The 57,671-nt window shown below is 44.7% G+C and carries 34 protein-coding genes and 1 pseudogene; 7 read left to right on the plus strand and 28 right to left on the minus strand.

The genetic code is table 11. The features are described from left to right. Positions 1–80: 80 nt before the first annotated feature. From FHS16_RS27170 to FHS16_RS27255, 18 genes are all read right to left on the minus strand, one after another. Positions 81–2,063 (minus strand): pPIWI_RE module domain-containing protein, encoded by a 1,983-nt coding sequence (locus tag FHS16_RS27170; protein ID WP_183570143.1) that lies wholly within the window; start codon positions 2,061–2,063, stop codon positions 81–83. After that, complete coding sequence (locus tag FHS16_RS27175; RefSeq protein WP_183570145.1) at positions 2,056–5,139, minus strand: pPIWI_RE_Z domain-containing protein; 3,084 nt, start codon at positions 5,137–5,139, stop codon at positions 2,056–2,058. Before FHS16_RS27175 ends, FHS16_RS27170 begins: the two co-directional genes overlap by 8 nt. Next, positions 5,136–6,212, minus strand: coding sequence for a restriction endonuclease-related protein (locus FHS16_RS27180; RefSeq protein WP_183570147.1), 1,077 nt, complete (start codon positions 6,210–6,212; stop codon positions 5,136–5,138). The genes FHS16_RS27175 and FHS16_RS27180 overlap by 4 nt, the downstream gene beginning before the upstream one ends. 258 nt (positions 6,213–6,470) lie before the next feature. Then, the gene (locus FHS16_RS27185) at positions 6,471–9,821 is read right to left on the minus strand and encodes a DEAD/DEAH box helicase family protein (protein ID WP_183570149.1); all 3,351 of its coding nucleotides are present in this window, start codon (positions 9,819–9,821) and stop codon (positions 6,471–6,473) included. Positions 9,822–9,831: 10 nt separating this feature from the next. Beyond that, positions 9,832–10,965, minus strand: coding sequence for a restriction endonuclease subunit S (locus FHS16_RS27190; RefSeq protein ID WP_183570151.1), 1,134 nt, complete (start codon positions 10,963–10,965; stop codon positions 9,832–9,834). Beyond that, positions 10,958–12,427 carry a type I restriction-modification system subunit M gene (locus tag FHS16_RS27195; RefSeq protein ID WP_183570153.1) on the minus strand — a complete coding sequence of 490 codons (1,470 nt, stop codon included), beginning with the start codon at positions 12,425–12,427 and terminating at the stop codon, positions 10,958–10,960. The genes FHS16_RS27190 and FHS16_RS27195 overlap by 8 nt, the downstream gene beginning before the upstream one ends. Before the next feature lie 90 nt (positions 12,428–12,517). After that, complete coding sequence (locus FHS16_RS27200; RefSeq protein WP_183570155.1) at positions 12,518–15,745, minus strand: DEAD/DEAH box helicase; 3,228 nt, start codon at positions 15,743–15,745, stop codon at positions 12,518–12,520. Positions 15,746–15,761: 16 nt separating this feature from the next. After that, positions 15,762–16,943, minus strand: coding sequence for a sigma-70 family RNA polymerase sigma factor (locus FHS16_RS27205; RefSeq protein ID WP_183570157.1), 1,182 nt, complete (start codon positions 16,941–16,943; stop codon positions 15,762–15,764). A 191-nt stretch (positions 16,944–17,134) separates the two neighbouring features. Next, positions 17,135–18,091: a helix-turn-helix transcriptional regulator gene (locus tag FHS16_RS27210; RefSeq protein ID WP_183570159.1), complete on the minus strand. Its 957-nt coding sequence runs from the start codon at positions 18,089–18,091 to the stop codon at positions 17,135–17,137. A gap of 247 nt (positions 18,092–18,338) precedes the next feature. Next, a complete protein-coding gene (locus tag FHS16_RS27215) occupies positions 18,339–21,650 on the minus strand; it encodes a UvrD-helicase domain-containing protein (RefSeq protein WP_183570161.1) in 3,312 nt (1,103 codons plus the stop codon). Next, entirely contained in the window at positions 21,643–24,537 is a 2,895-nt protein-coding gene (locus FHS16_RS27220) for a PD-(D/E)XK nuclease family protein (RefSeq protein WP_183570163.1), read from the minus strand. The genes FHS16_RS27215 and FHS16_RS27220 overlap by 8 nt, the downstream gene beginning before the upstream one ends. Before the next feature lie 268 nt (positions 24,538–24,805). Beyond that, complete coding sequence (locus FHS16_RS27225; RefSeq protein WP_183570165.1) at positions 24,806–26,515, minus strand: ABC transporter ATP-binding protein; 1,710 nt, start codon at positions 26,513–26,515, stop codon at positions 24,806–24,808. After that, entirely contained in the window at positions 26,502–28,364 is a 1,863-nt protein-coding gene (locus tag FHS16_RS27230; RefSeq protein ID WP_183570167.1) for an ABC transporter ATP-binding protein, read from the minus strand. Before FHS16_RS27230 ends, FHS16_RS27225 begins: the two co-directional genes overlap by 14 nt. Before the next feature lie 234 nt (positions 28,365–28,598). Next, entirely contained in the window at positions 28,599–29,612 is a 1,014-nt protein-coding gene (locus FHS16_RS27235; RefSeq protein WP_183570169.1) for a zinc-binding alcohol dehydrogenase family protein, read from the minus strand. Between the two features lie 15 nt (positions 29,613–29,627). Further along, the gene (locus FHS16_RS27240) at positions 29,628–30,572 is read right to left on the minus strand and encodes an aldo/keto reductase (RefSeq protein WP_183570171.1); all 945 of its coding nucleotides are present in this window, start codon (positions 30,570–30,572) and stop codon (positions 29,628–29,630) included. A 42-nt stretch (positions 30,573–30,614) separates the two neighbouring features. Next, on the minus strand, positions 30,615–32,144 hold the full coding sequence (locus FHS16_RS27245; protein WP_183570173.1) for a UxaA family hydrolase: 1,530 nt from the start codon (positions 32,142–32,144) through the stop codon (positions 30,615–30,617). Further along, a complete protein-coding gene (locus tag FHS16_RS27250) occupies positions 32,137–33,633 on the minus strand; it encodes a tagaturonate reductase (protein ID WP_183570175.1) in 1,497 nt (498 codons plus the stop codon). Before FHS16_RS27250 ends, FHS16_RS27245 begins: the two co-directional genes overlap by 8 nt. Then, positions 33,630–34,460: an amidohydrolase family protein gene (locus tag FHS16_RS27255; RefSeq protein WP_183570177.1), complete on the minus strand. Its 831-nt coding sequence runs from the start codon at positions 34,458–34,460 to the stop codon at positions 33,630–33,632. Before FHS16_RS27255 ends, FHS16_RS27250 begins: the two co-directional genes overlap by 4 nt. Positions 34,461–34,794: 334 nt before the next feature. On the opposite strand from FHS16_RS27255, the gene FHS16_RS27260 reads away from it, so the two are divergent. The 3 genes from FHS16_RS27260 to FHS16_RS27270 all read left to right on the plus strand — a co-directional run bounded on the left by FHS16_RS27260 (position 34,795) and on the right by FHS16_RS27270 (position 36,789). Then, positions 34,795–35,655, plus strand: coding sequence for a helix-turn-helix domain-containing protein (locus tag FHS16_RS27260; RefSeq protein WP_312891102.1), 861 nt, complete (start codon positions 34,795–34,797; stop codon positions 35,653–35,655). Between the two features lie 744 nt (positions 35,656–36,399). After that, entirely contained in the window at positions 36,400–36,561 is a 162-nt protein-coding gene (locus FHS16_RS27265) for a hypothetical protein (protein ID WP_183570179.1), read from the plus strand. A 54-nt stretch (positions 36,562–36,615) separates the two neighbouring features. Further along, positions 36,616–36,789 carry a hypothetical protein gene (locus FHS16_RS27270; protein ID WP_183570315.1) on the plus strand — a complete coding sequence of 58 codons (174 nt, stop codon included), beginning with the start codon at positions 36,616–36,618 and terminating at the stop codon, positions 36,787–36,789. Positions 36,790–37,063: 274 nt separating this feature from the next. On the opposite strand, the gene FHS16_RS27275 is transcribed toward FHS16_RS27270, so the two are convergent. After that, positions 37,064–38,008 carry an EamA family transporter gene (locus tag FHS16_RS27275; protein WP_183570181.1) on the minus strand — a complete coding sequence of 315 codons (945 nt, stop codon included), beginning with the start codon at positions 38,006–38,008 and terminating at the stop codon, positions 37,064–37,066. 426 nt (positions 38,009–38,434) lie between these two features. Between FHS16_RS27275 and FHS16_RS27280 the strand changes: the two genes are divergently transcribed. Continuing rightward, entirely contained in the window at positions 38,435–39,619 is a 1,185-nt protein-coding gene (locus tag FHS16_RS27280) for an acyltransferase (protein WP_183570183.1), read from the plus strand. 231 nt (positions 39,620–39,850) lie between these two features. After that, positions 39,851–41,839, plus strand: coding sequence for an AraC family transcriptional regulator (locus FHS16_RS27285; protein WP_183570185.1), 1,989 nt, complete (start codon positions 39,851–39,853; stop codon positions 41,837–41,839). Between the two features lie 263 nt (positions 41,840–42,102). On the opposite strand, the gene FHS16_RS27290 is transcribed toward FHS16_RS27285, so the two are convergent. The 4 genes from FHS16_RS27290 to FHS16_RS27310 form a co-directional block, all read right to left on the minus strand. Next, complete coding sequence (locus FHS16_RS27290) at positions 42,103–43,386, minus strand: stalk domain-containing protein (RefSeq protein WP_221226490.1); 1,284 nt, start codon at positions 43,384–43,386, stop codon at positions 42,103–42,105. Positions 43,387–44,151: 765 nt separating this feature from the next. Continuing rightward, the gene (locus FHS16_RS27300) at positions 44,152–45,072 is read right to left on the minus strand and encodes an ETEC_3214 domain-containing protein (protein WP_183570189.1); all 921 of its coding nucleotides are present in this window, start codon (positions 45,070–45,072) and stop codon (positions 44,152–44,154) included. Positions 45,073–45,965: 893 nt separating this feature from the next. Then, entirely contained in the window at positions 45,966–46,874 is a 909-nt protein-coding gene (locus FHS16_RS27305) for an SIR2 family protein (protein WP_183570191.1), read from the minus strand. Next, positions 46,871–47,905: a ParA family protein gene (locus tag FHS16_RS27310; RefSeq protein ID WP_183570202.1), complete on the minus strand. Its 1,035-nt coding sequence runs from the start codon at positions 47,903–47,905 to the stop codon at positions 46,871–46,873. The genes FHS16_RS27305 and FHS16_RS27310 overlap by 4 nt, the downstream gene beginning before the upstream one ends. A 1,875-nt stretch (positions 47,906–49,780) precedes the next feature. Here FHS16_RS27310 and FHS16_RS27315 point away from each other — a divergent pair. Further along, positions 49,781–51,262, plus strand: coding sequence for a hypothetical protein (locus tag FHS16_RS27315; protein WP_183570203.1), 1,482 nt, complete (start codon positions 49,781–49,783; stop codon positions 51,260–51,262). A gap of 653 nt (positions 51,263–51,915) precedes the next feature. Here the strand turns inward: FHS16_RS27315 and FHS16_RS27320 are convergent. From FHS16_RS27320 to FHS16_RS27330, 3 genes are read right to left on the minus strand one after another with little or no spacing between them, the layout of a single operon-like run. Continuing rightward, positions 51,916–52,674 carry an ABC transporter ATP-binding protein gene (locus FHS16_RS27320; RefSeq protein ID WP_183570206.1) on the minus strand — a complete coding sequence of 253 codons (759 nt, stop codon included), beginning with the start codon at positions 52,672–52,674 and terminating at the stop codon, positions 51,916–51,918. Positions 52,675–52,678: 4 nt separating this feature from the next. Next, positions 52,679–55,003 (minus strand): ABC transporter permease, encoded by a 2,325-nt coding sequence (locus FHS16_RS27325; RefSeq protein ID WP_183570207.1) that lies wholly within the window; start codon positions 55,001–55,003, stop codon positions 52,679–52,681. A gap of 41 nt (positions 55,004–55,044) precedes the next feature. Then, complete coding sequence (locus FHS16_RS27330; RefSeq protein ID WP_183570209.1) at positions 55,045–55,692, minus strand: TetR/AcrR family transcriptional regulator; 648 nt, start codon at positions 55,690–55,692, stop codon at positions 55,045–55,047. Positions 55,693–56,004: 312 nt separating this feature from the next. On the opposite strand from FHS16_RS27330, the gene FHS16_RS27335 reads away from it, so the two are divergent. Next, positions 56,005–56,592, plus strand: a complete 588-nt coding sequence (locus tag FHS16_RS27335; protein WP_183570211.1) for a hypothetical protein — start codon at positions 56,005–56,007, stop codon at positions 56,590–56,592. A gap of 74 nt (positions 56,593–56,666) precedes the next feature. Here FHS16_RS27335 and FHS16_RS27340 read toward each other — a convergent pair whose 3' ends face one another. Next, positions 56,667–56,876 (minus strand): hypothetical protein, encoded by a 210-nt coding sequence (locus FHS16_RS27340; protein ID WP_183570213.1) that lies wholly within the window; start codon positions 56,874–56,876, stop codon positions 56,667–56,669. A gap of 132 nt (positions 56,877–57,008) precedes the next feature. After that, positions 57,009–57,101, minus strand: a pseudogene (locus FHS16_RS32035) (sulfurtransferase); the annotation flags it as partial. Positions 57,102–57,671: the final 570 nt, after the last annotated feature.

Consider the following 57,671-nt stretch of genomic DNA (forward strand, 5'->3'; position numbering starts at 1 on the left):
CATCTCGCCATTACAGCGTTTTGAGGCGGTTTAATGATTAGACTAACGTTTGTAATGAGGCTTTCTTGCTGTCTACTTTATTAAGGCAAGGTCAGATATCTTAAATCTGCATTTAATAAGATGTAATGACGCTCTTCTCCCCAAAGTTCATCGCGAAGTACCTCATCTAATAATTGTGTGATTTTGGATTCATCTATCTTCTTCCATCCCTTAAAACGATCGGCGTTTAACATCGCTTCTTGCAAAGAAAGCCAATTATCCATTCCCCATCCTCGTACGTACAAAACGCCTTCAGCGAACTTAGTGAACACTGGTATATTAACCTTCTCTTCTCCATATCTATTTTCAGAAGATCTTTTCTTTATATTTAAAATATCAAAGCCAAGAATATTAATATCCGGCGGTAGTTGAACAACGCTTTTGTCCAATATTCCACCATCCGATAAAAGATCAAGAATGGCGTTAAGTAAACGATATTCTATTTTCGTAAGAACTCCATCATTTTCAGGGTGAATGAATTGCGTAATTCTACCCGTACGCCTAAACCCTTCTCGTATGGCTAACTTAGGATCAGACCCCTCAGGTTTATACTCGTCACTCCGCAAAATCTCTACTAATGCATAAACGACATCGTGTTTATCATTTCGAGGCGATTCCTTCTCGATTACACTTACCCTCTGTTCATAGGCTTGCTTTTGATAATTTTCAACATGAAGACTTCCAAGGAATGGTGTTGCCTCTTTGTGTATAAGCTCCAACCAAACATCATGGGAGCAATTAAGCATAAACGAATTATGGCCCTTTACATATGCCAATGGTTCCCCTTGATATAAGCCTGTTTCAAAAATAGAGACGGTATGTTTAAATAAATCGGCTGATCCCCATACTTCAAGAACTATTTGCTTAGGGCTAATAGAGAATAGCGGAGGAAGTTGTGTATACGATCGACTTTTGTTCTTTTTTCCTATCAGTTCTTGCATAGGCTCCAACGGCTTCCAATCTGCCAATTCCTCACAAAACAGTTGAAAAAAAGCTGCTTTTTCTGGAAAACCAACTCCTGCTCCAATCTTGCTATTTCCAAATAATCGGTTATATACAACTAATGCTTGCACATCCGAATCTGCCCCTTCATACACTAGAGGATTACTTAGAATCTCGTCCGAAGTGACGGTTTTCCCCCAAAGCACATCCCAAAATATTTCATCACTACGATCTACCCATCGTGTATGATTTCCTTTTCTCCGAAACCAGATTTTCGCATAGGACCGCGAGCCTAAACCACGATCACGGAGAAATGGATTATTTAAAGAAACCAACATTGCACTTTTCGTATCTCCTTCAACAAAGCAACCTTTCTCAGTTACATATGCCTCTCTAATGAATCGGCGTATTCCCAGAGAAAAGTGCAAAATACGCTTCCCTCCATCCCCACCACGAGTTTTCATCCTCAATCGAATAACATATGCATAAACACCCTTTTTAGAATTAATCAGTTCAGACATACATTCCGCTACCCCTTTAGTATGCACTTGACTGAATGATAAATTTGTAGGGAGCTCGCATCCTTCAATAATTGGAATTTTCTTATTCGTCTGACAAAACCGATTCGCGACAAGTGCAGGTATTAATTGATATTCATTTGTAACGGACAGCACATTAGCCAAAACTGTGCTCTCCCAATACAGTTCCTTTTCATGAGGCTCTTGTGGAGAATCTACCTTCGTTTTTGAGTTAAAGGCTTGTTCTTGGAACCAACCCATACAGAACGCCATAATCATGCTTTCCGGAATTTTCACTGTACTTACAATCCACGGCCCCCCTTGCTGCCAATACGATTGATCGTTCATCCATATAACTTCCGGAAAGATACTTTGTAGTTTCAAAGCAAGATTACCTATCCGAATCTTTAACTTGTAAGGCTCAGCAGGATTTATTTGAAATTGTCGAAGAAAGTCAAGCCAGACTTGTGGCATATCCATACGAAATACATTCAATCCCACTAACGCCTGTGCATTAACTTCCCAAGCAAGCGGTCTCAGTTTAATATCTTTTATTTTAGGCATGATCAATCCCCCTAATGGTTTGGATACTTTCAATAAAAGGCGAATATAAACTGAAAAATTCTGGTCTATGCTTATTTTCCAGCATGATCTTTCTCCAATATCCTAACATGGTTGAGTCCTTGTTTTCATATTTGGGCGGCTTATCGAATTTGGCATCACAATAGAATACATGAGCTGGCGATCCGTTTCGAATCATTCGTCCGATCGTCTGCCAAATAGGAACAAATGTATACCATGCAATTGATTTCCGGTCTAATTCACTCAGTTGTGCCCAATAGTCCGGTCTCTCGTAAAGATAATGAAAATAATGATTACTTTTTTTTCGTATAAGCTTAAGCGCATCCGCAAATAATTTGTTCTCCGCGCGGATCTCCTCTATATATTCATTATGCTTGGCATGAATCATTTGAATTAAGTAGCTTATGTCATTGGGTACGGGATAGGGGCGTATAAGGAAAAACACCGATCCGAACACAGAACCCCGATTTTCATCTAAAATATTGTAACCACGGTTTATAGACATGAGCGGCGCTACTAATAAATCTGCATTTTCATAGTGGAAGCTTTCCAGATTACTACGTGAATACGCCGTCTCATCTTCTAATGCTAACTCCCTTTGCAACAACCTGTAGCGCCCCTTCCATTTCGCCTCAGCGCTAAGAGCATGCCCTACTAATTCAACATCCTCATAGGAATTTACAATGATTAATGCCTTTCTAGATACGCCGCTCCGTTTCCATTCCAACAATTCCTGTTCAATTTTACGCAGCAGCTTCCTTGTCATCGTTTGAATAGCTCTGTTACGATGATCGCGATTAATTAACCCAGAAACATACAATGCATTATCAGGATCCTCATCATAGATGGGCCAATAATGCTGAGTAATTTGCGGTTCATCATGATATCTTTCCAACATCCAAGTCGGTGCTAATTCCAAATTGTAGTGAGGGGACCCTGGAGCATATGATGTTCCAGAGAGCAGAACAACCGCTGGCCCTTTCATATTATCTGAATGTTCATATAAGTGGCTCCACTCTTGTAGAAGAAGTCGTCCCACTCCTGTATATTCTATTAGTTTAAATGTCCCAACATCTTGCCCTTGTTTAATATCATAGCTGTACCCAGTCATAGAGCCCGTCATTGCGTCTTTCATAAAAGACTGTAAATCTTCCTGCACAGCAAATTGAGGATGCAGCTCAGTTACTAGATTAAGCTTCGCTTTAATTATAGGAAAGTACTCCTTTATCTCTCTCATGCAATAATCTGCTCTCACCAAATACAGATAAAACTCGAGAACATCATACCAAAGTTCACGGTCGATACTTGTCCGGAAACCACCACCAATGAATACTAAGAAGTGATCCAAAATAGTGCGCTTCGCATGCTGGCTTTGGGCATTCAACAACTCTTCTATTATTTTCACATAATCAGCGGCCAACGGGTCGTCCATATATCGTTTCAGATTTCGATGAACATGCACTTGTTGATCATTATCAATCGAACAAGCATGAGCCACCTGGTAAGTGATGGTCGTCATTCGAATCATCCGCCTTCGCACAAATTCACTTAGACGTGGTGAACGAACCAATTTTTCATAAATTCCAGCCCTTGATACTCGCTCCATCGTTACAAGACATTGGTTCCAGTAATCAATATCATAGTCTCCTGCATATTCTGCATACCGTCCTAGCGTTACATTCATCGATTCTTTATACAATCTCTCAAATAAAAGTTTTGTATCTCCAAATAGAGGAAACTCATTCACAAATGCTGAGTCAAACTGTTTCTGAACCTCATCCGCCTCATCCACGAATATCACATCAAGCAAATCATACATTGCTTCATAAATCGATCGTTCCAAAGGATCAATAAATGCAGGAAGCTTTGTCTTAAGAACACATGAAGTAGTAGTCACCCAAACCGTTGAGCTGGAAAGTGCCATATAGTCCTTATATAACCCACATTGTCCTGCAAATGGACAAGATAAGTTATTATTGTTACCTTGGGTTAGTTTTTTACAAGGAAAATGATTGCCTGCATCATAATCATCAGCAATTGCATGAATCAGACATAGCGAGGACACATGTGATAAACCAGAACCTAGAGAATCGCCCCACTCAGCTAAATCTTCTACATTATTCCTCTTAGAAGAAAGGTACTGTCTCTCATATAATTCCCTGTTAGATCGTCCAATTATCGGAGTAGCATCGATTCCAATCAATCTCAACTCTTCTACACGCTTCAACACTTGAGCTACACTACTTTCAATAAATCCAACGCGAGCTCCCTCATCCTTTACCAACCTAATGGTTTCACTGAGCATTAGACTCGTTTTGCCTGTTCCAAGTCCACCAACAAGATGTTGTACCCCGTCATAGTGGAATGTGGTTTCTGGCGGTACCGATAATGACCGAATCTGGAAATTGTAATGACGTTCGGAAATAGCTACTTGTGTGGATCCAGCAGAAACTTCTTTATATGCTTCCTTATCGACAACTTCATTTACTTCAAACTTACTCCGCCTTTTATCACGATATACAGGCAGCATCTCAGGAGGATCTGGTTGATTTAGAATGTGTCCAGTAAACTTATGAGGGATATCGCCCGTTAACCAACGCTTGTAAGAGAATTCACCCTGCTTAGCAAATTGCAAAGTTCGTTGTTTGTGCACTATAGGGTTACGCAGCTTTTCTTCGTACCATCTCTCCCTCTCTGAGAATTGTAACGGCGTTCGTTTAGTAAGTTCAGCATTACGCCATTCAAAGAGTAAGTATTTCGTATCGATCGTATTATATAATTCCGTTATATTCGTCCATTTGCGCTCTGACCGAATTTCTCGAAAGAGAACCCTCAGCCGGTGTACAATGTCTATATCCGTCTGCTTCGGAAGGATCGGCTCATCATAACCAATAAGAACGGACCAAGCCTCTTTAACGGGAATGCCAGGAACGCCAAGCCGACACCCTACTATCATCCACTCAAATACAAGTATTGCTTCTAGTTGGGGCTTTGAAAGCATAGTTCCCTGAAATCGACCACAAAATTCAGATAAGTAGTCAAAGTAACTATTTCTCATTTCGCAGCACCTCCCAGAATTCGGATCATATCACTCTCATTGACGATGCGCAGCACCTTCCTCCACTCTGGTTCCAACCAAATCCTCATCTGCTTAATATATTGGCGCGTGAGTTTATTACGATATGCTGGAATCACGATATATACATGACCTTCTCGATATTTATCCAGCGACGAAGAATCTAATTGGTTAAAATACATAGCGAGAGAATAAGGATTCTTATAATCTTTAACATCGATATGGTACGTTCTATCTTTCACACGAATAGCAAGGTCATATCGGTCTACATCAGGATACATTTCGACCTCGTAGCCTTTATTGGTAAGGCGTCTTTCCAGCCCTGTTTCCGCCAATCCAGGAGTTAGAGTGTACCGATGTACGCCTTCTTTCAAACGGAAGACACTCTCTCCACCATACTCAAGAGGCTGTGGGTCTTCTTGCGCTGTTATCTTCCCGCATAATCCTTCTTGGCCGCATTGCCACTTGCTTCCATTCCAGACCAGCGTCCATCCGCATCGTGAGCATCTTCGAAAATGACTAATACGATTGGAGATATCTTCAAAACACGCAAAAATATGCTCAGCCAGTATTGGATGATGAAAGGAACGCGCGAATTGATGCAATCGGGCACCGGTAATAATTGAAAAATTAGAATTCGATAAGAAAGTACGAATCTTCCGATAGATATCTTCCAACTGTGGTTCTGCATTTCTGCAATATTGTAAGATTTGATAGACCTCTCGTTGGTGTGATTCATATGGTGAATGGTAATCATTTAGAAAATCCATGGCTTCCGATGTAATACCTATGTTGCGAATATACAACGGAGCATCTGAAGGAAAAGGAATGGCTGCAGGCATGGGAACAGCCCATTCTATTAATGGACGTTGAAGCAATCGAACAAGACTAGGAATATCGGAAGGAACAGGCGATTGATGTTCTAGGCAAAGCTTAACCAACATTAAATGTCCTTTTTTAAGTTCTGCAGGGATAATCGTTAAATCCCTTTTCCATTTCCCAAGGCCCTCAATCAACTGAAACAGCATGTTATTGACTAAATCAGTGTTATTCATAAGTCACCTTCCCTTTATCTTCTTCTAACCTAGTATACCTGGAAATAATGCCATTAGTTTGTCAGCGAATGTCTGTTCGTTAAAAATAAAAAAAGACGACTACAATCGTCGTCTAGTTGTCATTATGGATTGGAACGAATAGTCTTTACTCCAATTGAGACAAACCCAATTGATAAGTCCCTCCGTTGGTTTCAGCATTTCTTTGGTTAATTCTAGTGTGGGCAATAAGGGCATACCCATTCAGTCAATTGTGTTTTATTACATTACAATCTCACAATTTTTATTTATCGTTGAAATTATACTCATAATGTCTCTTGCCTCGTTCAGATTATCTTTAAACAAACTGGTAATGCTTCCTAGGCTGCGAAAAGGTTCTTCCATGAAGATTTGATTATCTTCAATCATGCCATTTGCTACGATATAATCCACGATAAGCTTCACAAATCGAATCTGTGTGGCATTCAGATTCTCCTCACTTAGGAATATACTGAAAGCTTCATTAGCCGCGGTACGGTCTAGCCCGACCATTCTTCGAACCAACTTGCTCACAGGAGTATCACCAAACTCCTTCTCATACTCGGATCGGCTTCCTAGTTCCTCCCAGAGAATGCGTTCCAACGTATGGAGATCGACTGAAGTAAGCTGTTTGTTGTTACGGAGCTTGAAGACCGCCAGCTCATCCTTATGCTCCTTCAGGTAATGCTCTACCTTCTTCTTGTAATCCTTGAGGTTGTTCGTATTGTAGATGGCCCCGCCCTCACGAGTTTCGAGAATTTGGTCTTTGAAGTCTGTATAGTAAATCTTTTGCTTGCTCTTCTCGATAAACTTAATCAATTCCCGCAGAGCAACCCGCACTTCCTCCAATTCCAGCACATCCGCCTGCTGCCAGAATTCATCGGTTTGAACCTTTTCAATGATGTATTTCTTCTCCATCACTTGAGGTATTGTCCCAAGTTTACTAAGCGTCTCGGCGGTCTGTACGATACTACGGATCGGCTTCGTTGCATTTTTCTGCTGCAAATAGGCTAAGTCTACGTTATAAATCAACAAGTCGAAACGCTTAGCCAGCTCGTCATCTTGGAGAGGCTTGATGAGCGGAGTAATATGTTCCTTAATCTCCGCCACGCTTGATGCGCCTAAGCCCTGCCATGCATCTTTATTCTTGTATATCTCAACATACCGTTGCTTTAACTTCACGCGGAAACTCTCTTCATTCAGGTCCCTTACAGCGCCTAATAGATCACGAAGCAGTTTTTCCCTATAGAGGATGTAATCCTCTTCTTCCTGATACTTTAGATTCTGAAGTTCCCGCACAATGTCCAACTTAGAATGAAACAGCTTTTCCGTCAGACTCTCGCCAATTTCGCCCTCCAAGCCTTTCGGATTGGCACGGAAGAATTCGAAGTTATTGCAGAAATCAAAGATCAGAAACTGTTCTTTATCCAGCCCAACCCCAAGCAGATCTTCACACAATCGCGTCCCTCTTCCGATCATTTGCCAGAACTTTGATTTTGATCGTACTTTTTTGAAAAAAACAAGATTGAGCACCTCTGGGATATCGACCCCCGTATCCAGCATATCAACGGAAACCGCGATCTGTGGAAGCTTGTTCTTGGTGCTGAAATCATCAATAAGCGTATCCACATAGTTAATACTGTAGTCAATTTGCTTAATAAAGTGCGCGCCATATCCGGGGTATCTCTTATGAAACCGCTCGACGATGGCCTCCGCATGCCGGCTGCTCTTGGCAAAGAAAATGGTTTTACCAAGCTGATCTCCACCCTCTACCCGAAGCCCATTCTCCATTAGCTGATCCAGCACCATGTCAATTGTATTGGCATTGAACAGCCACTCATTGACCGCAGTGTTGGCAATGGAATCATCTACCGTCTCGTCTTCCGCAAAAGTTCTCTCAAACTCTTCTTTCTCTTCCTCACTAAGATCATCATAATGAATCCCGTCTTCCATAATCTTAGATTTAATCTCGATCGTACGGTAGTCTACCAAGTATTCATCTTCTACTGCTTTCTCCAGTTCATAGGCAAACGTAGGAACACCATTCTCCAACTCGAATATAGAGTATGTGTTTTTATCAATTTCGTCCTTAGGCGTTGCGGTCAATCCAAGAAGCATAGCATCGTAGTATTCGAAGATATCACTATACTTCTTATAAATACTGCGGTGGCTCTCGTCAATGATGATCAGATCGAAATGAGGCGGAGTAAAAAGCTTCCTCCCATCCTGCCGCTTCGTATCATCAATGGCGTTCATCATCGTCGGATAGGTTGAAAATATCATTCGAGACTGCTCTGGGTTATCCTTGTTTTCCAGTAGATTACATAGCGTAAGGCTGGGAAGCAAATAGCTAAAATTATGTTTGGCCTGCTTTACCAAAGTCCTGCGATCGGCCAGGAAGAGAATATTCTTCACCGCGTTGTGCCGCATCAATACATCCACGATAGATATAGCCGTTCTTGTCTTACCACTGCCGGTAGCCATAACAAGCAACATCTTCCGTTGCTTGTTCGTTATCGCCGTACACACATCCATAACCGCCTGTTTCTGGTAGTAACGGTTGGTGATGCTCTCATTAATCTCCACCGTGGTAAAAGGAAGCTTACTGCTCCTCCGATCCACCATGCGTTGCAGCTCATCCTTGGTAAAGATAGCAGCTACACGCCGCTTGGGATAGCCCTCCGCGTCATCAATCAGATTAATCTCGAATCCGTTTGTGATGAATATAACCGGCCGTTGTCCATACTGATTATGCAGACAATCCGCATACAGCTTGGCTTGTTGAGAGCCGACTATTGGGTCTTTCCCGGTCTTCTTGGCTTCGATAACTGCCAGCGGTTTACCGTTGCTGCCATAGAGAACATAATCTACAAAACCCGTACCTGTTAGGTTAGGCATCCCTTCAACGGGTACCTCTGTGATACAATCGCGGCCCATCTCCCAGCCTGCAAGCTTAAGCTCAAGATCAATATATTTGGATCTCGTCTGAGCTTCACTGAACGCATCCACCTCAAAGTCATAGCCCTCAGTGCTAGCTATTCGTTGTGCAGTCATCGCTTCGCGTAGTGTTTCATTCTCTTTGCGAAGTTCATCCAGTCTTTGATCCTTAGAACTCAGCTTCTCATACAGATCCTGCAGCTCCTCAGGTCTGGTACGTTTCTCTTCACCTGTTCGTAGGAGCTCCTCATCATAATCCGGACAAGTGTAAGCTTCGGCATAGCAGTAATCGATCCAACGTACGACCTCATGCAAGTTCCGAAGCGAGAGTACAGCCTCATCCCTCACAATAGAGGCATTCGTATGCACCGCCGTATTTCCAAGCTTGATGATGTATTTCATCAGTGGGAATAATTGAGGATCAATAATCTGCCTGAAGGTCGACTCATGAATGAGACTTGAGATATTATCCTGATATGGAATCGTCAGTTCATTGTCGAACGTATATACCCATTTGATAGCTAACTCTAGCGCTCGTCTTGCCAGAATCGCACAAGTTGCAGGGGAAACAAGGAGGCTTTTCTCTGCCTCCACGGTACTGTCTGCGAAGGATTGAAAAGTTGTTTTCTCCTTCAAGAAATCAAAGTTCGTACTCATGACTATCCCCCTAGAATAATTCGCCCTTGAACGCTCGTTGTATCAGTGCATTGAAGTTATTCTCTAGTTCAGTAAGGCTTTGTTGAAGACGCTGTTTTTGCTGCTCGATTTTTCCGACTTGCTCGGCGAAGCGGTTTTGAAGCTCTAGAGAGGGGAATAGAACTTCAATATCCTTCACCATTGAGAGGTTTAAATTTTTTTGCCTTACCCCTCTTTGCTGACTTTTATAGAAATCCTTATTGAATTGTATACAATAATAAACAAATAATGTATTTATAATACGGTAGTTTAATTTTGCGTAAGCTATTGCCTGATTACAAGCGCATTCCATTAAATTAATCGTTGACTTTAATGCTGCTGTATCGTACATCCCAAGTAATAAGCTTTCTTTCGCTATTAACTTTGCAGATGAATTTTTTATTGCATCTTCAGTGATATGTTCTAAACTGTCTTTTGTATAAACACTGTTCAGCTCTCCAGAAGATAGCCAAGGGATATTTCCATTATAATATTCTTTGTTACTTCTTGAGGGTGTCCCTCCACTTTTCCATTCTCCGATTTCCTTTAATGCAATTTTTTGATGACCATTACTATTATTTACCGGATCACCAAACATATGGTAAAACAAACTTTTTACCAGTTCATCACAAGCTTCGATTTGTTCTTTTCTTTTGTCTATCAGTTCTTGGGCTTTGTCGAGTGTTAGTATTATTTTCCTTTGAGTTTCTATATTTGGTAAATAAAGAACAATCTCACTTATATCTTTAACAGAAAGGTGTTTAACTGTTACAAAGGGAGTTTTATCTTCTATGTTCTTTAGATATTTGGGCAAGATGTAGCATAGATAATCATCAATAAGTAGGCTATTATTTCGACTCTTTATTCTACATACCCGCTGATTGAGCAATGCTTTTCCAGAAGACCATTTTCTAATACTAAAAGTTCCATCCATAGATATTAAAACATCATTATTCTGTACTAAATACTTTTCATCGTATTCACCTGAATAATAAGAGCTAATATTTCCACTTGTGACATCCCTGATTCTAATTATTGGTAAACCTTCTTTATCGTTAAAAAATTTAGATTTAAAAGTATAACCCGATTCTATGCTGATATAATTACCTAATTTAACTTTATTCATGGATCTCAGCCTCTATACTCCCAACAAGCTCTTCCAAACCCGCCTGAATTTCCTCTTCTAGTTGTTGAATCCTCAAGAGTATCTCACGGGGATGAGCGTACGCTAATTCCTCATACTCTATTTCCTTATATTTATTAATTGATAGGTCGTATCCTTTGTCACGAATCTCTTGAACATCTACCAAGAAACTCTGCTCATTTCGTTTTCGCACAGTCTCTTCCTGTAGATTGCCAAAGCGCTGAACAATGTCTGGGATATCGTTCTGCTCAGTCAGTTGTCTTTTATCATCCAGCGAATAGCCGTCTGCCTTCATATCAAAGAACCATACCTGGTCCGTTCCGCCTGCTCCTGTCTTGGTAAAGATAAGAATAGCAGTACTCACGCCGGCATAAGGCTTGAACACTCCACTTGGCATCGAAATGACTGCTTCCAGCTTATGTTTGTCCACCAGTTCTTTTCGGATCTCTTTATGCGCGTTACTGCTGCCGAACACCACGCCGTCTGGTACGATTGTCGCGCTTCGCCCACCAAGCTTGAGGCTTCTTAGAATAAGTGCCAGGAACAGAAGCTCAGTTTTCTTCGTCTTTGTTACCTTTAACAAATCGCCGCTTACTGCATCGTAATCGAGTGATCCTTTAAACGGCGGGTTGGCTAGAACCAGAGTGTACTTTTCCTGATCACTATTTTGCTCTGAGAGGCTGTCCTTGTACTCAATGTTTGGTTGGTCTACACCATGCAGCAGCATGTTCATTGCACCGATCCGAAGCATCGTTCGGTCCATGTCGAATCCGTAGAACATGTCTTGGTGAAAATGCTTTTTGAGGCCCGCATGCAAGAATAAATCCGCATGATTCTCTCTCACATATTCCTGTGCTGCCACAAGGAAGCCGGCACTCCCCATCGCGGGGTCAGCGATTACATCGCTCGGGCTCGGCTTCATCAGGCGAACCATCATCTCAATAATGTGTCTCGGTGTACGGAACTGTCCATTGGTACCAGCAGTTGCTACTTTAGACAGAAGATACTCATACAAATCGCCCTTAGCATCCCGCTTCTCCATATCAATTCCTTCTATGCCATCAATAATCTTCGTCAGCATTTGAGGAGTAGGAATCTTGAATATGGCGTCCCCCATATATTGGGCATAGGCGGAATCGCCGTCCTGGTGCAGATTTTTGATAAATGGAAAGACTTGATTCAACACCAGACTATACATCTGGCTAGCTTCCATGTTCTTGAATTTGCTCCAACGCAAATCTTGCTTGTCACTTGGAAACATTCCCTCATAGTTTAAACCAAGGAAAGCTGCTTCACTTTCCTTGGTGGTTTCTATATCATCTAACCCTTTAATGAAGAGCAGGTATGTAAATTGCTCGATGACTTCGAGCGGATTCGTGATTCCGCCTGTCCAGAATGTCTCCCAAATCTTGTCTACCTTATTCTTAATTTCACCAGTTATCATATGAACCTCCATGAATGTCTCTGTCTTTAATCTGGACTAAGTATATCTTTCATTTGCAGTATTCGACAAGGAACAAAAAAAGCCTTCACATTAGCTTAACCGCTGTATTATTTCTTCCGGCACTTCACCCAAAAAATAATCCTCAATTAAATCCCAAAATCGTTTGGTATCCACTTGGTTCTCAAATATATAACGCATCATTTCAACAGATAGCTTATGCCTCTGATGAACGTTTTCAAGAATGTAATTTCGATAACGTGCCGGGCTGCCAACCGTGCGCTCCAATTGCATACGTGAGTTTATCCTTATGAATATTTCCGGATTATCCCCACCATTGATCCGGTACATGAGAAGCCCTAGCGACTCCATAAGTCCAAGATAAATAAATCGCTTTTCTTGCTCTGATCCAAATAGTTTTGGAAAGTAGATATCTTGCTCCTGATCACTACTTTGCAACGACATCTGTTGATGCAGCATGTGATGCGTTTCTTGTATCATCCAATCCGTAAACCCTGCATAACCACTACTTATGAAGTGATATTTCGCCCGGGACTCATCGTAAGCAAGAAAACGATTATAAAAGTTGTTGCTCTGCCTCATGAGTCGATCATATGTGTAGCAGCTATCAAGGATAACCTCAGCCATCATTTGGGAAGCGTACTTCGTTCCACCTAAGAAATCAAGAAGCTCACTCGCTAATTCCTCGATGTTGAAGTATGCTTTCGTCTTCGCATACCTACTCATAATCGTATTGATTCGTTCAGCCCATGATTTCACTTGAGCTTGAAACACGCTCACATTGTTGGTTTTCAGATGCAGCTGAACCTGCAGCACTGGCGTTATGATGTCTCGGAACGGCAGCTTCACTCGATCCCCACTATGAAACTGGTACTTAAATTCCGGGAACGACATGGATTGAAAATGATCCTGCCAGATTCCTTTTAAGTCCACTTGGTAAATAGATTTACGTTTCGAGCCTTCACCAAATGTATGCTTCAAAGCAAAATATTGACCGTACTTAGGGAAGATTTTACCTTCTGCCTCGTAGGGGACATTAAAATACTCGTTGGCAAAGATGCTTCGAGGCCTAGCTATAATCGGCGAATATGTCAGCTTGGCTTGAAAATCCTTTTCAATAATAAGAAGTGCGGTTTTAATCTTATTATCGAAGCCATCGTTTTCCCGTGTATTTCCTTCCTGGAAGATGTACCTAAATTCATCGGCACTAATCAATAAATTTCGGATGTTCTTTCCTTTATGTCCATCTAATATGGACAATATCTTCTGCATGACTTGAACTAATTGACCTTTCTTTATCGTAGAGATTCCGTGAAGACGCTGAACATGCACAAAATCTTGGGGTAAAAAATCAAAATATGCATATCCAGTATCCAGCGCCCTCGCTGCGCGGCCAATCTCTTGAATGTAATCACAGACATTACCTGTCGGCGCGAAATGGTACACGTTTTGAATATCCGGAATATCGATCCCCATCCCGAATGCTTTTGTCGCTAACATTACAAGCGCTTCGTTAGATTTGAATCGAAGATAGTTTTCGTTCTTCACTTCTTTTTCCAAAGGCCCATAATATATAGACAAATTTGATTTCGCCTCTTCAGTGCCATAAACACGTACAAATTCCTTAAAGTCCAGGATTGACCGAACAGTAGGGAAATAGACTAATGTCTTGCTTCTCTGCTGGACAAAACGTTCTACACGATTTAGGAGTAACTTATTCTTATCCATTAAGTACTCGCTAAACCGCTTATCATAATCAAGCTTCCGTTTGATTTGGATCTCCAGATCGTCTCTCCTGACATAACCAAAATAGCTAATCGGGCTGATCAAGTTCAAACTGTCTCGTGTCTCTACGTACATATCCTCAATACCGCCATAAATAGCCGTTGCAGTAAAGGTGGCAATTGGGAAGTTTCTTTCTTTCCGAAGTTTGGATAGATAGGTCCCAAGGTACCAGTAATCGGAGCGGAATGCTTTACCCCATGTGGTCACGATATGTGCTTCATCTATAACAAATAATCCGACTTCACGTTCCCCTATGAGTTGAGCAATATCTGAGCGACTAAGCAAGGTTTCAGGTGAGATGTATAGAATTGAAACTTGGCCGCTCTGAATGCGATTACGAATTTCAATCTTTTCTACTGGACTAATTTCAGAGTTAATAGTAGCGGACATATGAACCTGATTAGCCAGCAGTCCTTGAACCTGATCGTTCATTAAACCAATCAGTGGAGAAATAATAATGGTCATCATATTATAGGTTTCCGCAAGGTAAATGGCCGGAACTTGGAACATCACCGATTTACCGGCTCCTGTCGGAGAGGTGACAAATAAATCACGATAATCCTCTCCTGCTTTTGCTTTAAGCGCCTGTTGAATAATGTCATCTACGATTTGTACTTGTGATATTTCTGTCGTTGTTTTATCGCCGATTCGACTTTGAACGTTCGTGTACATCTTGAGTGTACGAAAACCGGAATAACCCCAGTACCGTTTTAGCACTGAAATGTAAGGTGTATTATCAATGAAAGCTCTTGGTTTTGTCTCCTTGGCCACCAAATATATCATGTAATTAGTTTGGACCACCGCCTGTAAAGTCAGCAATCGTTCATGGTACTGGTGAGGGGTAGCATTCAAATCTCCTGTTACAGCGATAAAAACATCCCCGCTGGGAATGCGACTATTTAACAAATCATCTTCTAGCTCTAAGAAGGTGTCTTCATTCTCTGATAACTCCAGGTGAATGTACTCTCCATCCATCAGTACCTTGGAAGGTAATGATTTCACTTCCTCATAGAAGGTTACTTCATGTTCTCCGACATTCGGGTAGGTAACGAAAACCTGAGCTCCTATACGACGAACGCTTCCAAAATAGCGATAAATTAGTCCAAGTTGTTCATCACCATTGTCGTCGTAATCGGTCTCCTCATCTGATAAGACCTCCCAGGTTTGATCATCTACATTAATATCATAAATCGCTGGATAAGTATGATGATATAAGTTATTTCGAATAATGTTTACGGAATAATAAAGCTGAAGCAATTCCTCTCCAAATAACAGATACTCTTCAAAGGTACACCAGTAGAAGTCAGTTGCAATGTCTTTATTGAACAGTTGTGGGATAAGTAAAGCTTTCCGTCGATCCAAATCTTGAATCGATATGTTTATTGGTGCATCTGTTAATTTATTGTCATTGATTTGTTGGAATATCTCTGAATGAAACCCTTTCAACACAAGCAAACGGGGCTTATCACCCAATTGCTTAACTGCCAATTGTCTAAATTTCTCTAACAATGCCATATTCATCATTCACCCCTTAAGATATCCAAATCCATTTTTCTCTGTTTCTTACCGCTCGTAGATGTCTTAAAGCCTTACTCTCAATCTGCCTGATTCGTTCTCTTGTTAAGCCAAATATTCTGCCCACATCTTCCAAAGTGCGACTTCTGCCATCCAGCAGCCCAAATCGGTATTCAATAACCTTTCGTTCACGTTCTTGAAGACGACATAGAAGCTCTGCTACATTCTCTTGTAACATTCGTTGTTCAGTAAGCTCGTAAGGATCCAAAAATTCTCTTGGCATAGAAACAAATATTTCAAGTCTATCGTTTGGCACAAAATCAGAAAGTTCAGTCTCACTTTCATCACCTGTTCCAACTTGCTGGTTCAATGAGGTAAAGGATAGATAACGATGTTCTGCAAGCTTTGCATCATAATATTGTTTTTTTGTAATGCCTATTTCAGTACATATTTCTTCTATATCAGCTTTTTCATTATTGTCTCCATTGAATTGTGCTTCAATTTTTTTAATTTTACGAATAAGCTCGATGAGGTGAACTGGTACTCTTACTGTTGTCCCGTAATTCATTATAGAACGGATTACACGTTGACGAATCCAGTAAACCGCATAAGTTGAGAATGCCCCACCCATAGTTGGATCGAAGCGCTCAATAGCATCCATTAACCCGATAACGCCTTCATGATGCAAATCCTCTTCACTCAAGTTATGATTCATATAATTTTTGTAACGTTTCACTTCAGAGTAAACGAGATTCATGTTCGCTACCACAATGTTTTGTTTTAACAACTCGTTCCTACCCTGGGTGTAATCCTTTAACATATATTCATTCATCCGATACGAGGGCATGCTGGGTTCCTTCAGTGAAACCGGCTCTATCTGATGTTTTGGTTGAAGAGGTTGTGATAGTATATCATCAATCTCATCTATATCATTAGATATATTCTGGTAGTTAGCTTTCTCAGGAAGAAGCTCTTTTGAAACTGCCTGCCGACTTGCATAGGAAAGTTGTACATCCACATCAATATGTTTGTATCGTTGTTCTTTTAGGAAGTTATATACATCATCAGCTTGTAACGGATAGCTAAGTGCAATTTCTATCGTTCTCATTGCAAACGAAAGCTTGATCCTATGCTTTTTTGAATATGCGACAGTAAACCATTGTAATTGTTCCGCCAGCTGTTCAGAATTTGAATGCATATGTCACCTCTCAGATTAACATTGATTAACGAAACATCCTAATAGGAATACTCTACTTGATTTATCGTGAAAACTCTCCAGCAGTGAATAATAAATTCCATCTTTATATCGATGCAGCATATCTATTTTTGGTATTAGCTCCCCGCCTATGCAACAAACAGATAAACAATTGTTGGTCCAAGCCTATCCTTTTACTCATACATCCCCCGCCATCGCTCCAATTTCTCCTTCATTGCATCGCGATACTTGCGCGGTTCCAGAATCTCCGCGTCCGGCCCGTAAGAGTTCACCCACTGCAGGAACTCACGATCATGATTGAGCGTTACCTCGAACAGCAGACTGCCGTCAGTCTGCGGCTTTATTCGCGGCTCTACAAACCATTCTTCCTCCTGAATATACCTTGCGACAACTGGCGAGAATCGCACCTTGAATCGGATCTGTTCCTGTCCACGCTCAATAGAGAATGTGTTCTTCATATATTGACGAATACTGAAGTTTCCTTTGTCGAATTGCTTTTCCGTTACATCGATATTTAGGAAACGACTGACCCGGAAGGTGCGAATCTCTCCTGCTTGATGGCAATAGCCAATCAAGTAGAACCGTTGCTCTCTCGGAACAAGGAAGTAAGGATCAATCATACGCTCGGTCTGTTTGTTGCGGCCTTGTGAATGGTAAACAGCCTTTAATGACGTCTGCGATAGAATCGCCTGAATAATCGGGAACAGATCATTCGATCCTTCATCACGACCAACCGGAGTTCCCATTTGAATGACATCTGCTACTTGCTGAACGACACTCGCATGTTGAGATTTTTCCTTGTGGTGGGTTGCCATTATTTTCTCATAAGCAGCATCAAACCCTGGTGGAAGCAGCGGTTTCACCTGATCGATTACGGATGGCAGCATCGAGAGTACAAATGCCTCCTGCTCCGTGAAATTCAGAGGATACATAGAGAAGCTTCCAACGAACGAGTATCCCTTCCCATGTCCTAAGCTCGTAAAGGGGACAAATGAGCTGAGCAGTTCCAAGTCCCGATATATGGTTCTATCCGTCGTCTCACAACGTTCTGCAAGCTCCCGGCCAATTATGCCCGGTTTTCCTTGAATGAGATTAATAATACGCAATAATCGAATAAGTCTTTCATTCATATCTGCACCTCACAATTTGTATTCCCATACATTTTCTAGTTCCAGAAGACTATTTCCTGCTACTGGATGACTATGAAAAAGTTACCGTTTTGTGAACACGACCTAATTTCTTTCTTATTAAACTTGTATAGTAAGCGTAGCAAAGTCTTCTGACATAAGAATGTCACCAAACATACGTTCCAACAATAGTATGCAAACAAACCCAGTACCAATTGAGGTCCTGGGTCGCTAATATTGGTTTTCAATTTCAAATCAACACTTCATACGTTGCTAACTGGGTGAAATACAATCCCGCTTCCTTCACCTTATACCCGAACACATTCTCCCACTCCGTGGCATAAGCCAGAACTTGCAGTCTATAGAAATCAACAAACGACTGCAGCTTCTCCGCAGGCACGCTGTCCGTCTTGAAGTCTACGATAACCCAGCCGTCCTCTTCCTCGAACAGAAAGTCGATAACGCCCCGCACATAAGCAAACTCGATGAAATTTGATTCATATGAATCGGCATCAGGATCCCGTATGCAAGCATGCTCCGCGCCTCCACTTAATAAACTGATTTCATCTACTGGCTTCCGCAACATCAGCGGCACCTCAAACAATCGGCGGCGAGCACGCAAGCTGCGCTGCCAGAGGTCACTATCTATCACATTCCGAACAATTCGGACAGCTTCGCCAAAATGCTGGGCGTCTAATTCTTCCTCTTCCGCTAATAAACTTACTGCATCCGCCAACTCGAAATCCGATAAGCCTTTTCCCATCATTTCCAGGGACCGATGAACCACACTCCCAAAGGCCATACCTTTGCCTTCCGAAGACCATTCTGGCTTATCGCCGATTGTTTTCGTTTGGCCAGTTACCGAAAGCAAAGCATAAGTCGGCGCACCGATCGCCTCCAGCTTCTGCTGCCGATTCTTCATCACAGATGTCAAATCCGGTCGCTCGTTCACCTCTGCCTTCTTCTCTGCTTCCATTACTGGAACATCTAGCTCACGCGCATCATTCATTCCGTCCATGAGCGGTGACCAAGGGCACTTCGCCGGTTGGTCCGGATAGAGACTGATAACCAACATCTGCTTAGGACGCGTCGCGGCGACATAGAGTAACCGATCTTTCTCTGCGTTTGAGAAAGTACGTTCCAGCTCATTCATGATCTCCCAACCATAAGGTTGGGCCACTACTTCCTTTTTAAACTCGCCAACATCTCGGCTTATTGTAAAGTAGCCTGTCGCCGGTTCAGTAGTACGATCAATATGCTGCGTCGCATCATGATCGGACTCCCCGCAAGGGCAAGCTAAGAAAACGACTGGCGCTTCAAGCCCCTTCGCCTTATGCAGATTCATTATCCGAACAGCTTGGTTTCCGCCAGCATAGAGACTCGAAGTTTCCATCCCTCGATCTGTAAGCATTTCCTCAATGAATTGACAGAGTTCCGACCAACTCGAGCTCGCCGCTTGATTGCTATAGACTAGCTGCAGCATTCTAACCAACGTTCCCGCTCTCACAGAACCCGCCGGAAGCGTCGATACATATGGCAGCACACCGAGATCTTCAATAATCCGACTGAACGCTGTGCTTGCGCTTAACATCCGGATCCAATCTGCGTATAACCGCAGCTTTTCAAGCACGATAACGACCGGCTTCGCTTCATCGCTGCAAGTTGCAGGATCTGGGAGATCAAATAAAGAGAACCGGAAACCTTCCCTCTTGTAAGCCCATAACTGTCGGTCACTCAAGCCGAATAGCATACCTCGCATAACGGCGAGTAACGACGGTTTATCAGCGAAATCCTCAAGACAACGGACCAGCTGCCATAAAGCCAATAGCTCCTCGTAAACCGTCGTACTTCCAGAAGTATCCGCTGGGATGCCATACCAATCAAGCTGCTCTGCATATAGATGGATGAATTCTCTTGTTTTCGTCAGTATTAGAAAATCGCTTGGAACTGCATCCCGGGTTCCACCGTTGCCATTTGCGATCTGCAAGTTGCCGTCTTTGCACGCCCATGAGACATAGCGCGCTATCTGGTCGGCATCTGTTTGTGCGACTACAACTTTACCTCCTGGCATTTTCGGGTAGTTGAGAACATAGATGCCATGTGTCGTTTTGTCCCCGCCTTTAGGATCAGGAGCATGTGTTTCCATCTTTACGAAGGCTGCCTGATGCTCCGTCTCTGAGGCTGGAAGCTTGCCCACAAACTGATCATTGATAAAATCACCTATCGAACTCACTGAACGGAAATTGGATGTTAGCCTCAGAACCGCACCGCATTCCAGTATCCGCGCCTTCACTTCGTTATAAATAGAAATGTCCGCTCTGCGAAAACGATAAATCGACTGCTTCGGATCTCCGACCACGAACAAAGAACCAGGCCGAGGTGTAAGCCTCCGCCAATCCTTTTCGAAGCTAATGTCTCCAGTACTGCCCGTAAGTAGAAACATCAGTTCTGCTTGAATGGGGTCCGTATCTTGAAATTCATCCACGAGCAGTCTCTGATATCGTTCGGAGAAATATGTCCTTACTTCCTCATTCTCACGTACCAATTTGGTAGCTTCCATGAGTAAGTCTTGAAAGTTCAACTTTCCTGCAGCGTATCTGAGTTCCTGATAATAAGCAAGTACAGGTTGTACAAAGCTTATCAGCTTGGGATACATGTATTCATGCCACTCACGAAGGAATGGAATCAGTACATTTATTTGCCAATCGGCAAATTGCTTCTTCATTTCGCTAGCGTGCTCTTTGGAGTTCCACCTATTAAGCGTTACGTCTAGCTTACGATCGAACTCCTTCGCGATTTCGAGTATTCTCATATCATCCGATAAATCAATTAACCGCATCTTCTGGTTGGTTTGCCGAACAAGCTTCTGAACCGTATCCCAACCCTTCTCTGGTTCAACGATCGGAATATAAGGCGCTGCGGCATCAAGAAGAGGAAACAGCGTATCTCGAATCCGTTCGAAGTTAGGCCGCTCCCGCTCCATGCAAGGAAGCTCAACATCGGTGAATGAGGACACACGGTCGTACACCCCACGAAGCGTGTTGACATCCACACGCAATGACAGTAATTCCTCGAACCTTTTTCGTGCTGCTTCATTCAATTCTGACATGTACTCATCCCAGCAGATCGTACGCAATCGCTTGTCGTTCTCTTCGTCCAGCTCTTCAAAAGATGGATCCAGCCCTGCTTCGATAGGACGCTCGCGCAGCAATGAGCCGCAGAATGAATGTATTGTACCTATAAATAGGAGGTCGAGGTTTCCCAGCGCCACAGACAAACGCTCCTGAGCGGAGAGACCATCCGCAGAGCAAAGGTATGCTTTTTCCAATGCGAGTCGGAACCGCTCCTTCATCTCATCCGCTGCTTTGTTCGTAAACGTTATAGCGGCGATATGGCCGACATTCACTCCTGACTTAATCAACACGAGAAGCCTGCCGACCAAACTAGTCGTTTTACCCGATCCAGCCCCTGCCTCAACGAGCAATGTCGTATCTAAATCCGTAAGTATCCGTTTCCGATCGGCTTGATCAGCAGGCACTATTAACACATTCGATTCAACCAAATCGCTCCACCTCCAGCAGTGTACGCAACAAATCCATATTGATAGACGAATCCCGTTTGCCCGCCATCCACTCCGAATGCGATCCGCACACAGCTTGGTAATCGCACCATCGGCATGTATTCGCATTTTTAGCTGGGACAAAGATCCCACGGTTCTGAGATTCTAGTAATTGTGAAACGATAGCAGACAGTTCCTCTCTCCTGTTCTGAGTACGTCGTACATACTCGCCTCGTCCGCGTTCTGTCGGGAAATAATATTCCGCCTCGAGCACCTTTGCTTCGGGATCTATCCCCGTTTGGCGAAGCCACTGCTCTACAGCGACCGAATACAAAGCATGCTGCAGCTGTGTCCCCCCGCTGAAATACTCTGAAGGCTTGTATTTGTTTGTGCTGCCCGTTTTGTAATCTATAATTCGGTATTCATGAGGCCCGATCCGATCAACTCGGTCGACGAAGCCTTTCAACTGAATACGAATACCGCCGGGCAATTCTATTTCCATCGGCTCCCCATCACTAGTTGACAGTTCTAATTCAAAGAAGCACGGTTGATCCGTTTTGCCAGCTTCATTGCGAAAGAAGATGTCCGCATCTCGTTGGATTTCTTCACATTCCTTGGCAAGTACATGCCTGTTAGGCGCCGGGATAGATAATGTAGTTTCCCTGATCACCATATCCACAATTGCCATTAATCGGTCCCTGTCATGCTTGGCCGAAACCTTGCCGCACTCTGTAACATCTTCTATATACCTTCTAAAAATATCATGAAGCAAGGTACCTCGCTCACCAGCTTGCAACCAACGGGTACGATCGAGCGCCGCGACATTCTTCGCGCGAAGCTTCAAGACATAATGAAAATAGTATTGCAGTCCACAATTCGCATATTTCTCTAGCTGACTTGCGCTAATGGCACTCCAGCTACTATCTTCTAATTGTTTGGGGTATGAGGATTGATCCCCGAGAAAACCATCATAAGCTGAAACTTTTTCATCCATTCGGAGCTCCTTAGCCCGATATCCTTGGGCAAGAGAGGGATACGTCTGAAGCATAGCCTGCCATCCATCCGCGCTTTTGCCGAATGTTCTCCGCAGCAACAAGCCTGCCCATAAATCGGTATTATTAAAAGGAGTGGATACTTCGCTTTCATGCATCATATCCATAACGCTGTAGGGCTCGCCTAATGAGTGCTCCAACGTTGCGAAGTCTAATGATGAATCTCCTGACTGCAATCGGAAGACCTGAAGCATCTCGAATGCAGGACTCTGGCTTTTCTTATCCCCTGCGTCATAGGAAGAATAGCTTAGCCACACTTCGCCCCGAATTAGCGAGAGTCGAGACTCTCGTTCATTTCTTATTTTTTGGGCACGTTGCTGAGTAGACACCAAATGCTCGGATAGCACCTTACGCTCTTTGTCCAGAAGTAGCGGCTCTTGTTTGGCGGATACGCTCCAGGTTCCCTGGTCCAAGCCTGCGATCCATGTACGTTCTCTCCCGCTCCATCCACCATTATGCAAGGAGCTGACATGAACTGCACCTGGCTTTGGAGTCGCCGAGACGCGAATTCGGATTCCGCTTAACATCTCTCTAACGTATTTAAGAGCCAGATCCATTGGCATGCATTCACGAGGGCTCTCTGAGAATCGAATGACTAACTCCTGTAACGTGTTTCCTACATAAACATCGTCCTGAGACCGTCGAGGTGCATATTGCTTTATGAATTCAGACACCCACTCTAGAAGTCTAAGAACATCCCAGTCATCTCCCTCAGGCAGTCCCTCAAACAAAGTTGCCAAATAGCCGTACAAAACAGTACTTTGTTCTTGATCCTCAGCTCCTATTTCTTCTGGATGAACCAATGCAAGATACCGTTCCCTTCCCCAACCAATTGAGGATCTCTCCAAAATTCGAACCCATTCGCCCCGTGACCATCGTTCATCTGAAAACGACATATAGCCATGTCTCAGCATCTCTGAAATCCTCTTTACCGGATAGCCATCCTCAATCCAGTCAAGTATACCTGCTGCCGCTTTCCCTGCAGCGCAGAAGGCAATAGGCAAACCGTTCGAGTATGAGCAAGCTGCACCCATTTCTTCTGCATGCGCATGAATAACGGAGATATATCGCTCATAGTCGGATAAAATAATTTCCGTGTGATCGAGTGCCTCTGGTTCAGATAGGATCCGCCGAATTCCTTCTCTAACTTCAGCTAGACTTCCGGTTGCGTGAAACATAGTGAATCTATTCTTCGAAAATCCTTCGCTTATATGAAATGGAGTTTCAGAATCAAGAAAGCATAAGCATTTGCCCGCCAACTTTTCCATCATCTGATGTTCCACCCGTGTCCAACCTGTCGGCGAAAGAGCCAGATAAATGGCACCATCCGTTCCATGCTTCAAATATTCGGACAACCCGCCAAAATCAATCTGGCCATGCTCTAGTAGATACGTTTCATATCGGTTGAGCAATTGTTGCAAGTACATGCCTTTATCCGGATTAGTAAAATAATCCATCTTCATATCTTCCGAACAAATACCAGCCATCCGCATCTCTGATATAGCATGGTATACTTTCTCCACAATACCGGGCTTCATCATAGAATGGGTAATGTAGCATTCCGAGGTTTCCTCGGCCAACTGCTTCATTAATAGTCGAATAATCCAAACAGCCTGCCCCTCATCCAGCAAATGAATCTTCCTTTGAAACAGCTCCAACTTAGCTTTAGCCTCTATAATCCCACGAATGGTCTTTACTTCTACGTTAAAAAGAGCGCCGTGACGATTGCAAATCAGCTCGAGCAATTGATGTCCCTGCGCATAGGAACTAACCAGTAACACTTTAGGAGTCAATCGTTCCTCGTTGATTTTCCGATACAACTGATCAATCAGATCCATTTCGAAGCCTCCTTAGTGTGATTCAATATACCTATATTCGTTGAGATATACCTCCTTTCCCCCCATAAATCGGTAATATTAGAAGTACTATTATTCCATTCTAAAACTTCAGGTAGACAGCTGTTTGTCAGCGAATGCATGTTCTGAATAATAAAATAAGGAAAAACTATCTACAATATAGGAATAGCACCCTCCTCTTAACAAAAGAAAAAGCCCTTCCTTAGCTAAGGAGGGCAACATTCCGAAAAGCGACCTATTTTTTCATTCATTAATGCTGCGCCATAAGCAGCTGCTGATAGACTCTGCCTTCAGCCAGCAGCTCCTGATGCGTGCCCGACTCCGCCAAGGCTCCTTGATCCATGACGAAAATCACGTCCGCATTCTCAATCGTAGACAGCCGGTGCGCGATCATGATCGTCGTCAATCCTTCGCGCCTCGCTTCAAGCGCCCCAAGCAGCAGCCGCTCCGTCTCCAGATCAAGCGCGGAGGTGGCTTCGTCCAGCACCAATATTTCGGGATTGTTGACAATCGCCCGCGCAATGGCAATGCGCTGACGCTGCCCTCCGGACAGCTTGATGCCCCGCTCTCCGACGTTGGTGGCATAACCCTCCGGAAGCCCAAGTATGAAATCATGTATCTGCGCAATGCGGCAAGCCTCTTCCATATCCGCTTCCGATACGCCGTCTCTGCCGAGCATTACATTTTCCCTGATCGTATCCGAGAACATATACGGATCTTGAAACACGATCGATACCCGCTGCGCCCATTCATCGCGATTGTAAGCACTCGCATCCTTTTCGTTGAGCTTAAAATGTCCTAGCGACACATCGAAGAATCGCACCAGCAGCTGTGCAACGGTCGACTTGCCCCCGCCGCTCGTGCCTACGAACGCGATCTTTTGCCCAATCGGAAGCTCCGCCGTGAAGCCTCGAATAACCTCTGGAAGCTCGGGGGAATAACGGAAGCCGACCTGCTCGAACGATAGTTGATCGATCTTCCCTTGCATGCGGCTCTTCCCAGGATCAGCTTGCTCCAGCTCCAGAATCCGCTGCACGCGATCTACGTTCGCAAGCTGAGACGACATACCCATAACGAATTGGAAAATATTATAGAATGCATCTGCCATTTGGGTCGAGAACTGGAACAAAATGACGAACGTTCCGATCGACATCTGTTCATTAATAAGCTGCATGCCGCAATAACCGAGCACCACAATGCCAATTCCCCATTTCATCGGATCGCTGTACCGGATTTGACGGTTCACCAGCTTGCCCTCGGCCATGACTTGATCAAAATATTCGGCGAACATTTTGTTGTACAGCTTCGACTCCCATTTCAACCGGTGGTATGCGACAACCTCGCGCGTTGATGCTACCCCCTCCTCGATCTGAATGAGCAGCGCCGTTCGCTTCTCGGCTACTTGTTTCGCCTGTGCCTTCAGCTTTGGCGTGAAATAATAACCAATCAGCACATAGATCGCGCATAATCCCACAATGAGCAGCAGCAGCGTGGGACTGGCAAGCCCGATAATAACCATTAGAATGCAAAGATTCAATATCTCCTGCATGCCGCGCGGAATTTGCCAGCCCATTACACTCGCAGATATGAATAGATCCTGCGTGAAGGAATAGACGTATTTGCCCGTGCGCTCCTGCTGGAACCGCTCGATCGGAACGCCTTCGAGACGTTTGAGCATGCGGGAGAGCAGCGAGCGGCTGACTGCGAATTCATTGCGGACGAGGCTGCGGCTTGTCATCGTAAACATGAGCGAATAAATAAGTCCCGCCGCTGCGAATACGCCGATTACGATCGGCAGCAGCTCATACCGCCCTTTCGTAAATACGTCATCGATTAATATTTTTTGCACATAAACGAGCGTATAGTTGGATACCGACTCTAGAGCCAGGTAGAGCAGCACCATCAAATACGTACCCTTTAACATAACCGAGTTCGACCAAAAGATTTTAAGATACTTCATGCACCGCTCTCCCTTCCGTCGCTTCCAACTGCCCCATTTCAAGCTCATATAGCAAGCCTTGGCGTGCAATGAGCTCCTCATAGCTGCCAGCCTCGGCCACTCGACCCTTATGAATGACCACGATGCGGTCAAAATGCTTCACCGTAGACAGCCGATGCGCGATCGCAATCGTCGTTCGACCCTTGAGCATCTCGTCAAGAGCGCGCTGCACCTCATATTCACTCACGTTGTCCAGCGAGGAGGTCGCTTCATCGAGCAGCACAATGGCCGGCTGCTTCACGAACATGCGCGCAATCGCTATACGCTGCTTTTGTCCGCCGGACAGCTTCATGCCGCGCTCTCCGACAAGTGTATCGTATCCCTCAGGCAGCTGCATGATAAAGTCATGCGCATAAGCAGCCTTCGCTGCCGCGACAACCTCCTCATCGCTCGCCTCAGGTTTGCCGAAACGGATATTCTCCTTGACCGATGACCCGAACAGGTACGTTTCTTGGAACACGTAGCCGATCGATTCGCGCAGGCGCTCCAGCGTCAATTGTCTAATCGGCACGCCGTCAAGCTTAATGACGCCTGATGTTGGATCGTAGAATCGCCCGATCATTTTGAACATCGTCGTCTTGCCGTTACCGCTTGCGCCTACGAAAGCAACCTTCTCACCGGGATGGATCGTGAGCGAGAAGCCGTTAATAACGGGAGGCTGCTCCGGATATTGAAAACAAATATCCTCGAACACAAGGCCGCCGCGCACCTCAGCGAGCGTAACCGGATCAGCCGGGTCATCAATATCGATCTGCTTGTGCATGAATCGGAACAAAGGAATCGTCTGATGAATAATAAGCTTCTGCTCGGTAAGCTGGGTGACGAGCAGCGTGAGGCGGAACATCGTCGTCATGTACAGGAGCGTGAAGGCGATGAATCCCCCTAACGTAATCCATTGATTCTGTACTGAATAGTAGCCGGCGATGAACAGGGCGATTGCTCCCAAATAAAACGTGAACCGCCGGAAGCTTCCCCGTCCAAAGCTAAACGTTGCTGCCAGGAGATAATCACGCGACCAGTTCTTGTGCTTGCCAAGCGTCCGCTCATGGTACCAAGGCTGCGAGCCAAACGCACGGAACTCACGCAAGCCGGAAATACTCTCATACACGGCTTGGTTATAGTCAATGCGGCCTTGGCCGGACTGCCTCCCATACAGAGCTGCCTTCCTCTCGAAATACGGACCGAATAAATAATAAAGGCCGAATGTCGGCAGCATGATGAGGCATAACCAGCCGCTAATGCTGAACAGGAGCACAATGGCTACCATAATAAACAAGAGGTTGTCGATGACGCTCGGCAGGACGTTTCGGTATATTTTCTGAACGGAAGCCACCTCGGAGTTGAACATGGACAGCGTTTCACCTGCCGGATGCTGTTCATAATGCGCGAAGCCAAGCCGCCGCAAATGCTTGAAAATCGCTGTCTGCATATCGCGAGAAGCAAGCTCGCCAATCGTCCGCTGCAGCAGGTTGCGATAATTTTTGGCGACGAGCATCAGTAAATTAACGGCTGTAAGCGCCGCCAATATGATCAAAAACAACGACTTATCCTTATTTGGAACGACATGGTCAATCATGTATTGAATCATTTTGGGCGTTAGTGTCTCACCTGCGACCGCCATCGTGCCGCACGCGGCAAGCGCTGCGATTTGCTTCTTGTAGGGCAGCAGAAAACGCAGCGCCCATACGTAAGAACGCCCGGACTCGTCAAGCTCCGCCTTTTGTTTTTGCTTATCCTGCTGTTTCCGCGTTCGGTTGCTACGCTCGTTCGCTTGCCGCGCTGCCTCCGATTGCTTTTCAGTTTTTGGCATCGATATCCCCCCTAGGTTATTGCTCAAAAAACACTATGCCGCATCCTAATTTCTGTAAGCCAGCTACCAATCATAATTCCGCCCGCCCTTCTTTGTCAATGCATAAATTGCTTATAATTGTTCTCTACCCCTGCTCTGCGGAATCTGACCGATGAACGAGCAGAAAGTCCGGTCATGGGCTGCTATCCCCCATGATCGGACTTTCAATAATCGTTGCGATATCGCATATTTCAGCTATAGCTCCACCATTGCTTTAATAACCTTCGATTCCGGCTTCAACCAGCTTTCGAACTCGCTGATCATCTCCGTGAACGGCACGCGATGGGTAATAAAGCTTTCCACATCGATGCTCCCGCTCCGCACCGCCTCCTGTACCGCTGCGAAATCCTCAATCGTAGCGTTGCGGCTGCCAAGCAGCGTCATCTCCCGCTTATGGAATTCGGGATCATGGAAGGAAATATCCGCCTTGACCAGTCCCACGTAAACCAGCTTGCCGCCATGCGCGACAAAGCCGAACGCATCCTGCATCGAGCGCGCATTGCCGGTTGCATCGAACACAACGGTTGGATACTCGCCATCCGTTAATTCGGCAAGCCGCTCCTTCGCTCCCTGCAGCGCGTTCACGGTCTCATCCACCTTCGCCCAGCGTTTGCAGAACGCGAGCCGCTCATCTTGAATATCCATGGCGATCACACGCGCTCCGCGATGCTTCGCAAATGCCATCACGCCAAGGCCGATCGGGCCTGACCCAATGACTAGAACCGTCTCTCCTGCACGTAATTCGGCGCGCCGAACGGCATGCGCCCCAATGCTAAGCGGTTCTAGGACCGCAGTCTGATCAAGCGTCAGATCATTCGTAACGAGAAGATGCGTCAGCGGAACCACAATCTGCTCCCTCATGCCTCCGTCAATGTGCACGCCCAGCACCTTCATATCCGTGCAGCAGTTCGTTTTCCCATAACGGCATGCGATGCATTCTCCGCAGTGCATGTAAGGAATGATGCTGACCTGGTCGCCTGCCTTGACGGCATCCTGCGCATTATCTGCCTGCTCTACAGTTCCGGCAAGCTCATGGCCAAGCACCCGGGGATAAGAGAAGAAGGGCTGGTTTCCCTTATAGGCATGGAGATCGGTGCCGCAAATACCGATGCGCCGAATCCGAACGAGAGCCGTTCCGGGCAGCAGTTCCGGCTCTTTCTGCTCCACCAGCTTAAGCTGGTCGATTTGTTCACATACAATGGCTTTCAACTGGCAGCTCTCCCTTTATACGTACACACTCGTATTGTATTCTTGCAGCCCGCTAATCCAGCTTCGGTTGCGTACCGGCTCTAGAATGGCAAGTACTTCGGACAGCAGCGCTTCATCGATCGGCTCATCCGTCCATTCGATATTTTTGCGGATATTGTCCGGATTAGCCGTACTTACCAGCGTCGTCGGTATGCTTTCGTTTGCCGTGGCAAATTGTACGGCTAGCTTCGTGATGTCCGCGCCTTGAGCCGCGCAGTAGTCAACGGCCTGCTTGCATGCAGCGCGAATTTCATCCCCTGCGGGATGCCAGTCTGCAAGCGCTCGATTGCCGAGCAAACCCATCGACAGCGGCGAGGCGCTGACTAGTCCGACCTGCTTTTGCTCCAGCAGCGGCAATATGTCCAGCAAGGACGTGTCATTAAGCGAATAGTGGCAGTAGGAAAGCACCGCATCCAGCTCCGTGTAAGCCAGCGACTTCTCGAATACCGACAGCGGAAGGCCTGAAACGCCTTTGAAACGAATCTTGCCGGACTGCTTCAGCTTATCAAGCGCAAGGAACGCCCCCTCCGCTGCCTGCTCGAACGGTACGAACTCCATATCATGCAAAAACAAAATATCAATATAATCGGTGTTTAGACGCTGCAAGCTTTCATCAACGCTTCGAATAATACGCTGCTCGGAGAAGTCGAACTCCTCCGCGCCGTAACGCCCTGCCTTCGTACTCAAGATAAAGCGATCCCGTGATATTTCCGCTATCGCCTTGCCTAACACTGACTCCGCCTTGGTCAGCCCGTAATAGGGCGAGACGTCGATTAAATTAATGCCCATATCGATGGCTGCATGCACCGTTCGTACGCTCTCGGCATCATCCGTCTCTCTAAATACGGAACCGAGCGATGAAGCGCCAAAGCTAAGCGCCGATACCTCCAGCCCCGTCTTTCCAAGCTTCCGATAGTTCATAAGCATCTACTCCTCATTGCGGGAAATGTAATCCTATTACCTTTACAAAATAACGCCATCCTTAAAGATCGCGATTTCCTTGAAGCCGTTGCGCTCGTTATTCGTCTGGATCTCGCCAGAGGCGAGACTGATCAGCTGCTCCCACAGCTCATCGGTCAGCATCTCCATGCTCTTGTCCTCAAGCAGCTGCCCCGCATTGAAATCGATCCAGTTCTTTTTCCTTCCGGCAAGCTCGCTGTTCGTCGCAATCTTCACCGTCGGCACCGGACCGCCGAACGGTGTGCCTCTGCCTGTCGTGAACAGCACGATATGCGCTCCTCCCGCGGATAAAGCCGTTACCGAGACTAAGTCGTTGCCCGGCGCTTCCAGCAGATTCAGTCCGCTGCTCGTTATGCGCTCGCCGTAAGGCACCACGTCCTGCACGATTGCATGGCCGCCCTTCTGCGTACAGCCTAGCGATTTCTCCTCAAGCGTGCTAATCCCGCCTGCCTTGTTGCCCGGAGACGGATTCTCATAGATTTCCTGGTCATGTTTAATGAAATACTGCTTGAAATCATTGATCAGGTGAACGATTTTGTCAAAAACCTGCTCATCCGCCGCCCGGTCCATCAGGATCTTCTCCGCGCCGAACATTTCCGGTACCTCAGTAAGAATCGCCGTACCTCCTGCTTCGATCAAGCGATCGGATACCGCGCCTACAAGCGGATTGGCCGTTATGCCGGACAATCCGTCAGAGCCGCCGCATTTAAGGCCAAGCTTCAGCTTCGATACCGGAACCGGCTCGCGCTTGAAGCGCTCCGCATACAGGACAAGCTGCTCAACAAGCTCCAGCGCCTCCTCAATCTCATCCTCTGCCTCCTGCGACTTAAGGAACTTCACACGCTCCGGGCTATGCTCGCCGATCGCCTGCTTGAACGCATCGATTTGATTGTTCTCGCAGCCGAGGCCGATGACGAGCACGCCCGCCGCATTCGGGTGATTCACCAGCGAAGCAAGCAGCTTCTGCGTGTGCACCAGATCATCGCCTAGCTGCGAGCAGCCGAACGGATGCGCGAAATGGTAAACGCCCTCTACGCGTCCTTCATAAAGCGCATGTGCTTTACGCGCCACGATTTCGCAAGTCTTGTTAATGCAGCCGACCGTGTTAATGATCCATATCTCATTGCGGATCCCGACATCGCCGCTCTCGCGTACAAAGCCTTGGAAGGTGCGTTCTGCATCCGCAGACGCTGACCCTGTCTTCCCGCTGGCTCCGCCCGCAATATCGCCTTGCTCTATCGCAATCTGCTCATATTTGTAATCAAGAACACCCTTCAAGCCCGTACCCATATTATGCGTATGCACCCAGCTGCCAGGCTTGATATCCTCCTTCGCCACCCCGATCGAGTAGCCGAACTTGAGCACATGCTCGCCCGTGCGGACTGCCGCCGTCAGCACCTTATGGCCCTTCGGCACCTCTTCCAGCAGCTCGAGCTCCGCTCCGTTCTCCAGCGTCAGCTTATCCCCTTTGGCAAAAGGCTGAAGCGCAATGACGACATGATCCTGCTCGTGTAATCGAACCCAGCTATTCATTGGCGCGACGCTCCATTTCCTTAAGTTCTATGCCGACTGCATCCGCCAGGGCTGGCCATTCGGCAGCCAAATCACGCCCCCAGACGCTTTTTAAACCAAGCAGCTCCAATGTTATCCGCTCCTGCGGCCAGCTCTGCTTCCCTGCCTCTGCCCAGACGCCTGCAACGATTTCCAGCAGGGCAGCATCGTCCCGCACCGTATATGAAGCGCCGCTCAACGTGCGGCCTTCGAAGCCCGTGTCCGCATGCTGCACCTTGTAATAGCGCAATAATCCGGCCATACCCGCAGCAAGGCCGCTCGGCACCTTATCGCCGCCCATATAATAAAGCAAAGAAGGCAGCAGCCGTACTTTAAATTTGCTCAAGCTGTTCATCGCAATATCAGCAAGCCTGTGGCGGATAAACGGATTCAAAAAACGCTCATAAACATCTCCCGCATATGCCTTCAGCTCTTCTTCGCCCATGCCGACCAGCGACGGAATAATTTCCGCTTCTACCGTGTGACGCACCATACCGCCAAGCATCCGATGCTCCATTGCATCCCGTACCTGTTCGATATCATGAAGCAAGCCGAGCGGCGTCATAAGCGTATGCGCGCCATTCAGAATACGAACCTTGCGCAGCTGGAACGGCTGTAGATCCTCGACCCAGTGTACGTTCAGCCCCGCTTTCTGCAATGGCAGCACGGCTTCAAGCTCCGATTCCCCTTCAATTGCCCATAAGTGATAAGGCTCAGCCGTCGTCAGCATCGCATCCGAATACTCCCATTCGCTAAACCAAGCCTCTGCTTGCGCCTGCTCCGGATAGCCCGTCACAATGCGGTCCACCAGCGAATTCAAAAATCGGTTATGCAGCGTCACCCATTCCTTGAAAGCTTCGGGATAGCCAAAATCATCGCTATAGCGCAGCACGCAGCTGCGAAGCTCGTCGCCGTTTCTCTCCAGCAGCTCGCACGGCAAGCATATCAAGCCGCGCCCTGGATCTCCGCCGAAATGAACAAATCTCCGGTAGAGCAGCTGCGTCAGCTTGCCTGGAAAAGATTGCACCGGCTGTCCTTCCACCGTCGCTTCCTCCCGATAGGCGAGTCCTGCTTCTGTCGTATTCGATACGATAACCTGCAAATCTTCGCTCTCGCCCAAAGCGAGATAACGGTCCCACTCCGAGTACGGATCGAATACGCTCCCGAAAACGGAAATCACCTCAGTACGCTCCACGCTTTGTCCGTTTTCCAACCCGCGTATGACAAGCGTATACAATCCGTCTTGGCCTGCCAGCGCATCGATTTTCGGTTTCCCTCCCGGACGAGGCTGCGTAACCGCGATGCTTCCCTCATACAAGCCTTGTTTCTTGCATTGTTGAATCATCCAATCAAAAAAACCGCGTAAAAAGTTGCCCTCGCCAATCTGCAGCACTGTTATCTTCGCTTGCTTTGATGCTTCGTACAACCGCGCTTCTTCCCCGTTTAGCACATCCTGCTGCAAGGTCCTCATAGTCGGTAAAACTCCTTCGCGTTTAGTCCGAACAGCCGAGCTCGTTCTGCTGGCGTCCAGCTGTCAGGTATCGCCTGCTCAAGCACCTCGACCACCTCGTCATAGCTTGCAGCAAGCAAGCTGACCGGCCAATCGCTGCCATACATCACCCTGTCCGTTCCGAATACATCCAGCACATGCTCGATATACGGCTTGAAAGCTTCGGGCTTCCAATTCTCGTGGTCAGCCTCGGTTACCATGCCGGACAACTTGCAATAGAGGCCGGGATGCGCAGCGAGCTGCGCCATCTGCGTTTTCCACGGCTCCATGATTCCTTCTTTAATTCTCGGCTTGGCGATATGGTCGATGACCCCATGCAACCCCGGCACTTGATCCAGCAGTTTAACGAGAGGCTCCAACTGATGGGACACGACCAGCAAATCGACAGGCACCCCCTGCTCTGCAAAAAAAGTGAGCGCTTCCACATAGGCCGGTGATAGGATTTCATTCGCGTCCGTCATACTCTGAATCATCAAACGAAAGCCAACGAACTTCGGGTGCTCAGCGAAACGTTCATAATGCTTTCTATAATCCGGGTCGGTTAAATCCAGCCATGCTACAACGCCAAGAATGGTAGGCTCCGATTCACTTAGGGAAAGCAAATAATCCGTCTCCGCTAGCGTCGCCGCCGCTTGTACGACAATCGATCCGTCCAACTGATGCTTGTTTAAAAGTGGCTCCAAATGCTGGGGCAAAAAGTCTCTGTACAGCACTGGCAGCTCCGGCGTAATCCAGCCGTAATCCCCGCGTTCTATGCTCCAATAATGCTGATGCGCATCCAATCTCATCTATTCCGCCTCATTTCTATGTCCTTTGAACTAAAGTATTGGGGCGCTGCGCGAGTAGATCATTCTTATGATCGCTGTTGCAGCCAGATTCCTGGATTTCCTAAGACATTTAAAGGTAAGACTCCACCTGCAAAGGCGAACACTTCGTTTCTCCAGAACGTTCTTCTCGCTTCGCTTACACTTCATTTATTAGTTCAACTTATATAGCAGATTATCTTCTTCCTATTATAAAAAACAATTTAGAGGTATTAAATATGCAATTATCGCATATTTGTACTCTTTTTTGATATTTGCTACAATCAAGCTGACAAATACGAAAAGAGTGGGTGATCCTGTGAATCCATATCGCAAAAGGTTTGACGCCATGACGCCGTTCCCCTTCGAATGCGTCTATCGGGATACCAAGAGCGCGCAAAACGAGCTGCCCGACCATTTCCACGATTGGTACGAGCTTGTTTACATTTATAGCGGCAAAGGCACCTTCTTTGTCGATCAAACCTTCTATGATGCGGTGGCAGGCGACATCTTCCTCATTCCCGGCAATACCATCCACCGTTCCTTCCCGGACCCGGACGAGCCAAAAACGTCTACCGCGCTGTTTTTTAACGCTTCGCTCGTGCACACCGCGCCGCTTGGCGACTCCTTTTCTTATTTGCGCTGCTTTGAACAAGCAAAACGCCAAAAGCGCTACCGCTTATCGGAGGAAGCCGATATTGATCGGCAGACGATCGTTTCGCTTATGGAAAACATTCATAAAGAGGAGACGGGCAAGCTGCCAGGGTACCGACAAGCCGTGCATCTTAACCTACAGCACATTTTACTGCTGCTTGGCCGTACTCTGCCTTCCATACAAGGCCCGGCGGCTTCCTCATCTGCACCAGGCTGGATGACGGCCATTCTTACCTACATCGACAGCCATCCCGGCAGCCCTCTCGGACTCGCCCAGCTGGCCAAGCGCGCGGCTGTTACACCAGCTCATTTCTCCCGCGTCTTCAAGAAGCTGACAGGCATGAATGTAACCGAATACGTCACGACCAAACGAATAATCCGCGCCAAGGAGCTGCTCACGGAGAGCGACGTCAACGTCGCCGAGATAGCCGAGCAATGCGGCTTCGAGAGCCTTCCGCATTTTCACCGCATGTTCAAGAAACTAACGGGCATGACCCCCTCCCATTACAAAAGAAGCGAAAATTGATAGATTTGACGGTTATCATTCGCGGATGCAAGTTGTCCGATTCTCTCATAAACTATCAATATAAGTTGAACTAAAGTTTTAGAAACCTATGGTAAAGAAATAACGACCTGCATGTCGAATAAGAAAAAAAATAATTCGAGCAAGTTGGAAAACTAAACATCACGAAATGAAGTGACACAAGCTATGAAATAAACAAAAGAACGCCGCAGGTATGAACTATATCAAGCTATGTACATCTTATGGGAAAATCAGTCAAGGACATCGCCGAGTTCTGTGGTTCAGCTTATATAGTTGAGGTAGTTCGTTTAGGAAATAGCGCTATCGGACGAGGCTACGCTGCAGTTTGTACAACGTAATCGACGTTATTTGCCTAACTCGATACGTACACTGTACTTTGTGCAATAGATGGCCTATTCTAAGGCGATATTCGTTAGTTTGGAGCTCATTCTACTGCATAATTACAATGTAGCCATCCGAAACAGCTCTCATGTGAGGTTTCTATTGTACAAAGTGCAGGCTAGGCAGCTTCTCATTAAACGATATACCTTGAACTAAGGTGAAACGGCTATCGCCGTCCTTTGGCGGCTCCAGCGCGTTTCATCCCGAGAAATATAGACAAAGTATGGCGAAGGATATCCTTTCCTATATTTTAAAAAAAATGAAGATTTAGCGAAGCGACCAAAACGTAAATGTTTAGTTCAACTTATCAAGCAAAGATAAAGCTGCTGGCAGGGAGGGAATGCAATGGTCCGCTCAAGCGTCAAAACAATCAAATACCGCGTCGGTAAAAACAATTACCTCATTATTAATATTTATCAAACCGCAGAAGCAAGCGCCCAGCAGGGCAATGTACTGGCAAGCAACGCAGCTACCGTGCAAATTTTCAAAAATCAAAAACGCAAATAAAAGCAGCCGTGCAAGAGGCAACCGCCATCGCTTCGCTTGAAGGGAGGTGAGAACATGTCATTCAAAAACAAATATTACAAACATGGCAACTCCGTCAAAAAAGACAATGGCAAAACCTTCGTCAATGTGAAACAAGGCGCTAACGCCTCCATCAATCAAGGCGGCAATGCATTCGCAATCAATGCATCCGACATCGGTGTCGTTCGCGTTCGTCCCGGCCAGCAATAATCTGAAGCATTCGCCCGGCCCGCCCATGCGACAGAGTTTTTCCAGTCCTAGTGTCCTCCTACTGTTCATACTTGATTTCTATCACAAGCGTAAACGGCTGTCGCCGTCCTCTGTGGCAAAAGCAGTCGTTTCGCGGAGATAGAAAAGCACATTTATATGTGAGACATCTAAATTCTTATATATGAACAAAAAGGACTCGCCATGAGGTCATTGACCTTCCGGCGAGTCCTTTTTTGTTGATCATTCAACCTATCGCCCATGCTGCTCGGACAGCCTATGCCCCAAACAGCCTCATGAGCAATATGCCGGCAAATGCAAGCGAAATACCTGTTATCTCAAGTGGCGTGAAACGCTCCTTCACGACAAAACGCGTGTACAGCAAGACGATCAGCACATTCAGTGCCGTAACGGCCGATACAAGTCCAGCTTTGCCGAGGTCGAATGCCGTAACGATCAGCATCATGCCAACCGCATTCGTCGTTCCGACAGCCAGCCCAACTGCAAATGTTCGCTTTGCCGTCCATAGCGCTGGTTCCACTGCCCGGCCTTCTGAAGTACGCTGCGAAGAAACGGCTACCTCCTGTACATGATTGCCCGAATCGCTCAGCGCAAGCGCGCGCTTTCCGCGTTCGCTCTGAAGGTCCCGCAGCCACCATAGCCCGAAACAAGTCGCGCCCGTTATAAACATAAAAAACATGGTTGGAAACAAATCCGCTTCCATCAGCGTCGACCATTTCCCTGACAGATCATTGGCAGCAAACAGCAGCATGGCTAACAGCCCCCACTGCGCTCCTTGCAGATTGCGCAGGGAAATATCATTCGATAGACGCACTAGGAGCACGCCTCCGATGATTACAACAAAAGCGATCAGCTGCATCGCATGAAGCTTCTCCTGCCACAATCCGAATGCAACGATGACGACAACGACAGACGGAAGCGCCGTCAATATCGCGACTAACGATGCTTTCCCGACTGCAAAGCCCTTGAACATGCTTGCGTTGGCTCCAAACGAGAATAGCCCCATTTGTATGCCGATAAGCGCCGCAATCGTCCAATGCGAAGAGAACACAAGCGCACAAATTCCATTTACAATAGCACCCATGCTGAACGTGCCGCATAGCAATAGATTGCGATTTATCGGTTTTTGGCTGGTCCAATGATAGAGAATGCCGCGCAAGCCAAAACAAAGGGCGGCGAACACCGAATAAGTTAGCCACATGCGAACGAATCTCCCCTCTCTAAGATCAAGCCTATATGGCTGATAAACATAATAGGACTTATCATATCAAGCGGAGCTGCATTTGTCTGTATCTATTCAGAGGCAATCACCTCAATTAAGCTATATAAGTTGAACCAGAAATTTGCGTTTGGGGCGCTGTGCGATTAGATCATACTTACGATCGCTGTTGCAGCCAGATTCTTCGATTTCATTAGACATTTAAAGGTGGGAATCCGGCTGCAAAGGCGAACATTTCTTTCTCCAGAACGATCTTCTCGCTTCGCTTAACCTTCATTTTCTATGTTCAACTTATATAGCAAAAAATAAATATATTGGCTGAATATAGCATGGACCTTATAATAGCGTTAGAGACTGTTCCGCGTTTCTAGCAACCGTTATCATTACATAGCGAATAAGGGGATTTCAATGGCACAAGCTGCAAAAAGACCGTACATACCCGAGCTCGATCTCGTAAGAGCATTCGGCATTTTGGCGGTTATTATGATTCATGCTACTTCATCGGTCGTAGCCTCCTACGATCACCAAGCCGCGCTTTATCCGCTTTATGTTTTTTTGAACACCGCCGCCAAATTCGCGGTTCCTGTTTTCGTTTTTTTAAGCGGCTTCGTGTTGTTTTACAACTACTATGACAAACCCTTCACTGCTGGAACAATCGGACAGTTTTACAAAAAAAGAATGTCCAAAATTTTAATGCCCTTTTTACTGTTTTCAATCTTTTACTTTGCCTATACGCGATTCATGCAATTCGGATTTGTAGACGTGCAAACCTTTATCGGCTACTTCACGACGACCAAGTTTCTTAACATGCTGCTGTCCGGGAAAACGTATACGCATCTTTATTTCGTCATTATCATTATTCAGTTTTATGCGATTTCCCCGCTTCTCCTGTATGCGGTCAAGAAATTCCCATTTCTCGGCAAGCATATCATCTGGATCGGGATGCTCGTGCAGTGGTTGTTTGTTTATAAGCTGGCAGGCGAGTGGGGAGTCAAAAGCCCCGGCAGCTATTGCTTCACCTATATGCTTTACTTCACGGCTGGCGCGTTCATCGGCATTTATTATATGAAGCTGGCGCCGTGGATCAACCTTGCAAAGCATGCGGCGAACCCTCGCAAAATAGCAGCAGCGATTGGGATGTGGCTGCTTTTCCTTGCATCAAGCATGCTTCTCTTCTACTTTCATTACGAGAATAGACTCTATAAAACAGCCGTTATTAATACCGATTTATTAGAGATTATCGATGAGGTTCGCTGCATTACGGCAGGCATCCTGCTGCTGCAGGTCTCCTTTTGGGCATACGCAGCATGGAACAAAGCCGTTGTCCGCGCCCTTATCCATATAGGCGCAACGTCCTTTGGCATCTATTTAGTTCATCCCTTTATCTTGAATCTGTACCGCAATACGAGCTCCGTAGGCGATCCAATTCTCTACCATGCCTGGGTGGTTGGCGGCTTCCTCGCCGCACTTCTTATTCCATGGGCAATCGTTTCGCTTAGCGCTCCGATCAAATGGCATTGGCTGTTGTTCGGTCCGCTTCCGACCCGCAAGAAGAAGACCAGCGCTTCCGTACAACCAGGCATCGAAGCCTAAACCAAAAAAACGTCGCTATCACGAAGACAAGTGGCCCCACTCCGTGAGACAGAATAAGACACCTTTAAGTTGATAATACGATTGTAAAATAATCGTTCAACTTGGAGGTGTTTTTGCTAGCCCATGGTTCTCAGTAACAATTATTTTGCAAGCGTCAGGTAATATTATTATAATAACCTCACCACATAAAAGGCTGGCTTCAGCAGCCCACGGAAGGAAGACAACTCGCCATTGAAAGCAACTGTGGATGTACAAGAGCACATACTGGTCTGGAATGATGCAGCGCTCAAAATCATGGATGTACGACATATGCGCATACAGGCCGGCGAGCGCGTGCTCCCGTACCTGTTCCCTGCCAGCGCCTTTTTGTACGTAACGCATGGCAGTGCAACCATCATTATGGATGGAAACGAGCATGCTGCTAAGCGTTTCTATATGCTTCATGGGGGCAAGGGCACCAGCCTAGACATTATCCTAACGGGTGAATCCTTTCATTATTACCTGATTTTCTATAAAGCCTCCTTACCTCTATTTGGCGAGCAGCATCCCCTACGGCATACGGATCGACAATTGCCATTCTGCCTCCAGTACGGTTTTATTCCGCTCCACCCTGCCATCCTCTACGAACTGGCTGAGCGAATGCTGGGGGAATGGCTGGAACAGGGACGTTTGGGGCGGCTCCATGTCAAAACACTATTCTATCAATTTGTATATGAGCTGCTTCGGCAAATGGATCAGCAGCAGGTCAGCATCGTTAAGCCTAACCTTGCCGCTCAGCTTATTCGCTTTATGCAGGAGCACTATGCCGAGCCGCTGACCCGCGAATCGCTCGCGCACACATTCCACTACAGCGTACCCTATCTTTCCAAGCATTTCCGGCGCGAAACTGGCGCAAGTATAATCGATTACTTAATCCGCATTAGGATGGACAAAGCAGGAGCGCTGCTGCAACAGACCGATTTAACTCTGCAAGAGATCGCAACAAGTGTCGGATATGCAGACGTATCCTATTTCATCAGAATGTTCAAAAAGCATACCGGAGTAACACCAAAGCAATTCAAGGATGAGTCCGTACCTGCAGCGAGAGGCTCTTATCGTCCTATCATTAGGCTTGGATCATCCATTGTTCCGCGCAGACTTCGTCGTTATATTGATATTAGAAATGATAATCATTATCAATATGGCGAAAAAGGAGATTTACTGATGTATAGAAGCAAATTACCTGCAGGCATTACGATATTGCTGTGCTTAACTCTATTGCTTAGCGCATGCTCCGGACCCGCAAACACGAATGCCGGGACTGGCACTGGCACTACGCAAAGCCCGACTGTAGGCGCAGAGAACAGTGCCGGCAATTCCAGCAACGCAGCAATCGGAAATAAAACCGGCAGCTCGGAGATGGTCACCTATTCCGCTGTTAACGGTGAGGTGCAAATCCCCAAAAACCCGCAAAGGATCGTCATGGTGGCAGGAGCCTTCACGGGACATTTGCTAGCGCTTGGCCTAAAGCCTGTCGGGACCGGTGACGAGTCCTTCAACGGCTATACAGAAGGTAAGCTGGACGACGTTGTCAACATCGGCAACGATGTTCCGTACGAGAAAATAATGGAGCTGCAGCCGGATTTAATTGTAGTCTGGAACGACCCTGAAACAATCGAGAAGCTGTCCAAGATCGCGCCGACCGTCGCTGTTGAATACGGAATACCTCTGCGGGAGCAATTGATGGATTTCGGCAAGATGACAGGTAGAGAAGATCAGGCGAAGGCATGGATTGCTGAGTGGGACGCTAAAATTGCCGAGTACAAACCAATCGTGGAGCAAGCGGTAGGTGATCGCACCGTTTCGATCTTCGATTCGGGAAGTGCCAAGGAATTTTATGCCTACGGCAGCTTTGGCAGAGGCGGAGACATTATTTATGGCGAGTTCGGTCTGAAGGCACCTCCGATTATTCAGAAGGAAGCCATCGACAGCGGCCAGGGCTGGGCCAAGCTATCGCTTGAGCTGTTGCCGGAATACGCGGGAGATTATATTTTTATTAGCGGGTGGACGGGCGTTGAGAATGCGGCTCCGGTTTTTGAAGGCAGTATCTGGGATAGTCTTCCGGCTGTCAAAAATAATCATGTTTATCGCGAGAACAGCCGCGGCTTCGTGTTAAGTGACCCGATTTCGTTGGAAGCCCAGCTTGCATTTGTCGTAGACAGCTTAACAAAAACGGAGTGAAATTCAGTAGACATGCGGTTTGTGGGCGGTTCATCTAAGATCGGATCGCCGCAAATCACAAAGAATCATCTACCACCTGACCAGAAAGCTAGCCGAGGCCAAAAAAGCTGTATTCGAATATATTGAGCTTTTCTACAATCGGCGGAGAACGCATATCTGAGAAATAGAGCCAGACATTCTCCCTAAGAGAATAGTCTGGCTCTATTTTTGTTAAGAGGTGTTTCTATTACGAGAGGCTCAACCTCTCCTCGTACAGCCTTATATTAAGACAACCGATGAATCGACCATACCGTATCTGTTGTTAGAGTTAGGGTTAAACCGTTATCTTCATAATATAACTCAACTTGATCGCCTGCTTGCAGCTCAACATCGCCAGATAGTGTCACCGTTGCACTTTCGAGTAGGGCTCTCAAAGTCAAGACTAAAGGTATATTAACGTGTAAGATAGGCAAGTTACCTTTTATTAAATTTGAGCTGGCATTTTTCTTTACAGTGAAAATAGGATTTACAGTATCCCGCAAGCTTACGCTAACCGCAGCAGCTGTCTTATAGTTAATAGTTGCATGTATGGCATACTTGCCAGTCTCAGGCGCTGTAAATATCCCTGTAGTAGAATTAAACGTAGGACTCGAATAATATGGGGATGCCACACTCCAACTAGTAAACTTTGTACTACTACTTGCAGTGGTTACACCCGAAGCTGAAAACCCTTCAGATGTATATGAAGCCCCTGTTGGTCCAGTTGCACCTGGATCACCTTTATCTCCCTTATCGCCTGCTGGGCCTATTGGTCCTATTGGGCCTGCTGCGCCTGGATCGCCTTTATCTCCCTTGGCTCCTGCTGCTCCCGCTGGGCCTGCTGCGCCTGGATCGCCTTTATCTCCCTTGGTGCCTGCTGCTCCCGCTGGGCCTGCCGCGCCTGGATCGCCTTTATCTCCCTTGGCTCCTGCTGCTCCCGTTGGGCCTGCCGCGCCTGGATCGCCTTTATCTCCCTTGGCTCCTGCTGCTCCAGTCGCACCTGTAGCTCCCGTTGAACCAGTTTCCCCTTTAGCTCCTTTATCACCTTGGTCGCCTTTAGCTCCAGGCAGAGCAGGCGCCACTGCTTCATCCATTGTAATATGTAATGTTTGAAGCTTCTGGTTCCACACCACCTTGCCTCCATATAACTCCACTAGAAAGCGAGCCGGAACCATCAAGCTCCCATTGACTAACTGTGCCGATTGCTCTAATGCTACCTCCGTTGTCTCCGTACTGGTGGTAACTATTGCAGAAGCGCGTCCAAGGACGAATGACACGATAAACTCGACATCAGACAGCGTCAATGTTTTGGTTTGATCGTCCCAACGATACTTGGAGCCAAAAATATCCGCAGCATATTTAACGGAAATAAGAACTTTCCCATTCTTCACGACAGGAGGGACCTTCTGTTCTATTGAACTTCCATTCACGATCAACGATATTCCAGCTGCCTGCACATATTGTACAGAGATCATCATCAAGGCTAATAATGAGATAGCTACAGTGCTTAACCATTTCTTTTTTAGCAAAACAATTCCCCTTTCGAATATAAAAGCTATTAATACACATGAAAAATTGTACCACAGCTATACCGTTTTTTCCCTAGTTTTTGTCATAAATCGACAGAATATAATTATAACGAAAGGAGGGATTGAGCAGCCTTATATGTGTAAATGCAGGGGGAACATAGAGATGCAAGAGTTTGTTTGATACATGATGAATCGAACAAACAAGAATGCAGGACGGAGTTTTATGAAATTACTTTTAGAGAGCAAGTGTTGACTCCTTGTTGACTTTGACGTCCCTGAGCACAGCGCAAAGAAGTACACCGCCACATGAGCGGTGTACTCCAAGTCATATACAACTATGCCGTTTAAGCCTTCTCTTCGTCACCAGTCGCTGCAGGGTTCTGAGGGTCAGAACTCCATTCGCTCCAGCTGTCGGTTATGCGCTGGAAGTGGTTCCAAGGCGGGAATTTGGCATGTACAGAGCAACGAGATTCCTTGGTTTCATTGTGCCGTTGATGATGACGATCATGGACGTTGTTTTCGCCGCGCAACCGAAAAGCTCAGCTTTTAGTACGCCAGAGTCATTGGTTCGGAGAGCGAGAGGCGTAGGTGGCGCATGGCGGTCCAGCCCCAACATGAGCGGAACTTGCGAAGCTTCAAGCCGCCGACCAGCGAAAGAGAACGTCAGACAATTACTATCAACAAAAGAGCCGCTCAACAAGCCAATTTAATAAAGAATACACAAGAAATAAAGCGCGTATCATCTGTGATCATCATTACTAATGATTATTTTAGTTGAATCATTTTTTGCTTGCTTATAAAATAATCATGTTCAAGGTTTTTTTTCAAAAAATCATCCGTATTCACTTCGGAAATTTTTGAAAATAAAAAGTAAGAATTTATTTCTTCATTGTCAATTTGAGTTATTTCATAGATTTCACCCTGAACTTCATCTGCTTTTTCAGAGAAGCTCATTTGAAAATAAACAAAATCGAAATAGTCACTATATTGCTGGTAAAACATATTACTTGCTTCTGGGTTTGTAATTTCACTCAAGCCTTTAAAAACTTTATCCATGGATTTAGATTCCCTATTAATATCCGTTACAGCAACCCCTAAGTATCCATCATTCAACATACTATAAACTTCAACGTAATATCTCGCCATGTCAAGTCCACTTCTTGCCAAAATATATTGATGAGTTAGAGACGGCTCCCAGTCTTTGAAGATGTGATTAAAAGGGGTAACTTTTTTAAATGGTAGGTTTTTTAGCCGTTGCTGTTCATCCTTCGCCATATTTATTGTGCCTGGAATTTTTGGTATAAAGTACTTGCTATCAGATATAACAGTATACCCAAATAGAGATTTGTTATTGTCAAAGTATGTCAATACTATATAATCATTAGAATAGTATGTAGCAACAGAGCCTTGTTCTTCTTTAGCACTAATTGTTTTATATTTTATCTCTTCTAATACAGTAGGTACACCCAACTTTTTTTCTATGAATGTATAGTTTTGCCCTAATCGCAAATCACTCACTTTCTGGGAGAATGCTTTTAATTCGGTTCCGGGTAACAAGTCTTTTCCAAAAGTAAAGGCTATAATAATCCACCCGCCGATTGTAACTAAAGCCGCAACCAATTCAAATATTTGTTTACTCTTTTCAGATTTTCTTTGAAAAAAATTATATATTTTAATTAATAACAAAGTTATTTTACTCCTCATTTTTCCACCTCAAAAAAATCCCGACTTTCATATCAAATGATAAAATTACAGATGAAAATTTTATAATCCCTTATCGATAACCCCTGACATAGGTTAATAAAAAGTATTATTATCTATGTTGACCTATTACTGAATCATTTGACTGGTCTTCCTTTAACTATATCTTCTTTCAACATCATTCAACCTAGTAAAAAGTAAATACCTTCCAATATAACACATCAATAATTCCAATAAAAGCCCGTTTCTCGATCTTTTGTACGACAAAACGAGATTCGTTGATATATCGTTGGTTTTATCTTTCACTTTTTTCATCGTATTGACTCATTTTCAAGTCTGCTTTCATCACTAACTCAAAAAAACTCAATACGTAAATATGCAGTAACAGTATCCTCGCAAGAGAATGAGCTGACTGGATAGGCTAACTTGTCGTTGTATGACCTATCGATTCATACAAACAAACGCTCGGTTCACTGTTTCTAAAAATGTTTTTAATACGCAGTGTTGACTCCGGAGCCCCTGAGCTCAACGAAAAAAAGTACATCGTTGCATGAGCGATGTTCTTCAACTTACATACTGTTATCCGTCTTATCGGTTCTCTTCGCCGCCAGTGGCAACCGGATTCCCGCTATCGGAACTCCAATCACTCCAGCTGTCGGATTCTACCCGAAAGAGCTTACAGCAATGGGCTGGACCTTTGGACTGCGCCAAGGGAACGGCTTTTACTAGCCTATGGCGATCATTGGGTACAGCACTCGAAGACTAACCCCCATCATTCTTTAACATCACTTGTGATACGGTTCTCCGCGTTGTCTGTAACGGCAAGTTTTTATCACTCAAAAAATGACCCTCTATAATTATAGAGGGTCGCCACTTAATTATTGTAGTCCATTCTCATTACGATGTTCTAATACTAAACTCAATAGATCATTTAATGCTTCCGGGATTAATTCATATTGTCCTGCTGGGTATTCTAGAAACTCTAAATTATAGGTTGATTTAATTGCTTTTTTAACTGATATATTCCAATTATTACCAGAAACAATATAGTGTGGTCTACTACATTTTGCAGCAATATTAGCATTCTCTAACAAAAGATTTATGTCGGGATCAGATAATCCATTCCCAATAAAAAGAATTGTATTAACTAAAAACAATGAATCTAAAACACGATAAAAGGAAGAATACTGATCTCTAGCTTCAAAGTAATCTCCTCTAGTTAATATTGTTTGTTTAGTGTTACTGACACATCCATGTGCTTTTAAGACCAACCTTTTTCTAGATCGAATATCGTCTATAATGTTGTTATCATAATACTTTAACACATTGTAAGAAGGTTGTTGCATGCATAAATTATCATAAATTTTGTCATAATTCGTTGTAACGACAATTTTAGGGTCTAGTAGCATGATTGTTTTATGTACCTCAGAAGGTAGGTAAATATCCCTGGGGTTAAATTCCTCTTGAAAGAAATCATCATAATCACCAAGGTTAATGTGATCCTTCATTATTTGAGCAGCATCCAAATAGTTTTTCTTATCACACATTTCGATTGCTACAACTTTCGCATCTTCATTGTTCATTCTTTTTATGCCTTCGCGTAAGAATCCATCCCAATCTTTTGGGCTTTTTCCAACGCTACTCTTCGATGATGCTGACACTCCTGAACCAAGAACAATAATACATCGCCGCTCTGCCAACTCGGTTACAAGTGACGAAGGCCATCTTATGATTTCTTTTTCTACTACCGGTTCGATAACTTCAGAAACTTCTATCTTTGTGCTCATGAACCCGACTCCTTAATATTTTCAAGTAGGTTATGAGTAATTGAATCTATCATTTCTTTGTAATTATTTAATTGTGCATACTGTGAACCAACTAAGCCATCCTTACCTTCTAAAAGAAAAATAGGTGTATTAGCTGATTGCGAAAGGGGAACCAGACTATAAAGATGGGGTACATCACCTAATCGCAGTTTATTTTTATCTAATTTTTCTGGTGTAAATCTGTTTAAATTTTCGGATACTTCGCCTGGAATTTTTTCTAAAATCTTTTCAAATGCTTTTGTAGGTCTTGCCCTACTACCCGAACTTCTAGTGACAATGTATTGTTGGATTGTATATCCAATAAATTTAGATTGTGAATTAATGCTATTCACTAGATCGGTTCCATACTTCTCAACTAATTCAGGTTTTCTTTCTTTTATGAATCCTAAATTTGCTGCGTATAATGCATGCCAATCCCTTAACCAATCAGAAATATTATTAATTCCCATAATACTAAAAGTATCGCATCCCATTGGACTTACAAAGTAATCACAACCGAGTAGAATAGTTCTATTTAACGCACCTAAACTTGGACCTACATCATATATAATAATGTCATAATCATCTGAAAAGTGCGAGTTTAATTGATAACACCAATTTGTCGTTCTTAATGCACCGATGTCATTGTTAAGATCAAGCCATGCTCTACTAAATTTATCTTCAAAAAGCGCGATTTTAGGATGACCAGGTAACAGATCAACATTAAATCTATTAAATTCTTGTTTAACTGGAACAACTTTAAAATTGATATTTGCGTTTCCTTCTTCCAAGGGAAGTATTACATCAAGCACTGTGTTATCTGACTTAGATCCAAAAAGATCCTCGGTCTCATCAAATGACATGATATATTGCGTTGCATTACATTGCGGGTCTGTATCAACTATGAGAACCCTTTTGTGGTGTACAGTAGCTAGATATGAAGCAATGTTACATGTTAATGTTGTTTTACCAACACCACCCTTATTGTTAAAAAAACATAAACTGGTTGCCACAGTTATTCCCCATCCCTATTACCAATATAGTTGGAATTTAAACTAGTAATTAGAAACAATAATCCATATCATACCATTGTCATTAAATCTTTAGCTACAAAAAACTTGCCGTTACTTGTGGTAAGGTTCAGTGCGATTGATTTTCAACGCTGTATGTTGACTTTTCGTTGATTTGCCTCAATCAATTTTCAATTGTTGATTCAATTCATAATTTTGTTCGAGGAACATTTGAATTGTGACGCTAAAAAAAAGTATGCGAACACTCTCTATGTGATCACAATGCAACCACTTTCTGAACCCGACTGTCGACTTCGTGTTGATTTATGGACATAAAAAATACAGAGCAGGGGCAACCCTCTAGCTGTGCTCTTTATTGAAACCCGCATTCTACTATACACATTTCCGTCCTTCCTCGTCCCCCACCGCAACCGGATTCCCGCTATCCGAACCCCAATCACTCTAGCTGTCATCTGTCGTATGAAAATGGTTTCAAGCAAGGCACATAGTGGTGTTAATAGATACATGATCGAGAGTGATACGCTTGCTTTTTACGTGTTGCTTCATTATATGTACGCAGCTGAGAGAGGAAAACCCTAGCTCCAAGGTCGCCGCCACCAAACTCAGAATGTTTTGTACGCTAGCACCATTGGTTCAGAGAGCGAGAGATGTAGGCGGCGCAGAAGGTTACAACCTAGAGTGGACGAGTTGCGCGGAGCGCCGGAGCCGCCGACCTACCAGAGACAGAGCCAAAAAACTAAGCCCGACCCAAACCACCAACAGGAAAATAGAAAATACAGCTCCCACACCAGCCAAGCGGCACCCACCCAAGGAAACAGCAAAACCGACAGCCGATCCAAAAAACAGCCTACATGGGGATGTAGACAAAAACTGCCCGCACGCCCACTACTACCCAAGATCTCTGGGCTGACACCAACCCCTAGCCGACAAGAACCTCAACCTACATTGCCCAAAAGTCCAAAAAGTAACTAGCTACTAAAACACACTATTCTCTCTCTCTCTGTTTACGTTGTGTCGCGTGTGGGCTGGTTTTAACGACTAATTGTGCAAACACTTTCGGTGCGCTACAGCCCCGAGAAAATACAGGTCTTAGCAATCTAAGTAATATGTAGGCTTAGTACGGTTCTTTTTGTTTTGTGGGCATTTGCGCGGCAGATGCTTGTGGGCGAGGTTACCCTCGTTTGTCTTGCAGGACAACAAGAGGACAGTAGAAGGAACATATCCAGGTACAGTATGCAATACAATAGTAGGCGCTATTTTTCTATACATAGGTCAAATGGCATGTTATATTCAATTTGAAACCGTTGAAAATTTATCCAGTGATATGTCTGAAGTTCGTACATATAAGTGTTATGTGAAATTGGGTCTAAATTTATAAACATAAGGAGTAAAAATGAATAGAGTAAAATTCTACTCAATTAATGATCTATTATACGGACATAATCTCAAAAATTGTGAAAGTTCTTTAAATGATTTCGATTTAGGTCTACGAGATGTAACAGATGTTAACGACATAATTGAACTTTATAATATTAAAAAGTATTTTGATAATGAAGTGTATCTCGTTGAATGGACATCGGATATTATTAAACAATTCAAAGGGATAGTTAGTAATAACTACGCAAATGTCGCTCGATTTATAAAATCAATAAATAATGACAATCTTCTAAGTATATATAAGGGTGTCAGTCGGGAATACACGAGTGACTTTTGGGAACTATTTGACAAATTTAAAGCATTCGAAAACATCTCCGAAGATAAATTCGAAAAGTTTATGGGTGAATCAAACGTATTACTATTAAATATTTTAAGGTGCAAAAATGTCACAAATCACTTTGGTGAGATTATAAGAAAAATATGCTTAGTAACATATCATCTTCAGCTAAACTACTCCTAGATAAGTATGAAATTAAGCAGAATCGAGAACAAGATCCTATATATATTCCAAAAGAAATAAGCAATTCAGATAAGGAAACAATAATCTCGGAATATATAGATAGTGAAGAACCCAATTTGAACTATTTAAGACTTATAGCAAATATTCAAAGTAGAATAGATAAACTTGAGATATCACCAAAAAACTTGTTGAGAGCAAAAAGAAAAGCAGAAGAACAAGAAAAACATTTCTTCAAAGAAAACTCAGGAATACAATATGAATCGAGTGTTACTTTCTCCAAGAACCAAAATGAGGAAGTTAATTTGATTGTAGAAGGTCAGTCAGTATCTGCATCATATAGCACAAAGTGGCTAGAGAACAATACTGATTATGCTACCTTATTAAATAATTTTATATATTTATTTGAATTTGTTGATATACAAATGAGGTGTACACTGGTTAACAAAACAAGCGAGATGGGTGTGCTTGAGCGACTCATGTTCACCTCTTCTCAAAACGCTTATAATAAAGGCTTTGCTTTCGAACAAAAAAATATTTTGTCACATCTTCAAATGTCTAGTTATTATCACCAGCTATTTAGTATGGGCATTAGAATAGAAAAAGTCATTGAGTGGTTCTTTGAGGACTACCTATCAAAAGAATTTTCTGCTCAAAGTTTCAAAGTGAAAATGCCTTCAGCGAATTCTACATTTTTAGAGAAATGTACAAATATTATGCCTGCATTGGAAGCAGTACTTAAACAATATATTCTGTTTGTTGAAGAAGGGCATATTGACTTTGAACTGCTTGAGATAAGGTCCGACCATCTTATTTACAAGAACATTCCATCTCTTGAGAAGAAAAAGTATGCCTATGGATCAGGGGATGAGTATAATACAGCAACTTTTTTACTTTTTTCAGATCAATGTAGTTTGGGATACCACAAAGAGACAGAAGAATCTTACGATAACTTTTTTAAATTTTTATTAAATGATCAGATAAAACTAAGTGAAATAGCTGATTATAATAAGTCAAAAGTAAATTGGCTCATAGATCATAAATATTTATCAATCGATGAACACGAATATATAATATTTAACGATAAACAATTAATCCTAATACTTAATGATTTATATATGAACAATGTAGTAAGCTATTGGAAGTTTTCAGAAAACGGAAGAAAAATTATTGATGACCTTGAAAAAAGAAATGTAATTGAAATTGATAGCACTCTCTTTTCCAGACCAGAACAAGACTACATAAACTATACACTTAACAAATCTCAATTTAACAACGGACTAGATTTAAGGAATAAATATAGTCATATTCAACCAACTAGCGGTGAGGATGAAAGTTTTCACAATCAAAGTTATTTGATATTTCTAAGATTATTTATACTTACAATAATAAAAATAAATGATGAATTCTGTACAACTAAAGAAAATAAAAATGGGAGTGAGTAATTCAGAATGGCCCCCAGCCATACTCTACAATATCTCAAATTTATAATAAATTTTTAATATTTCCGTAATGTTACAGCTACCTCCTTTTGTGGTCTATTTGTTGATTTTTTGTTGATTTTTTGTTGATTGGTTTTGACGATGGGAGAGTCGTTGACTTCACACCTGTATAAGTGTAGAGAAATACGAAGCAGAAACGACTGAATACAAGTAAAGCAAGCCGGAGCCACTCTTCAGAGGAAGGGCAGACCGGCCTTCTTTGTGTGCATAGAGGGGCATGTGAGAGCCTGTACGATGCATGAAGAAACATACAAACAAGCGCTCGGTACGAAGTTTAATGAAAGCGCGTTCCTGTGGCAAACGTTGACTCCTTGTTGACTCCGACGCCTCCAAGCGCATCGCAAAGAAGTACGTCGCCCCATGAGCGATGTACTTCAAGCTGCAAATTATTATGCCGATTAGCCTTCTCTAGGCGCCGGACTCCGCGAGGCCGTCCTTCCAGAAGCTATACGGCTCCGGGAATATGCGACGCCTCGTACAGCTCGCGGCCCGCGTCCGGCTTGCCCATCAAGAACCGGCAGTCGACAATGACGATGTCCTATTACAACGGAAAAGAGCCTGCCGGATATACCTTCGCTTGGGCTACGTCTTCTTCATTATATGCCTACTTCCCACATTTTCTTCGTTACTTCCTCGACCCTTCCATCCATATCCGACCCATCAAACTTCGAAAGCTTCAGCTCGCTTACGATTTTTCCGTCACGCATAAACATAACACGCTCCGTCCGCGCAGCAACCTTGGCGTCATGGGTTACAAGCATTATCGCAGTACCGTCTGCATTGATTTCGGAAAATATGTCCATAATCTCCTGCGCGGACTGTGAATTGAGCGCACCCGTCGGCTCGTCGCCGAAAATAATTTTCGGACTGTTCATAAGCGCGCGGCATATTCCCGCCCTCTGAAGCTGTCCTCCCGAGACCTGTGTAATGTCGCGCTTTTCAAGCTCCGCAATGCCTACCCTTTTCATATTCGCTCTTGCCTTCTCCGTAATTTTTGCGGCGTTTTTTCTGTTGCCCCGCATGGACGGAAGAATGATGTTGTCGAGAATATTCAAGTTTTTCAGCATAGTCGGCTGCTGAAATACAAATCCCATCGCAGTTCTGCGCAGATCTGAAAGTTCATTCTCAGAGGCCGACGATAGCTCCCTATCGTCAAATACTACTTTTCCGTTATTAATGCTATCCGTTCCGCTCAGCGCAAACATCAGCGTGGATTTCCCCGAGCCCGACGGCCCCATAACCGCAACGAACTCGCCCTCGCCCATTTCAACGGACACTCCATCGAGAACATTGCGCTTTTCATCGCCCTCGCCGAAAGTTTTTACGATATGATCACCGATAAGTATCTTCTTCATTTGCCTACTCCTTTATATGTTCGTTAATTTTTATTTGTCCCGCGCGCGAGGTGCCGATCGCCGTTGCGGTAAGTACCGCGATAATCATCATCAACGGACTAAGCAGATACGCCGAAAGCGGATTAACGGCAAAGTTAAATTTCGATGCGCCAAAAGAGGAGATAGCCACATCCGCAAGTACCTCTCCGAGAGTATTTGCCAGAAGTGTTCCGAGAACAATGCCAACAATTAGAACGAATACCGAACGCGAAACAAACTGCGCCTTAATATCCGAGTTTGTAAACCCGAACGCTTTCATGACGGCAATGGAATATCTGTCCTTTGCGACGAGCATTTTCATAAACAACAGTGTGACCAGTAACGTGATAACCAGCGAAACGGCAACTGCGGCGTAGGAGGCCATTTCGATAGAGCTTATGATCGAACCGAGAGTCTGTGTAACAAATTCATCAACGTCTGAAGTCTTTGCAAAATCAAACTTGTCTGCATATTCCGCAACCTTCGCGTCAATAAGAGATTTATCCGAAAGTTCAGCGCTGACAATGCTCCACATAATGCCCGCCGAATGGTCGGTGAATACGGACTTGGCGGTTTTGCCGCCATTGGTAATGTCGGAATAGATTCCGCTTACCGTAAGCTCTTTCTCCTGCCCCTCAATCACCAGTGCAATGACATCGCCGGCCTTCTTGCTCATCCCATCGGCGTATATAGTCGAAAGCGCAATTTCGTCATCCGCGGCGGGTGCTTTGCCCTCGGAATATGCGATAGGAAATATCGAATGGTCGCCGAGTTCGATTTTAATATTTTCCTCTGATCCGTCTTCCATTTTTGCTTTGAATGTTTTTGTTGTAAGGACGGCAACCTTTGAAATGGCTTGATCGGTTTTCACCGTCTCTACGATTTCAGCGATTTTTTCAGAGGTATTGCCGTAGATATTGCCGGGCAACTGTATGCGCAGATCGTAGTTTCCAATCCCCATGTAACTGATGAAGCTTTTTGAGGAAATCGAGTTGTACAGGTTCTGCGGAACAATCATGATGAAGGACGAAATCACAAGCACGATAAGCAATGTGACGTAAAGTCTTTTCCTTGAGAGAACATCTTTAATACCGAGAAAAATATTCGTGCTGAATAGCCTGTTTTCGCTCAAGATAAAACGCTTAGTACCCGTGTTTTTGTCCTGGGAAATACCATAGCGTATGACTTCCGCGGCTGAAATTTTCCGAAAGCGTTTCAGCACTCCGTTAACAAAAGTCATAATGGCAAGGAATACTAGCAATATGCCGATGATTCCTAAGACGTAAGAAAAAGAAGAATTTTCGCTTTCCCCCATATAAAGCCGAATATTTTCAAGAAGCATTCCTTTGAAAACTAACGAAAGAGCAAAACCGAGAATAGAGCCTGCCGCAGCAATTACCGCGTATTTCGCTAGATAAATCTTCTTAATATCCGAGATTCGCAGCCCTATAGCTTTCATAACACCAATTTCACGATAATCGTCTTCGATTTTCGCCAGGAGCGTAAAGCGTATGCACATGAACGCGATGGTAACGACAAGCAGGCTTACCAGAAGGATAACCCCGATCATCATCCCGTCGGAAATTGCATTCATCATTCTAAAAAGCGAATACGTAACCGTTGGCCCGTTCATTTCAAGTCCTGCGGAGGCATATGCGGTTTCAAATGCGCCTAAAGCCGACATATCCTTTAATCTGAACTCAATCAGATACTCTATATTTCCAAGGTTTTTTATTTCTGCATAGTCATTGCTGCTTACAAGAAACCGCTTTGAGGCGGAAAGCGAAGAATTCATTGTCGAGTCGCGGAGAAATCCCCCGACGGTAAATTCTTTTCCGTTGATTACGGCCATGTCCCCGACCTTAGCGGTGTTGTCCTTCATATAGCTTACCGGAACATAAACCTCGCCGTCGGATACGTTAATCACGTTTCCTTCAAGATCTAGCAGATAATCGAATTTCTCGCTCTGTACGCTTAACCCGTTGTCCTGAACGCTGTTTGCGAGCGATTTTTCACCAAATATAAACTGCGCGCCGTCGAAGTTAAGAAATTGTACCACCTGAAATTCATCGACGTTACTGTTTTGTTCCGCAAAAGCCGTAAGCCTCGCAGTATCAATCTCACCCGAATGCATCTGCATAAAATGCGGCGTTTCCGCTTGCTTCATAAGCGTATCCAGCGAGCCCGAAAGATGGACGACGAGTATCGCTGCAAGCGAAACAAGCATGGCTGCGGCAGCGACAAATATCATGGTTATCAGTGTTACCGCTTTGCTCTTTATAATGTCATTGCGAATTATTCTGTAATACATAAGCCACCTCTGTCTTCAAGCTTAATTGCAGGATTTCCGAATTATTCATTACCGTCTCCATTTCCGCTGCCAAGCATCTGCATAACGTGCATAAGACTCCCGCTTTCAGCACCAAGCAGCCTTTCTGCATTGAAGACAAACGCCTGTATGCGTAATGCACGCTCCTCGTTCGTCATTGAGACCATATCCTCATCGAAAACAGTATTCGCATAGATCACAACCATTTCCATGCACTCATACGGGAACGGCGTGCTGAACAGTCCCTGTTGGGTGCCCTCGCGGATTATCCCCGCCAGTATCGGCGTAATTCCGGCAATAATGACCCTTTGTATTTTCTGATGCAAAAGCGCGTTCTGCGGCTTGTGTATGTGCTCCATAATTTCCTTGCTGCTTCTGCCGCTTAAGTTCAGTGCCATAACAACGCGAATAATGCGCTCGATTACGGGTACGCTCTTGTCTGCGGAAATTTCCTGCGCCGCGCCTAAAAGACGGACATTATACCGCTCAATCAGAGCGTCCATAATATCCTCCTTCGACTTGAAGTGATAATACAGCGTTCCCCGCGCAATTCCGACCTTTTCGAGAATATCGTTTGTACTCGTACCGTCAAAACCCTTCTGACCGAAAAGCTCGTCCGCTGCGTCAAGAATTTCGTTCCTCCGCTCCTCGGCTTTTTTTACAACTCTCATCTTACATCCCCTTCATATAGACCGACTGTCTGTCGGTAATAGAATATCATACTATTTTTCATTTTCAATACGATTCACTAAATGTTAACAAAATATGATATTGAACCAATGGATTTAACGGACGCTAAACAAGCGAAAACCGACCGCGTAAGGTTTTTCGCTTAACGGTGGGCTTCGCTTAGATTCATTTTAATAGGAATAAACCGAGTCATTTATTTCACTTTTTGGATATCGCTAGAAAACATATAATAGTGCTAAACAAACGTGCTCTATATTTAATCATCTGATTCACATGAAGGGAGCTTCGATTCAATGCGGATTAGAGCTGCAGTGGAAGGTAAAAAAGGCACTATTCTCTTGCTGCTCTTGTTGCTGGCGATGAATGCTGTCTTCATTTTCATGCATGTTAATCACTACGAATTTTATATTCAACCTTTAGCCCGCTGGAATATCCCGTTACTGCTCAATATGTCAGCTTTGACCGTTGCCGTGCTCGTGTCGCGCAAATGGCGTCGGTTCTCGATCATTATTAGTATACTAGGAATGTTTTTAGTAGCCTTCCGTATGTGGGGCTTAATCATGGGATGGAATTACGCGACGATCGAATCCCCCAAAGGAACCGAAACGTTGGTCATCAAGTACCGCGACGCAATCCATGGCGAAAGAACCTATTTTTATCAATTTTATCAATCATCCAGATTAACCATTACGATGGAATACCTAACAGTACTTGATCTAATGGTGCCAAACGACGAATTTGATATCTATCCGAATGCCAAGCGTACGCTGGGGAGCGATCATCCGATCTGGCTTAGCGAGACGGAAGTAAAATTCCATACGAAAGACGGGCCTTTTACGCTAATAATCGATAACGGCTATTCAAAAGACCGTAAATTTTAAGTAATCCATCGCCGTGGCGCATAGGCCACTTGGCGATGGATTCAAAATCTGCGCACTATTATTTTTCCTAGTTCTTACTCTTCCCCAACCGCATTCGGATTCTCGATATAAGAAATCCAATCGCTCCAACTCGATTCCATGCCGGCCGCCCCGTCTATACGGTCATCCTCACGGGCAAGATGCTGGAATGCGAAAGCCAGACTGTCCGCGAATTTTAATTGAATCGATCCATTCCGCTCGACTTGTCTAGCTGCTGCAGTCTCTTTGACGGCTTCGGGCAGCACGACAACAATCCATCTTCAGGAGTGATACGTTGACTCCTTGTTGACTCAGAACATAGAAAAATACATCGCCCCGAGCATTCAGCCCACGTGACGATGTACTCCCAGACACATACTATATATGCCTCTCAGCTCTTATTCTTCCTCCACCGCAATCGGATTCCCCTCATAGCTAATCCAATTACTCCAGCTCCCCGCATAAAACCCAACCTTATTAAAACTCGCTTCCTTCTACTATTCATGTCTGCTGTTATACCATAAACAAACCCTGCGTAAAAGCAGAAAAGTGAATCATCAAGCCTACTTAGTCTACTAACAGACTTACTCTTCTCCCTTTAATGCAACAACGATATTCCGGCATAGAATTAAAACTGAAATGCTCGACACGGCATCCAGCTCGACGCGATTCCATTCGCCTTCATAGGCGAAACTAAGCTGCAAAAAGATATTAATCTCCTCAGCAGGATCTATGTTCTCATTCTGGAATATCTTCAAAATAAACACCTACATACTGTTCCAGTCCGCTTGCGGACGTGCTAAATCGTTACATGCAGATTCTTTCGATTGTCATCCTTCCCCGCAGCTTGCACTCTGACCTCTGTTATTTCATCATAATGAGACGGGGGAAGCAGTCCAGTCGGGATCGCCTAATTCGCCAACAGTGATCATCATTTGATCCTGATTGCACACCTCTACTGGCCGGTGCAGAATAAAATGCAGCCGATGGCCCTGTGGCTTGTACCTACCAATCCTTGCGTGTGGACAAACAAATTTCTTTCCGTTCTACAGATCGAACGC

This window comes from Paenibacillus endophyticus (genome assembly GCF_014192395.1).
In the GTDB taxonomy this organism is placed as follows: domain Bacteria; phylum Bacillota; class Bacilli; order Paenibacillales; family Paenibacillaceae; genus Pristimantibacillus; species Pristimantibacillus endophyticus.

Coding starts and splice junctions, on each gene's coding strand:
- FHS16_RS27170 (WP_183570143.1), bottom strand. CDS start 2,063: ATGCCTAAAATAAAAGATATTAAACTGAGACCGCTTGCTTGGGAAGTT.
- FHS16_RS27175 (WP_183570145.1), bottom strand. CDS start 5,139: ATGAGAAATAGTTACTTTGACTACTTATCTGAATTTTGTGGTCGATTT.
- FHS16_RS27180 (WP_183570147.1), bottom strand. CDS start 6,212: ATGAATAACACTGATTTAGTCAATAACATGCTGTTTCAGTTGATTGAG.
- FHS16_RS27185 (WP_183570149.1), bottom strand. CDS start 9,821: ATGAGTACGAACTTTGATTTCTTGAAGGAGAAAACAACTTTTCAATCC.
- FHS16_RS27190 (WP_183570151.1), bottom strand. CDS start 10,965: ATGAATAAAGTTAAATTAGGTAATTATATCAGCATAGAATCGGGTTAT.
- FHS16_RS27195 (WP_183570153.1), bottom strand. CDS start 12,427: ATGATAACTGGTGAAATTAAGAATAAGGTAGACAAGATTTGGGAGACA.
- FHS16_RS27200 (WP_183570155.1), bottom strand. CDS start 15,745: ATGGCATTGTTAGAGAAATTTAGACAATTGGCAGTTAAGCAATTGGGT.
- FHS16_RS27205 (WP_183570157.1), bottom strand. CDS start 16,943: ATGCATTCAAATTCTGAACAGCTGGCGGAACAATTACAATGGTTTACT.
- FHS16_RS27210 (WP_183570159.1), bottom strand. CDS start 18,091: ATGAATGAAAGACTTATTCGATTATTGCGTATTATTAATCTCATTCAA.
- FHS16_RS27220 (WP_183570163.1), bottom strand. CDS start 24,537: ATGGATCTGATTGATCAGTTGTATCGGAAAATCAACGAGGAACGATTG.
- FHS16_RS27225 (WP_183570165.1), bottom strand. CDS start 26,515: ATGAAGTATCTTAAAATCTTTTGGTCGAACTCGGTTATGTTAAAGGGT.
- FHS16_RS27230 (WP_183570167.1), bottom strand. CDS start 28,364: ATGCCAAAAACTGAAAAGCAATCGGAGGCAGCGCGGCAAGCGAACGAG.
- FHS16_RS27240 (WP_183570171.1), bottom strand. CDS start 30,572: ATGAACTATCGGAAGCTTGGAAAGACGGGGCTGGAGGTATCGGCGCTT.
- FHS16_RS27245 (WP_183570173.1), bottom strand. CDS start 32,144: ATGAATAGCTGGGTTCGATTACACGAGCAGGATCATGTCGTCATTGCG.
- FHS16_RS27250 (WP_183570175.1), bottom strand. CDS start 33,633: ATGAGGACCTTGCAGCAGGATGTGCTAAACGGGGAAGAAGCGCGGTTG.
- FHS16_RS27255 (WP_183570177.1), bottom strand. CDS start 34,460: ATGAGATTGGATGCGCATCAGCATTATTGGAGCATAGAACGCGGGGAT.
- FHS16_RS27265 (WP_183570179.1), top strand. CDS start 36,400: ATGGTCCGCTCAAGCGTCAAAACAATCAAATACCGCGTCGGTAAAAAC.
- FHS16_RS27270 (WP_183570315.1), top strand. CDS start 36,616: ATGTCATTCAAAAACAAATATTACAAACATGGCAACTCCGTCAAAAAA.
- FHS16_RS27275 (WP_183570181.1), bottom strand. CDS start 38,008: ATGTGGCTAACTTATTCGGTGTTCGCCGCCCTTTGTTTTGGCTTGCGC.
- FHS16_RS27280 (WP_183570183.1), top strand. CDS start 38,435: ATGGCACAAGCTGCAAAAAGACCGTACATACCCGAGCTCGATCTCGTA.
- FHS16_RS27305 (WP_183570191.1), bottom strand. CDS start 46,874: ATGAGCACAAAGATAGAAGTTTCTGAAGTTATCGAACCGGTAGTAGAA.
- FHS16_RS27315 (WP_183570203.1), top strand. CDS start 49,781: ATGCTTAGTAACATATCATCTTCAGCTAAACTACTCCTAGATAAGTAT.
- FHS16_RS27320 (WP_183570206.1), bottom strand. CDS start 52,674: ATGAAGAAGATACTTATCGGTGATCATATCGTAAAAACTTTCGGCGAG.
- FHS16_RS27325 (WP_183570207.1), bottom strand. CDS start 55,003: ATGTATTACAGAATAATTCGCAATGACATTATAAAGAGCAAAGCGGTA.
- FHS16_RS27330 (WP_183570209.1), bottom strand. CDS start 55,692: ATGAGAGTTGTAAAAAAAGCCGAGGAGCGGAGGAACGAAATTCTTGAC.
- FHS16_RS27335 (WP_183570211.1), top strand. CDS start 56,005: ATGCGGATTAGAGCTGCAGTGGAAGGTAAAAAAGGCACTATTCTCTTG.